The sequence below is a fragment of the Petrotoga sp. Shatin.DS.tank11.9.2.9.3 genome (genome assembly GCF_003665005.1).
GTDB classification, from domain to species: domain Bacteria; phylum Thermotogota; class Thermotogae; order Petrotogales; family Petrotogaceae; genus Petrotoga; species Petrotoga mobilis.
In genome coordinates, this window is the sequence record NZ_JGVT01000003.1 from 1 (window position 1) to 50,370 (window position 50,370).

Annotated in this window: 48 protein-coding genes and 2 tRNA genes; 35 read left to right on the plus strand and 15 right to left on the minus strand. The window is 34.7% G+C overall.

The genetic code is table 11. From position 1 onward, the window contains the following. Window positions 1-94: 94 nt before the first annotated feature. Window positions 95-850 (minus strand): SDR family NAD(P)-dependent oxidoreductase, encoded by a 756-nt coding sequence (locus tag BZ25_RS01770; protein ID WP_121514836.1) that lies wholly within the window; start codon window positions 848-850, stop codon window positions 95-97. A 153-nt stretch (window positions 851-1,003) separates the two neighbouring features. Here BZ25_RS01770 and BZ25_RS01775 point away from each other — a divergent pair, with 153 nt between their 5' ends. The 6 genes from BZ25_RS01775 to BZ25_RS01795 all read left to right on the plus strand — a co-directional run bounded on the left by BZ25_RS01775 (window position 1,004) and on the right by BZ25_RS01795 (window position 7,722). Then, a complete protein-coding gene (locus BZ25_RS01775; RefSeq protein ID WP_121514835.1) occupies window positions 1,004-2,098 on the plus strand; it encodes a Gfo/Idh/MocA family protein in 1,095 nt (364 codons plus the stop codon). A 106-nt stretch (window positions 2,099-2,204) separates the two neighbouring features. Continuing rightward, complete coding sequence (locus tag BZ25_RS01780; protein ID WP_121514834.1) at window positions 2,205-3,350, plus strand: Gfo/Idh/MocA family protein; 1,146 nt, start codon at window positions 2,205-2,207, stop codon at window positions 3,348-3,350. Window positions 3,351-3,507: 157 nt separating this feature from the next. Beyond that, window positions 3,508-4,017 (plus strand): NAD(P)H-dependent oxidoreductase subunit E, encoded by a 510-nt coding sequence (locus tag BZ25_RS01785; RefSeq protein ID WP_012208553.1) that lies wholly within the window; start codon window positions 3,508-3,510, stop codon window positions 4,015-4,017. A 14-nt stretch (window positions 4,018-4,031) separates the two neighbouring features. Next, window positions 4,032-4,406, plus strand: a complete 375-nt coding sequence (locus BZ25_RS10180) for a ferredoxin (protein ID WP_012208552.1) — start codon at window positions 4,032-4,034, stop codon at window positions 4,404-4,406. Between the two features lie 13 nt (window positions 4,407-4,419). Then, entirely contained in the window at window positions 4,420-5,877 is a 1,458-nt protein-coding gene (locus BZ25_RS01790; protein ID WP_012208551.1) for an NADH-ubiquinone oxidoreductase-F iron-sulfur binding region domain-containing protein, read from the plus strand. Window positions 5,878-5,985: 108 nt separating this feature from the next. Continuing rightward, window positions 5,986-7,722, plus strand: coding sequence for an NADH-dependent [FeFe] hydrogenase, group A6 (locus BZ25_RS01795; protein WP_012208550.1), 1,737 nt, complete (start codon window positions 5,986-5,988; stop codon window positions 7,720-7,722). A gap of 37 nt (window positions 7,723-7,759) precedes the next feature. Here the strand turns inward: BZ25_RS01795 and BZ25_RS01800 are convergent, their stop codons facing one another. Further along, complete coding sequence (locus BZ25_RS01800; RefSeq protein WP_121514833.1) at window positions 7,760-10,828, minus strand: alpha-mannosidase; 3,069 nt, start codon at window positions 10,826-10,828, stop codon at window positions 7,760-7,762. 218 nt (window positions 10,829-11,046) lie between these two features. Here BZ25_RS01800 and BZ25_RS01805 point away from each other — a divergent pair, with 218 nt between their 5' ends. The 6 genes from BZ25_RS01805 to BZ25_RS01825 all read left to right on the plus strand — a co-directional run bounded on the left by BZ25_RS01805 (window position 11,047) and on the right by BZ25_RS01825 (window position 16,084). Next, window positions 11,047-12,360, plus strand: coding sequence for an ABC transporter substrate-binding protein (locus tag BZ25_RS01805; RefSeq protein WP_012208548.1), 1,314 nt, complete (start codon window positions 11,047-11,049; stop codon window positions 12,358-12,360). A 95-nt stretch (window positions 12,361-12,455) separates the two neighbouring features. After that, window positions 12,456-13,328 (plus strand): carbohydrate ABC transporter permease, encoded by an 873-nt coding sequence (locus tag BZ25_RS01810; RefSeq protein WP_012208547.1) that lies wholly within the window; start codon window positions 12,456-12,458, stop codon window positions 13,326-13,328. A gap of 16 nt (window positions 13,329-13,344) precedes the next feature. Further along, window positions 13,345-14,184, plus strand: a complete 840-nt coding sequence (locus BZ25_RS01815; protein WP_012208546.1) for a carbohydrate ABC transporter permease — start codon at window positions 13,345-13,347, stop codon at window positions 14,182-14,184. Between the two features lie 149 nt (window positions 14,185-14,333). Continuing rightward, the gene (locus BZ25_RS10340; RefSeq protein ID WP_041534047.1) at window positions 14,334-14,537 is read left to right on the plus strand and encodes a hypothetical protein; all 204 of its coding nucleotides are present in this window, start codon (window positions 14,334-14,336) and stop codon (window positions 14,535-14,537) included. A gap of 224 nt (window positions 14,538-14,761) precedes the next feature. Continuing rightward, complete coding sequence (locus BZ25_RS10345) at window positions 14,762-15,097, plus strand: hypothetical protein (RefSeq protein WP_199676829.1); 336 nt, start codon at window positions 14,762-14,764, stop codon at window positions 15,095-15,097. 42 nt (window positions 15,098-15,139) lie between these two features. Next, on the plus strand, window positions 15,140-16,084 hold the full coding sequence (locus tag BZ25_RS01825; RefSeq protein WP_121514832.1) for a diacylglycerol kinase family protein: 945 nt from the start codon (window positions 15,140-15,142) through the stop codon (window positions 16,082-16,084). Between the two features lie 99 nt (window positions 16,085-16,183). Here the strand turns inward: BZ25_RS01825 and BZ25_RS01830 are convergent, their stop codons facing one another. The 12 genes from BZ25_RS01830 to BZ25_RS01885 form a co-directional block, all read right to left on the minus strand. Then, complete coding sequence (locus BZ25_RS01830; protein WP_012208544.1) at window positions 16,184-16,393, minus strand: heavy-metal-associated domain-containing protein; 210 nt, start codon at window positions 16,391-16,393, stop codon at window positions 16,184-16,186. An 11-nt stretch (window positions 16,394-16,404) separates the two neighbouring features. Further along, window positions 16,405-18,624: a cation-translocating P-type ATPase gene (locus tag BZ25_RS01835; RefSeq protein WP_121514831.1), complete on the minus strand. Its 2,220-nt coding sequence runs from the start codon at window positions 18,622-18,624 to the stop codon at window positions 16,405-16,407. Between the two features lie 17 nt (window positions 18,625-18,641). Further along, window positions 18,642-18,911: a metal-sensing transcriptional repressor gene (locus BZ25_RS01840; RefSeq protein WP_012208542.1), complete on the minus strand. Its 270-nt coding sequence runs from the start codon at window positions 18,909-18,911 to the stop codon at window positions 18,642-18,644. A gap of 283 nt (window positions 18,912-19,194) precedes the next feature. Beyond that, window positions 19,195-20,349, minus strand: a complete 1,155-nt coding sequence (sat, locus tag BZ25_RS01845) for a sulfate adenylyltransferase (protein ID WP_121514830.1) — start codon at window positions 20,347-20,349, stop codon at window positions 19,195-19,197. Between the two features lie 104 nt (window positions 20,350-20,453). Then, entirely contained in the window at window positions 20,454-21,059 is a 606-nt protein-coding gene (gene cysC, locus BZ25_RS01850) for an adenylyl-sulfate kinase (RefSeq protein WP_121514829.1), read from the minus strand. A 188-nt stretch (window positions 21,060-21,247) separates the two neighbouring features. Then, window positions 21,248-21,613 carry a 50S ribosomal protein L20 gene (rplT, locus tag BZ25_RS01855; protein ID WP_012208539.1) on the minus strand — a complete coding sequence of 122 codons (366 nt, stop codon included), beginning with the start codon at window positions 21,611-21,613 and terminating at the stop codon, window positions 21,248-21,250. 45 nt (window positions 21,614-21,658) lie between these two features. Continuing rightward, window positions 21,659-21,856 (minus strand): 50S ribosomal protein L35, encoded by a 198-nt coding sequence (gene rpmI, locus BZ25_RS01860; RefSeq protein WP_041534045.1) that lies wholly within the window; start codon window positions 21,854-21,856, stop codon window positions 21,659-21,661. 38 nt (window positions 21,857-21,894) lie between these two features. Then, window positions 21,895-22,422, minus strand: coding sequence for a translation initiation factor IF-3 (gene infC / locus BZ25_RS01865; protein ID WP_103065280.1), 528 nt, complete (start codon window positions 22,420-22,422; stop codon window positions 21,895-21,897). 198 nt (window positions 22,423-22,620) lie between these two features. Then, window positions 22,621-22,696 (minus strand) — tRNA-Lys (locus tag BZ25_RS01870). Between the two features lie 39 nt (window positions 22,697-22,735). Next, on the minus strand, window positions 22,736-22,972 hold the full coding sequence (locus BZ25_RS01875; protein WP_041534044.1) for an FmdB family zinc ribbon protein: 237 nt from the start codon (window positions 22,970-22,972) through the stop codon (window positions 22,736-22,738). Between the two features lie 108 nt (window positions 22,973-23,080). Further along, window positions 23,081-23,737: an N-glycosylase/DNA lyase gene (locus BZ25_RS01880; RefSeq protein WP_012208535.1), complete on the minus strand. Its 657-nt coding sequence runs from the start codon at window positions 23,735-23,737 to the stop codon at window positions 23,081-23,083. A gap of 20 nt (window positions 23,738-23,757) precedes the next feature. After that, entirely contained in the window at window positions 23,758-24,465 is a 708-nt protein-coding gene (locus BZ25_RS01885) for a hypothetical protein (RefSeq protein ID WP_012208534.1), read from the minus strand. Window positions 24,466-24,659: 194 nt separating this feature from the next. Between BZ25_RS01885 and BZ25_RS01890 the strand changes: the two genes are divergently transcribed. From BZ25_RS01890 to BZ25_RS01905, 4 genes are read left to right on the plus strand one after another with little or no spacing between them, the layout of a single operon-like run. Continuing rightward, entirely contained in the window at window positions 24,660-25,112 is a 453-nt protein-coding gene (locus tag BZ25_RS01890; RefSeq protein ID WP_012208533.1) for a hypothetical protein, read from the plus strand. Between the two features lie 10 nt (window positions 25,113-25,122). After that, window positions 25,123-25,512, plus strand: coding sequence for a hypothetical protein (locus BZ25_RS01895; protein ID WP_121514828.1), 390 nt, complete (start codon window positions 25,123-25,125; stop codon window positions 25,510-25,512). A 16-nt stretch (window positions 25,513-25,528) separates the two neighbouring features. Beyond that, the gene (gatC, locus tag BZ25_RS01900) at window positions 25,529-25,831 is read left to right on the plus strand and encodes an Asp-tRNA(Asn)/Glu-tRNA(Gln) amidotransferase subunit GatC (protein WP_121514827.1); all 303 of its coding nucleotides are present in this window, start codon (window positions 25,529-25,531) and stop codon (window positions 25,829-25,831) included. 1 nt (window position 25,832) lies between these two features. Continuing rightward, window positions 25,833-26,171, plus strand: coding sequence for a YraN family protein (locus tag BZ25_RS01905; RefSeq protein ID WP_158584820.1), 339 nt, complete (start codon window positions 25,833-25,835; stop codon window positions 26,169-26,171). Window positions 26,172-26,176: 5 nt separating this feature from the next. On the opposite strand, the gene BZ25_RS01910 is transcribed toward BZ25_RS01905, so the two are convergent. Beyond that, a tRNA-Arg gene (locus tag BZ25_RS01910) sits at window positions 26,177-26,248 on the minus strand. 145 nt (window positions 26,249-26,393) lie between these two features. Here BZ25_RS01910 and BZ25_RS01915 point away from each other — a divergent pair. From BZ25_RS01915 to BZ25_RS10420, 19 genes are all read left to right on the plus strand, one after another. Beyond that, window positions 26,394-27,488 carry a BMP family protein gene (locus tag BZ25_RS01915; protein WP_012208529.1) on the plus strand — a complete coding sequence of 365 codons (1,095 nt, stop codon included), beginning with the start codon at window positions 26,394-26,396 and terminating at the stop codon, window positions 27,486-27,488. A gap of 103 nt (window positions 27,489-27,591) precedes the next feature. Next, complete coding sequence (locus tag BZ25_RS01920) at window positions 27,592-28,365, plus strand: MBL fold metallo-hydrolase (RefSeq protein ID WP_012208528.1); 774 nt, start codon at window positions 27,592-27,594, stop codon at window positions 28,363-28,365. Then, a complete protein-coding gene (locus BZ25_RS01925; RefSeq protein WP_121514825.1) occupies window positions 28,362-29,210 on the plus strand; it encodes a methyl-accepting chemotaxis protein in 849 nt (282 codons plus the stop codon). Before BZ25_RS01920 ends, BZ25_RS01925 begins: the two co-directional genes overlap by 4 nt. Before the next feature lie 36 nt (window positions 29,211-29,246). Next, a complete protein-coding gene (locus tag BZ25_RS01930; RefSeq protein WP_121514824.1) occupies window positions 29,247-30,476 on the plus strand; it encodes an aminoacetone oxidase family FAD-binding enzyme in 1,230 nt (409 codons plus the stop codon). Window positions 30,477-30,503: 27 nt separating this feature from the next. After that, window positions 30,504-31,835, plus strand: a complete 1,332-nt coding sequence (locus BZ25_RS01935) for a glycosyltransferase family 4 protein (RefSeq protein ID WP_121514823.1) — start codon at window positions 30,504-30,506, stop codon at window positions 31,833-31,835. 129 nt (window positions 31,836-31,964) lie between these two features. After that, window positions 31,965-33,944: a methyl-accepting chemotaxis protein gene (locus BZ25_RS01940; RefSeq protein ID WP_121514822.1), complete on the plus strand. Its 1,980-nt coding sequence runs from the start codon at window positions 31,965-31,967 to the stop codon at window positions 33,942-33,944. 11 nt (window positions 33,945-33,955) lie between these two features. Beyond that, window positions 33,956-34,540 carry a hypothetical protein gene (locus BZ25_RS01945; protein ID WP_121514821.1) on the plus strand — a complete coding sequence of 195 codons (585 nt, stop codon included), beginning with the start codon at window positions 33,956-33,958 and terminating at the stop codon, window positions 34,538-34,540. A gap of 104 nt (window positions 34,541-34,644) precedes the next feature. After that, complete coding sequence (locus BZ25_RS01950) at window positions 34,645-38,172, plus strand: DUF4020 domain-containing protein (RefSeq protein ID WP_121514820.1); 3,528 nt, start codon at window positions 34,645-34,647, stop codon at window positions 38,170-38,172. Window positions 38,173-38,500: 328 nt separating this feature from the next. Then, the gene (locus tag BZ25_RS10530) at window positions 38,501-38,626 is read left to right on the plus strand and encodes a hypothetical protein (protein WP_255408255.1); all 126 of its coding nucleotides are present in this window, start codon (window positions 38,501-38,503) and stop codon (window positions 38,624-38,626) included. 825 nt (window positions 38,627-39,451) lie between these two features. Next, window positions 39,452-41,158 (plus strand): ABC transporter ATP-binding protein, encoded by a 1,707-nt coding sequence (locus BZ25_RS01960; protein ID WP_121514819.1) that lies wholly within the window; start codon window positions 39,452-39,454, stop codon window positions 41,156-41,158. A gap of 101 nt (window positions 41,159-41,259) precedes the next feature. Beyond that, on the plus strand, window positions 41,260-42,117 hold the full coding sequence (locus tag BZ25_RS01965; protein ID WP_233552337.1) for an ABC transporter ATP-binding protein: 858 nt from the start codon (window positions 41,260-41,262) through the stop codon (window positions 42,115-42,117). Continuing rightward, entirely contained in the window at window positions 42,114-42,761 is a 648-nt protein-coding gene (locus tag BZ25_RS01970) for a hypothetical protein (protein ID WP_121514817.1), read from the plus strand. Before BZ25_RS01965 ends, BZ25_RS01970 begins: the two co-directional genes overlap by 4 nt. 195 nt (window positions 42,762-42,956) lie before the next feature. Then, a complete protein-coding gene (locus tag BZ25_RS01975) occupies window positions 42,957-43,931 on the plus strand; it encodes an ABC transporter ATP-binding protein (protein WP_158584821.1) in 975 nt (324 codons plus the stop codon). After that, entirely contained in the window at window positions 43,928-44,587 is a 660-nt protein-coding gene (locus BZ25_RS01980) for a hypothetical protein (protein ID WP_121514815.1), read from the plus strand. The genes BZ25_RS01975 and BZ25_RS01980 overlap by 4 nt, the downstream gene beginning before the upstream one ends. After that, window positions 44,584-45,243 carry a hypothetical protein gene (locus BZ25_RS01985; protein WP_121514814.1) on the plus strand — a complete coding sequence of 220 codons (660 nt, stop codon included), beginning with the start codon at window positions 44,584-44,586 and terminating at the stop codon, window positions 45,241-45,243. The genes BZ25_RS01980 and BZ25_RS01985 overlap by 4 nt, the downstream gene beginning before the upstream one ends. A 158-nt stretch (window positions 45,244-45,401) precedes the next feature. Next, window positions 45,402-46,631: an MFS transporter gene (locus BZ25_RS01990; protein WP_121514813.1), complete on the plus strand. Its 1,230-nt coding sequence runs from the start codon at window positions 45,402-45,404 to the stop codon at window positions 46,629-46,631. Between the two features lie 48 nt (window positions 46,632-46,679). Further along, on the plus strand, window positions 46,680-47,999 hold the full coding sequence (locus BZ25_RS01995; protein WP_121514812.1) for an MFS transporter: 1,320 nt from the start codon (window positions 46,680-46,682) through the stop codon (window positions 47,997-47,999). Between the two features lie 130 nt (window positions 48,000-48,129). Continuing rightward, a complete protein-coding gene (locus BZ25_RS02000) occupies window positions 48,130-49,878 on the plus strand; it encodes an ABC transporter ATP-binding protein (RefSeq protein WP_121514811.1) in 1,749 nt (582 codons plus the stop codon). 219 nt (window positions 49,879-50,097) lie between these two features. Then, window positions 50,098-50,370 (plus strand): Rpn family recombination-promoting nuclease/putative transposase (locus BZ25_RS10420; RefSeq protein WP_233552338.1); only part of this gene is annotated, 273 nt, incomplete at its 3' end.

Consider the following 50,370-nt stretch of genomic DNA (forward strand, 5'->3'; position numbering starts at 1 on the left):
CATGCCTGTTTTATAATTCTTACGTTTTTGTAACTGTCAAACTCAGGAAAAAAACATCCGCTTTACGCGGATGTTTTGATGATACAATTTATTATTATAATGCAGTGTATCCTCCATCAATAACCAATTCAGAACCTGTCATGAACGAGGATTCATCGGAAGCTAAGAACAAAGCTCCATTGGCAACTTCTTCAGGTTCAGCAGGCCTACCTAGTACGGTAGTTCCAAGAAGTCCTTTAGCCGCTTGTTCGTCTTTTAGTATTTCATCAGTCATCGGTGTTCTTATTACACCAGGATGTATTGAATTCACCCTAATGTTGTATTTAGCAAGTTCAGCTGCAACGGTCTTTGTTAACAATCTTGATGCGCCTTTTGAAGCATGATACGCTACAGCAGCTCCAGTACCTATGAGCCCATAAATAGATGAAATGTTGATTATAGAACCTTTTGTTGCTTTCTTCATAGCTGGTAAAACATACTTTATACCCAAAAATTGACTCTTTGCGTTTATGTTCATTACACGATCCCATTCTTCTTCTGTTGTTCCCTCTACTCCGTTCATACTCAAAATACCTGCGTTGTTTACTAAGACATCAACCTTACCCCATTTTTCAGTTACCTGATCTACAACTTTTTTCCAGTCATCAGCTTTTGCAACGTCAAGTTTCACCCCAATTGCTTCATATCCATCTTTGTTGATTTTATCTGCTACCTCTTTTGCTTCCTTCTCTAAAATATCTGCAACAACGACCTTCGCTCCCTCTTTTGCGAAGAGTTCAGCTTCAGCTCTTCCCATTCCTCTTGCGGCTCCTGTAATAATAGCAACTTTTCCTTCTAATCTTCCTGCCATAATATGAATCCCTCCTTTTGATGTGAATATTTTCACAATTTACGATAAATAAAAACGACTAAATTAATCGTATCTAAATTATACCATATTTTTTTAAAAGAAAAAGCATTTATGTTAAAATAATAAAAAGAAATCTTTTTATGGAGGTGTATTATGTCAAAAAAAATAACCTACGGAATGGTTGGTGGATCCATAGATTCTATGATAGGTGAGGCACATAGAAATGCAATATTATCAGATGGAAGGGCAAGCATAGTTAGTGGATGTTTTTCAAGGGATTATAAAAAAACATTAAAAACAGGCAAAAAGTGGGACATAAAGAAAGATAGATTGTACGAAAACTACTTAGAAATGGCTGAAGAGGAGAGTAAAAAGAAAAATAAAATTGATTTTGTCGTTGTTGCTACTCCGAATGCTTCCCATTATGAAATAGCTAAAACTTTCTTAGAAAAAGGTATAAATGTTGTCTGCGATAAACCACTAACAACAACAGTAAAAGAAGCCCAGGAGCTAAAAAAGTTGGCAGAGGATAACGATCTTTTGTTGTGTGTGACGTATTCGTACGTGGGATATCCGGTGATCTCGTTAGCTAGGAACAAAATAGAAAAAGGTGAGTTGGGCGAAATAAGATTCGTTAACGTACAATATATTCAAGGATGGCTTGCAAAAAAGATCGAAGATGAAAACAAACAAGCCCAATGGAGATTGGATCCAAACCAAAGTGGTTTGGCTAATACTACAGCCGACATAGGTAGTCATGTGGAGAACATGGTTTCATATCTTACTGGAAAAGAGATCGATAGTTTGTGTGCACGCCTTGATACTTTTGGTGAATCAAGAAAATTGGAAGATAATTCCACCGTGATGATAAATTTCAAAGATAAAAGTAAGGGATTACTTTTCATGTCTCAAATTGCTGTGGGAGAGAACAACAATTTTAGCGTTTGCGTGTATGGTTCGGAAGGTACGTTGAAATGGAATTTTAATCAAGCAAACAAATTAACAATTTTGTATGAAGACCACAAAGAAGAGATAGTTCAAAATGTGGATGAAATTCCTGGAACAAATATAGGGTTCAAAAATACTTATTCCACATTTATTACCGATTTAATAAATAAAAAAAACGGAGAAATTATAACCAATGACAATGCCCATTTTCAAAGTGTAAACGCGGGATTAAGAGGGATGAGGTTTATTGAAAAATGTGTAGAAAGTTCAAAAAATGGAGGCATTTGGGTCAAATTTTAAAACCAAACTCCTTTATCCTTATGGGTGGGGAGCGGGGTGAAAGGGAGCTAAAGAAAGGTTAGAGTTTCCAAAGATAGTATAAAACTCAATAGGAGGAGGATAAAATATGTTTAAAAGATTGACTTATGGAATGGTAGGTGGAAGTAAAGACTCTCAAATAGGTATAGTTCACAGAAAGGCTGTAAATCTACACGGGAAGGCAGAATTAGTCTGTGGAAGTTTTTCAAGAAACTTCAAAAACACTTTGGCAACAGGCAAAGAGTTAAAAATAGATGAGAAAAGATTGTATAAAAATTATGAAGAAATGGCTGAGGAGGAAGCTAAAAGGCCCGATAAAATAGATTTTGTATCCATTGTCACGCCCAACAGTTCACATTATGAAGTGGCAAAAAAATTTTTAGAATCTGGAATAAATGTGATGTGTGAAAAGCCGTTAACCATCACTCTAAAAGAAGCTGAAGAGCTAAAACAGTTAGCAAGAAAAAACAACCTACTTTTTGCGGTTGCTTACACCTTTACAGGTTATTCAATGTTAAGATACGCAAGAGAGTTAATTAAAAGAGGGGAAATAGGTGAGGTTAGGTTTATCAATGGTCGATACCTAAGTGAGTGGATGGCAAAGGTGCCGTTTGCCGGTAAAAATTCTCGCCACGAGTGGAGATCGGATCCAAAAGTTTCGGGTGTATCCAACTGCGTTGCTGATATAGGGGTACACGTGGAAAGCGTAGTTTCTTTCCTAACAGGTTTGAAGATAAAGTCCTTAAATGCCAGAATGGACAAGTTTGTTGAGCCAGATAGGCTAGACGATAATGCATCTATACTAATAAATTATGATAATGGGGCAGAAGGCATATACTGGACATCTCAAATTGCTATGGGCCACGAAAATACTTTGGATATTGGTATATATGGAACAAAAGGATCTATAGAATGGTCACAAGAACACGCAAATTACTTGAAGATCTCAAAAGTTAACCATCCTTTTATAACTTTATCGAGGGGAAGCGAAAGCGTTGATGATTTTATTAAAACTGATTATGTGACTCCTGGTGGGCATCAGGAAGGTTACGTTGAAGCCTTTGCAAGGGTATACGATAAGTTTATAAACGCAATTGCAAAAAAGAAAAAAGGAGAACTTTTAGAACAAAGAGACTTAGATTTCCCCACTGTAGAAGACGGAGTAGAGGGAATGCGATTTATAGAAAGGTGTGTAGAAAGTACAAAAAGAGGTGCTAGTTGGGTAGAATTTTAAGATTATTTTGTTTCGAATTTTTGAAAAAAGTAATAACTGGTTTATATTTTATTAAATTACTAATCGATAAAAAATGGTATAATCAATCAGGTATATTATTAGTGAATTTTTTAACTTTTATTCCTCATAAAACCTAATTATACGAGGAGGAAAATGAATGGAAGAACTTCTTGAAAGCAAATTAAAAGACATTGAAACTTATCTTAATTCACTCGATTTGACGGACAAAACCGAAGAAGAAAGAAGGAGCTTGCTTATTGAAGTTTTGCATAAAGTTCAAGAAAATCTAGGATATATCCCAAATGAAGTGCAAAAATTAGTGGCAAAAAAACTGAAAATTCCTTCTTCTCAAGTTTATGGTGTTGTGACTTTCTACAATTTTTTCTCCACAAAACCTAAAGGTAAGTATCCTATAAGTGTATGCTTAGGAACAGCTTGTTACGTGGGAGGAGCGAACGAAATCTTAGACGAATTCAAAAAGATTTTAAATGTTGAAGAAGAAGAAGTAACCGAGGACGGATTATTTTCTATTCATCCGGTTAGGTGTTTAGGTGCTTGTGGTTTGGCACCTGTCGTAAAAATAGGGGAAAAAGTATATGGGAGACTTAAAATAAACGATGTAAGAAGAATAATTAGAGATTATAGAGCCAAAGAGAAAAATAGTTGATAGGAGGTTTTTCTATGCCTAAATTAAATAGTTTAGAGCAATTAGAATCGCTGATAAATGAACTCAAAGAAAAAGAAAATAAGAATAAAATTGTATTAAAAGTTGCTTTAGGTACCTGTGGAATCTCAGCTGGAGCTGATGAGACGTACGATGAGCTTCTAAAAGAGATAGAGGAAGAAAAAATAGAAAATATTGAAGTTATTAAAACAGGATGTTTAGGATATTGCTATGCCGAGCCAACAGTAGAAGTTAACGAACCAGGTAAAGAGCCAGTATTGTATGGCAACGTTACGAAATCGAAAGTAAAAGATCTTGTAAAAACACATTTTGTAGAAGGAAAAATCGCAGAAGCATTGTTGATAGAAGAAACCCACAAAAAAGCAATTTGAGGGAGGTAAAACGATGCCGGAACAAGTAAGAATCGTTTTAAGAAACGCTGGAAATATCGACCCCGAAAACATAGAAGATTATTTAAAAAATAACGGTTATTTAGCCCTAGCAAAAGCGCTTAACTCAAAAAGAGAAGAGGTAATTCAAACGGTTTTAGATTCAAATTTGAGAGGCAGAGGCGGTGGTGGGTTTCCAACCGGTTTGAAATGGAAATTCGCTATGCAAGCTAAAGGAGACGAAAAATACGTAATATGTAATGCTGATGAAGGCGATCCAGGGGCATTTATGGATAGATCAGTGCTAGAGGGTGATCCTCATTCTGTGTTAGAAGGTATGGCTATCGCTGGATACGCAATTGGTGCCCAAAAAGGGATTATTTACATAAGAGCAGAATATCCATTGGCTGTTGCTAGGTTAAAAGTTGCTATTTCACAAGCTAAAGATTATGGATTGCTGGGAGAAAATATTTTAGGCAGTAATTTTTCTTTTGATATAGAGATCAGACTGGGAGCCGGGGCTTTTGTCTGTGGTGAAGAGACCGCTTTGATCCATTCGATAGAAGGTCTTCGTGGTGAACCAACCAACAAACCGCCTTTTCCTGCCAATAGTGGTTTATGGAAAAAGCCTACAGTGATAAACAACGTTGAAACCCTTGCAAATATAGCACCTATAATACTCAATGGAGCCGACTGGTTCAAACAATTCGGAACAGAAAATTCTCCAGGTACGAAAGTATTTGCGCTTGCAGGAGACGTTAAAAAGGTTGGTCTCGTTGAAGTTCCAATGGGAACCACATTGAGAGAGATAATCTTCGATATAGGTGGAGGGATCAAGGGGGATAAAAAGTTCAAAGCTGTTCAAACTGGAGGCCCTTCGGGAGGATGTATTCCCGCTGAATACTTAGATACCCCCATAGATTACGATAGTCTTCAAGCACTAGGCTCGATGATGGGTTCTGGTGGAATGATTGTCATGGATGAAGATACTTGTATGGTGGATGTTGCGAAATTCTATCTTCAATTTACCGTCGATGAATCCTGCGGTAAGTGCACTACATGCCGTGTGGGAAACGTTAGACTTTTAGAGATATTGGAAAAAATAACTTCTGGGAATGCTCAATTGGAAGATCTCGATCATATGTTAACTTTGGCTAATGTCGTAAAGAACGGTTCTTTATGTGGTTTAGGACAAACTGCCCCAAATCCGATACTCTCTACTTATAGGTATTTTGAGGATGAATATAAAGAACATATATTGGACAGAAACTGTCGAGCTGGCGTATGTAAGAATTTAATAAGGTACGAAATAATTCCAGAAAATTGTACAGGTTGTACCGCCTGTGCAAGGGTATGTCCTACTGAAGCGATACAAGGTGAATTGAGAAAACCTCATACAATAGATCAAGAAAAGTGTATAAAATGTGGGTCTTGTTACACAACATGCAGGTTTAACGCTATAAAAATAGTATAAATAAAATATAAAACTCCTTCATTTTAATGAGTACGGAGCGGGTTGAAGGGGCGCTAAATTAGGTTTTCAAGAGGGAAAAAATTTTTGGTTAGGAGGGAAAAATTCTAAATGCCAAAAGTATATATAAATGACGGTGAATTTTTAGCTTCTGAAAAAGATACCGTTTTAACGGCTGTTCAAAAATTTGGCGGTTACATACCAACACTTTGTTATATGAACTTAAAGGATATAAATATAGAAAATAAGCCTTCTTCATGTAGAGTATGTATGGTTGAAATAGAAGGTAGAAGAACTTTAGCCCCGGCTTGTACAACGCCGGTATTTGAAGGAATGAGAATAAAGACACATTCCAGGATGGCGGTAGAAGCTCGAAGAACCGCTGTTCAGTTATTGTTATCAGATCATCCACAAGATTGTCTAAAATGTCCGAAAAATGGTGAGTGTGAACTACAAAAAATCGCCTCTGAACTAAACATTGTGAACAATCCTTATTTTGGCAAAACATCTAATTACGATCTTGATATATCTGCTGCAATAATTAGGGATCCGAACAAATGTATTATGTGTAGAAGATGCGAAACCATGTGTAACGAATTTCAAACCGTTGGGGTTCTTTCGGCTATAGACAGAGGTTTTGGTGCTGTCGTTAAGCCTTCTTTTGATATGCCTTTAGAAGAAACTGCCTGTACCTTCTGCGGTCAATGCGTGGCAGTCTGTCCTACGGGGGCTCTAGTTGAAAGATCTTACATAGACGAAGTATGGAAAGAGTTGGAAAATGAAGAGAAGCACGTTGTAGTTCAAACCGCTCCTGCGGTGAGGGTCGCTTTAGCGGAAGAATTTGGTTACGAGCCTGGAACTATCTCTACCGGGAAGTTGGTTGGAGCTTTAAAACTAATGGGTTTTGATAAGGTTTTCGATACCAATTTTGGAGCAGATTTAACCATAATGGAGGAAGCTACAGAGTTCAAAGAAAGGTTAGAAAATGGTGGTTTTTTACCTATGTTGACTTCTTGTTGTCCAGGATGGGTTAAATTCATCGAACATCAATTCCCTGACTTGCTTGAGATGCCTTCTTCTGCGAAGTCTCCTCAACAGATGTTTGGAGCGATTGCAAAGAGTTATTATGCACAAAAAAATGATATTGATCCCAAAAAGATAACCGTTGTATCCATAATGCCCTGTCTAGCCAAAAAGTACGAAGCAGCTAGAGAAGAAATAAATGCATCACCTGAATACAGGGATGTTGATTATGTATTGACCACCAGAGAACTGGCGAAAATGATCAAAGAAGCAGGAATTAATTTCAAAGCTGTCCCAGAAAGGGAGTACGATAGTCCTTTAGGAGAATCTACCGGTGCTGCAGCCATCTTTGGAAGAACGGGAGGAGTTGCAGAGGCAGCTTTAAGAACCGCTTATGAATGGATAACCGGGAATGAACTTAAAGAAGTAGAATTTGAGCAACTTCATGGATATGAGTCTATAAGAGTTGCAGAAGTTGAAATTAATGGGAAAAAATTAAGAGTTGGAGTTGCTTATGGCTTAGGTAACGCACGAAAACTCTTGGAAGACGTTCAATCGGGAAAAATAGACTTACATTTAATCGAAATTATGGCTTGTCCAGGAGGTTGTGTTGGAGGCGGTGGTCAACCGTACCATCATGGTGATTTCAACGTGATTAAAAAGAGAATCGAGGCATTAAATGTCGTTGACAAATCAAAGATAATTCGAAAGTCCCATGAAAATCCATCAATTGTTAGACTATACAACGAGTATTTGGAAAAGCCAGGAAGTGAAAAATCACATCAATTGTTGCATACGCATTATGTGCAAAGAGAATGGCTTTAAAAAACTAAAGGCGGAGAAAATCCGCCTTTAGCTTGAATTAAAACCACACTTTAAAGGTTTTTATTTCGTAAGGGGTTATGTTAAATACGATTTTATTATCTTTAAATGCAATTTCTTTTTCCTCTTCTTCAATTAAATTACATTCAATGGCTTTTCTTATACTTCTAAAAAGTTCAATTTCCACTTTCTCTTTTCTGCTGCCTTTATCTTCGAAAAGTCTAATTAGTATAGAGTCATCATCTTCCGCTTTTTTTATGGTTTCAATTACCACATCAAAATCGTTGACCTTGATAAAAGAGAAATTGTCAGGGAGGTTTCCTTCTTCATTTTTTCTTATCTTTTTAACTATTACAGGATAATTCAATTTGTAAGCCTCTTCTATTACTTGTGAATCTCTCCATGTTCCACCGTGTGGTAGAAGAGAATAAATGAATGTGTGATCCGTTCTATCAGCGGTTTCATCGGGTTCGATTGGGGATCTTAGAAGAGTGAGTCTCATAACGTTTTCTTTTATATCGTACCCATGTTTACAATCATTTAGTATGGAAACTCCATAGTTTGCTTCTGAAAGATCTGCCCATTTTTGTGCTGGGACTTCAAATTTTGCTATATCCCAACTTGTGTTGTTGGTTGTACTTCTTTCTATGTTTCCAAATTGTATGTTGTAGGTGGCTTTCGTGCTTCTTATATTAACAGGAAAAGCTGTTTTTAATAAAACTTGTTTCTCTTTCCAGTCAACATGTGTATCAAAATCGATTCTTCTTGTGTGGTTGTACACAATGACTCTTTGTTCGATAGTTGAGTCATAAAACCTCCATGAGAATTTTAAAACACCTTTTAAAGGAGTCTCTTCCTCTACTTTTACTTCGATTAAATCAGTAACCTCTTTCATCTTTTCGTTGAAATAAGGAGAAATATCCCATGCGTCAAAAAAGTAAGGTTTATCTTCGAAGGTTTGTAGTACGTTTCCCAATTTCCCCTCTTCCAGTACTTCCCTTTTATTTTCTTTATCGTATAATCTTTTAAGCTGCCCTTTTTCATTGAATTCGATTATATAGTATCTGTTTTCAATGTAATCTTCTTTTACGATCATTTTTTCATCAATTTGCTTCTGCTCCAAATTGGATATTTTAATACTTTTATAGCCAAAAGGGGGGATTCCTCTAACCAAAGTTTTTTTACCGTTTTCTAGCTCTAAAATCTCGTCCCTTTCAAAGGGGGTGGTATTGAATAATACCAAACTGTCTTCTTCACTTTTTATTTCCTTTGAAATCATAGAAATAGCCCTTTCAATCTCTTTGTTAGCTATCCCCTTTATCTTTTCAAAATCCCTTCTTGCATCTTCATAAACCTCTCTTATTGAGGAACCTGGTAAAATATCGTGGAATTGATTTAATAATAATAGTTCCCATCCTTCATTTAGAGAATTTTTAGGATATTCGAAATCTTCTAATAATTTCAAAGCCATAGAATTTAATAACTCTGCGTTATGGTACAATACTTCTGATTTTCTGTTTTCCCTTTTCACAAAAGCTTGTGAAGTATACGTACCTCGATGTAATTCGAAGTACAGCTCATCATCCCAAACTGGGACATTTTTATCTCTTATTCTTTCTCCCAATTTCTCAAAATAATCCTCTACTCTTCCCATATCCACTTGGGGTAAACCTGGGATTTCTTTTATTGCTTCATAATTTTCTAACATTTCATATGTTGGGCCTCCTCCCCCATCTCCCCAACCGAAGACAAGAAGTAATTCATCGTTTATATCTTTTTGTTTGTAGTTATCCCATATCCCCCTTATCGTGAAAGGTTCCACCATACCGTTGTAGGTATAAAAATAATTGTTCTTATCTGGAGTCGTAATAAAATGGGAAAGGATTTTTGTCCCATCGATGCCTTTCCACCAAAAAGTATCGTAAGGGAATTTGTTGATCTCATTCCAGCTTATTTTGGTTGTAGCGAAGTACTTCATTCCACTTTTCTTTATTATCTGAGGAAGGGCGTATGTGTAACCAAATGCATCAGGCAACCATACAACTTTAGAATCAATTCCAAACTCTTCTTTTAAGAACCTTTTCCCAAATAGTATCTGTCTTATCAAAAACTCACCTGGAGAAATATTGGAATCAGATTCTATCCACATACCACCAGTTGCTTCCCATCTGCCTTCTTTTATTTTTTGCTTTACTTTTTCATACAACTCAGGGTAATCGTTTTTTAAGAACTTGTACAATGCCGGAGAAGAGTGCATAAATATATATTCTGGATACTCTTGCATCAGATTGAGAACCGTCGAAAAGGTTCTTTGTGCTTTTTCTCTTGTGTGTAAAACTGTCCAAAGCCATGCCATATCTATATGAGAATGTCCTGTCAAAACAACTTTCGGAGAATCCAGCTTAAAATTTCTCATTTTTTTCAATTCTTCTTGCAAAAAACTATAACTGTCTTTTATTGATTCATAGTATTCTTTGGATCGAGGTTTTATAAAATTGATTCTTTTGTAAGACTCGTTTAAAATATTGAATAATTTTACTCTTACAATATCGTTTTGACTTAGTTGATCGATTGTGTCAAGAACATTCTTTGCTAAGAAATAGTACTTTTGTGAATATTTATCTATTTTGTAAAGCTCCAAACCTGAAAATGTGTAATTTAATTCCGCTCTCAAGCCAGTCCATGACCTTAAGTATATCCTCAATACATTTCCTTGTACAATCTTTGGCGATATTATAGCCTCTTTATGGTATTTGTCTATTCCTTGAACGAACTGACCATTTACAAAAAGTAAAGATTCAGGATAATCGGGAATAACGTCCAAATCGCCATCTTTTTCCAAAGAAACCCTCAAAAATAGACTTTCTTCACCAATACTTTCAGGCACTTCGATATTTTTTCTAAACCAAAATACCTTATCGTACCCTCCCCACTTTTCCTCTTTTTCTATCTTTTTCCAGTTTATTGAATTGTTGAATTCAGGCTTGAATCTTCTTTCTTTGTCTTCAAAGTATTCCATTTGCGGGATTTGGAGAATACTAAGTGTTTGTGATTTTTTAACTTCTCTTAATCCGTTCTCTAACTTTTTCTTGGTTATGTCTTCTAACATGTTTTATTTCGACCTCCTAGATAGCAATCCAATTAATGATAACACAACTTAATAGATAAGATAGTAAAAAACAAGAAAAGAACTTTGGAAATATTTAGTTTTAATAAAACTTTATATTTCCTTATATTTCACAAATAAAAATAAAGTACTATTGAAATACAAGAAGATGCTGAGTAAAGTCTTTAAATAGTTTCAAAAATTTATTGGAGGTGAGTTTTGTGAAAAGGACGGTTATGTTTTTATTTATGGTTTCTTTGTTAAGCGTTTTGTCTTTCCCTGTAACCATAGAGTTTTGGCATGCAATGAGTGGAGACAGGATAGCTTTGATTGAAGATATTGTGAGTGATTTTGAAGAAGCTTATCCGGATATAAAAGTAAATGCGCAATATTCAGGAAGTTATCCTGAGACGTTGAATAAGCTTATTGCAGGGGTACAATCCGGGAATGCACCTCACATAGTACAGATTTACGAAATAGGTACAAGATTGATGATAGACAGCGGTGTCATAGTTCCTGTCCAAGATTTACTTGATCAAGATGATTCTTATGATGTAGGGGTTTTGTTGGAACCGATATTAAATTATTACAAAGTTGATGGGAAGTTGTACTCCATGCCTTTCAATTCATCTACCGCTTTGTTGTATTACAACAAAACGCTCTTTGAAGAAGCAGGCTTAGATCCAAATAGACCTCCTCAAACTTACGAAGAACTACTGGAATACTCCAGAATTTTAACAAAGAAAGACTCAAGAGGAAATACAGTGCAATACGGATTAACTTGGCCTACCCATTCATGGATAATTGAACAACTTATGGCTGCCGCTGATGCACCACTTGTTAACAACGATAACGGAAGAACCGCTAGAGCGACAGAGGCTGTTTTTAATAGTGAAGCAGGTTTAAAAATATTTGAACTGTTTGACCAATTGAACAAAGAAGGTTTAATTCTTAATACAGCTAGGGAAGATTGGAATGCTGCCGGACAAAATTTCGTTTCAGGCAGAGCAGCTATGAATTTCTTTTCTACATCTGATGTAAAGGTTTTTCAAGAAGGGTTAGAAAGTAACGGCTACGAGTTAGGTACAGCCTTTTTACCTGTTCCAGATATAAGTGTCAGTGGAGGACCAGTTATTGGAGGAGCAAGTTTATGGTTGATAGATGGCCATACAGACGAAGAAACCAAAGCTGCCTGGGAATTTTTGAAGTTTGTCAATCGTGAAGATCAACAGATAAGATGGCACCAAGGTACCGGATATTTCCCAGTTAGAAAAGATGCCATTCAAAGGCTGCACTATGAAGAGTTCTATGCTGAGAACCCAAATTACTTCACTTCCTTATTGCAACTATTGCTAGCTAAAAGAGATTTCAACTCCGCTGGAGCAGTTATTGGAGTGTTCCCTGAAACACGAGAGACTATAGAAATAGCGTATGAAAGAATGGTTGATGGACAAATGACACCTGAAGAGGCACTGAGCTGGGCTGAAAGTAGAGTAACAGAATTAATCCAAGAATATAACGAATTCTATCAATAATCTATTAAATGAATCTCTAATATAAGTCTAGAATTTCAAATGTTGTTAATCCAAGGAAGAATTTTCTTCCTTGGTTTTTTGGGAGGAAATAAAATATGAAGTGGGGAAAATATACACCTTATCTTTTGCTTGCACCGACACTAATAATTATTGCCCTTTTTATATATTGGCCTGCAATTAACTCCTTTCTAATGAGTTTTTACAAAATATCACCATTTGGCGATAAGAGAATATTTGCAGGTTTAGATAACTACATTAAGCTTTTTGAGAATGAGGCATATTGGGATGCATTAAAGATCACAATCATATATATAGTTACAACGGTAATAATAGTCATTATTTTAGGCTACCTGATCGCACAATTATTAGATAATAAGGTCTTTGGGATGAAAATTTATAGAACTTTAATTTTTGTTCCTTATGTTATTTCCTTTACTATTGGAGGTGCGCTGTGGACCTTTATGTTGAATCCGGTTGCAGGGCATGTGAATTATATTCTGTCAAGAATCACAGGAGAAAGTATTAATTGGTTAAATCAAGTGCCATATGCGTTAATTTCAGTTATAGTTGCCAGTGTTTGGAAGATGCTGCCTTTTTCAATTATTTTCTACCTTGCAGGGTTACAGTCCATATCGGAATCAATAATAGAGAGTTCTCTTATTGATGGAGCGAACGTATGGCAAAGGATGTGGAAAATAAAATTTCCTATACTTTCTCCCATTACATTTTACTTAGTTATTATGAACATCACCAATGGAATGTTTGAGTCGTTTGGGATCATTGACATTATGACAAGAGGTGGACCCTTAGGAAGCACAACAACCTTAATTTACAAACTATATCAAGACGCATTCTTTTTCCAAAAAACAAGTTTAGCAGCTGCTGAGAGTGTTATCTTATTTATTATTATGTCAATTATCACCTTTCTTTATTTTAGATTTGGTGAGAAAAGGGTTCATTATCAATGAAGGGAGTCAAGCAATAATGAGGAAATCGACCAGAGAAAAAGTTAATTATGTTTTTGTAGAGCTAGGTTTAATAATTGTATCTTTTTTCATGTTTTTACCTTTCATACTTGCAATTTCCATGAGTTTTATGGAACCAACGGAGGTTTTCTCTTATCCACCTAAGTTTTTTCCTTCAAGTATCAATTTTAAAAATTACATTACAGCTATACAACTTGTTCCAATGGGCAGAATGTTGTTCAATTCTTTGCTTGTTGCTTCATTTACAACATTAGGAAAGTTAATAACAGGAACATTGGCTGCTTATGCTTTTTCTTCTTTTCAATTTAAAGGAAAGAACATATTGTTTTCCACACTATTTGTAACTTTATTTTTGCCAGCAGAAACGGTTATGATTTTACCTTTGTTTATGCTGATGTCAAATCTGGGTTGGGTTAACACCTACTGGGCGTTGATAATACCTTTTACCGCTTCAGCAACCAATACATTCCTATTTAGGCAACATTTTATGACGATTCCTCGCTCTTTAGAGGATGCAGCAAAAATAGATGGTGCTTCAGCTATGCAATATTTTTTCAAGGTGCTTGTACCTTTGTCTGGGCCAATAATCGCTGGGGCGGCTATTATTAATTTTGTTTATGCATGGAATATGTATCTTTGGCCTTTGATAGTTACCATGCAAGATGACATGAGGACGGTACAGGTTGGCGTAAAGATGATGATCTCAGGAGAGTCCAGTAACAATTGGGGAGTGATAATGGCAGGGACACTGTTAGTTGCTTTACCTACCCTTATAATATTTTTTCTACTTCAAGATTTGTTTGTAAAAAGTTTGGTAAATAGTGGGCTTAAAGAATGAAGTAGGTTTTAACAAAATTAAATAATTATTTAACCAACAAAACCCCAAATGGGGTTTTTTTGATTTGCTTTCTTGTTAAGATCATTTTATGGTAAAATTTTAAAAGAATTAAAGGAATTGAAGGATTTTATAAAAAGGTGATTTTGTCCATGAAAAAATCCATATTGTATTTACTTTTTATTGTTTTTATGTCTACTACACTGTTCCCTTGGAGTGGGCATGAGGCGATGACTTATTATATAATTCAAGATTTACCGAATATTGATAAAAAGGTTTTTATTACAGAATATTCATACGAGGAAGAAAGGCAATACAATTTAGAATATCTTAGTTTAACCGAATTGGATTTTTAAAGGTTTTCGAAGGCGACAAATCATTTCTCTACTTTGTAGAATTATCCAAACAAGCTTTTGAAAAAAATGACGAATATTGGGGTTATAGATTTTTAGCTCGTGCGCTTCATTATATCGAAGATCTTTCACAACCTTATCACAATGCCCCCGGTTCATTTTTTGAAATCATAGGAGCAGCTTTTAACAAGGACATATCAAGGAAACTTAACAATGCACACTATTTTATGGACGATTATTTAGTATATCTTTTGTATTATTCTGATAATTCCGCGAAAGAAGTTATTTTGGGGGCAAAACCTGCCTTTTTTGATAATTACGAAGACTACGTTCAAGAAATGACGGGCTATTCTCTTAGTAAGTTTTCTATGATTCATTCAGAGATCAAATCTCAGTTTGGGGAAAGTTTAAATGATTATGTAACTATTGAACAAATTAGAAAGATGGATGAAGAAGGAAAATTGTCAAAACTTAAGGAAGAAACGTTGAGTGTATTGTCTTATTCTTCTTCCATAATAAAAGGATTTTTAATCGATTTTCTTGAATCAGTTGGTCAAATATAGTAAATTGGTTAGATATTAAAATGAAAAAGGAGATCTACCCTTGTGGAACAAGATAAAATACTGTTCATAGTTAATCCGGTAGCAGGTGGGGGTAAAGCCCTAAAAGTATGGACAAAAAATATCTATCCTATTTTGGAAAATAAAAAGATATCCTTTGATTATTTATTTACCCAGAAGCCTTACGATGGTTTTAATTTGGCAATGGAAGGGATCAAAAAAGGGTATAAAAAATTAGTTTCTGTTGGTGGAGATGGAACGGTAAACGAAATAGTTAACGCAATAATGTCGCAGGATATTATCGATCCAATCGAAATATCAGTTGGTTCTATAGGTTCTGGCTCTGGTAACGATTGGGGAAAAAGCGTCGGTATACCTGCTAATTATGAAGAGGCGGTAAGCAATTTACGTAAAGACAATTTCATATTACAAGATGTTGGTAAGGTTAGTTATATTCAAACAGGTGTTGAAAAAACAAGATATTTTGTGAATGTTGCAGGGATGGGTTTTGATGCAGAAGTCACCTATAAGGCTAATAAAAGTAAAAAAAGATTGTTTGGCAAGCTTTCTTATTCTTTAAATTTATTAAGCACTTTAATTTCCTTCAAGGATCCTTATGTTGAAATCAAAATTGATGGAGAAAAGGTGTATGCAAATCAAGCTTTAACCTTGAATGTTGGGATTTGTAGATACAGTGGGGGAGGAATGATGTTTACACCGAAGGCAAAATACGATGATGGACTTTTCGATGTAACCGTCGTTGATAAGATATCTGTTGGTACAATTTTAGCAAATCTAAGGAAAATATATGATGGCTCATTTATAAACCATGAAGCTGTGAAAACCTTTAGAGGAAAATCGATAGAAATTACATCCAAAGAAAAGCTGTATTTAGAAACGGATGGTGAATCTTTGGGCCATTCTCCTTTGTATTTTGAAACTCTCCCTCAAAGACTTAAGGTTTTAAGTGGGCTATCAATAGAACATTAATGGATCTGCCTGTTGCTAATAAATATGAAAGTAAAAGAAAAAAATTTAATCAATTAATAATATAAACAGGAGCAACAAGTGCTCCTGCTTTTTGAAAAATTATTCCTGGCTTACCAATTTTGGGGGATAACCTATTTCATCCAGTAAGTTTTCTATTTTTTCTGGTTCTTGCAATGTTTCAACTTCTACTTTTTTGTTTTCTAAATCAACGTTGAAATTTTGCACAATACCTGAAGATTTTAATTGCCTTTCAATATTCATCTTGCAATGTTCACAAGACATATCTGGAACATCAAATACATATTTCATTGTTTAACCTCCTATAGTTTTTTTGTGATTCTGCTTGAATTGTAAATCACGTTTATGGAACTAAATAACATAGCGACCTCTGCTATTGCTGGGTGAAGGATGCCGATCATTGCCAAAGGTATCGCGATAATGTTGTAGAAGAAAGCCCAGAATAAGTTTTGTTTGATTTTTTTAAAGGTTATTTCTGATATATTTATGGCATCTATAACTTTTGAAATTTCGCCTTGACTTATTATTACATCCGCAGATTCTATTGCCAAATCTGTTCCGTTACCTATTGCAATACCCATATCAGATGATTTTAATGCTGCGGCATCGTTTATTCCATCGCCTATCATGCCTACCTTTTTCCCTTCTATCTGATATTTTCTGACTATTTCTACTTTATTTTGGGGTGATATATTTGCAAATACCTTATCAATTCCAACCTTTTTAGCAACGGCTCTGGCGGTGTTTTCGTTGTCGCCTGTTACCATTATGGGTTCCATTCCCATTTCTTTTAATTGTTTTATAGCTTCTACTGCATCACTTTTAATCTCGTCTGCGATTCTTATGTAGCCAACAATTTTTTCATTTTTACTTACCTCTATTACCGTCTCTGCGTTTTCCATAAATGCTTGATATGGTTTTGGATCACGTGGTTTACCTATATAGTATTCATTGTTTTTGTATGTCCCAACGATTCCTTTGCCTGTTATTTCCTCTATTTCTTCAATTTCAACGTTCTGATTTTTAATATGCTCATGTGCGTATTCGACTATGGCTTTAGCCAATGGGTGAGTAGAATTTTTCTCTATTTCTGAAATGATCAAAAATGTTTCATCATCTAAATTGTGTTCAATAACTGAAGGTTGCCCTTTAGTTAAGGTTCCAGTTTTGTCCATGAGAATTGTGTCTATATCTTTAGCCGTTTGGATGGCTTCTCCATTTTTTATTATCAATCCTTTTTTGGCAGATACAGAACTGGCAGCCACAAGAGCCATAGGTGTTGCTAAGCCAAGTGCACATGGGCACGCTATAACAAGTGTGGCAACAAACGAGAAAATTGCCGTAGATAGCGGACCAGCATCTGTAAGAACCCAAGGAATGACTTTTGAAGCGTTAATCAAAAAAGGTTGGAATGTTTCATATTGGAAAAACCAAATCATACCACTTAAGACAGCTAACGAAAAAACCGTCGGGATAAAATACAAGGTTATTCTGTCAGCCAGAGCTTGAATAGGTACTTTAGAGGATGAAGCTTCTTCTACAAGTTTGATCATTTGATTTAGGAATGTGTCTTCTCCGACTTTTTCCACTTTTATTTTTAAGAGACCTGATTCAACTATCGTTCCACTCACTACGGGATCCTTCTCGCTTTTTAATAGGGGTAATGGTTCACCGCTTATCATAGACTCGTTTATGGAAGCTTGCCCTTCTACGATAGTACCATCTAAAGGTATTTTTTCACCTTGTCTCACCAGTATTAAATCACCTATTTTGACCGTCTCTATGGGTAATTCAACCACACCTTCATCAGTAATAACATTAGCTTTGTCGACTTTCATGGATAGAAGGAGCTTTATTTCTTTTGAAGCACTATGTTTCATCCTTGCTTCGATGTATCTACCAACCAGATTCAGTGTAATTAGCATAGATGCAATAGTACCAAAAGAAAGAATATTCAATCCTACAATTGCTAAAATTGTTGTTGCCCACGCTGAAATAGCTCCAAGAGAAACTAATGTATCCATATTTGTGTGAAGATGAGATAAAGCGATCCAGGCGCTTTTTAAAGTTTTTCTACCTGGAATGAAAATTGTGGCTGCGCCACCGATTAACTCAATCAATAGCATAAAAGGAACATGTACCCCGCTCATACTTAAAATCATAACAACCATAAGAGGTATAGTAATGGCTAATGAAATATACATATCTTTGCGTGATTCTTTGAATCTTTTTTCTATCAGATCCTCGGTGGGCATTTCCTCAGAGACCTTGTATCCAACATCTGCTACAGCCTTTTTGATTTCGTTCATCGGTATTGCTTCTTGTGATATTACTATAGCTTTTTCTGTGGCTAAATTGACTGAGACATATTTTACCCCATCTAATTTTTTAAGCGCCCGTTCTACGTTTTTTACACATGTAGCACAAGTCATCCCTTGAACGCTAAAAGATACTTTATTATTTTCGGCAAATTTTTCTTGAGAATTTGTAGATTCTATCGGTTTTTCTTTGACTTCACTCATATAGTACACCACCTTTTCTAAGTTTTTTTGAGATAATCAAAAACCTCTTCAAGTTCTTCTAATTTTACATTGATTTCTTCGGGATCTTTAGAAGACGTTGCATCTTTCACGCATGTTTCTATATGTTTTTTCAATATTTCAGAGTGTGCATTTTTTAAAAGAGAAATTGTGGCTAACAGTTGCTTAGATATATCAATACAGTATCTTTCTTCTTCAATCATTTTTATAGCTGCATCAATCTGTCCACGCGCTGTTTTAAGTTTTCTAAGAGCCTTTTCATGTTTCATAAAATCGCCTCCTTTTATCCATCCCACCAGGGGAGGGTAAAAAAATTATAAACTATTTTTGTTACGATCAAATTAATATGGATTGTCAAAACAGTAAACCTAATTACTTACTCACGAGTTAGTAACTTGCGAGTAAGTAACTCTGAAGTCAGTGATATAATCCCACAAAATTGATTTTTTGGTAAAAAGCCTAAGTATTGTTTTGTAAAATAAAAAAGACGCCTTATGCAGACGCCTTTTATATTTTTCAACAATCTAATATTTTATCTAAAAATTAACTAAATTACTTTTCCATATAGTATTCCATTAGTATTTCTGCAACTTCGGCTCTTGTGAACTCTTTTGGTGGTTTTTCTCCTTTTGAAAGCATTTCCCTTACCTTTGTCCCACTGAGGAATACATGGTCTTCTTTTCCGTGTGGACATGTTTTTGCTGTAGCCATGCTTTCACATTTGGTGCAATAAAATGCATGTTCAAATTTTAGTGGTACTATCCCTATCTCTTCGGGTTTAAACTGGTCAAATATCTCTTGAGCTTCGTAAGTTCCGTAGTAATCTCCAACACCTGCATGGTCTCTTCCTACAATAAAATGTGTGCATCCATAGTTCTTTCTACATATAGCATGAAAGATCGCTTCTTTTGGTCCAGCGTATCTCATGTTAACAGGAAATACCCCTAAAAATACCCTTTCTTTTGGGTAGTACTTGTCCAGTATAACTTCGTAGGATTTCATCCTCACATCAGAAGGAATGTCTTCATCTTTTGTTTTTCCCACCAACGGGTTTAAGAACAAACCATCGACGATTTCAAGCGCTGTCTTCTGCAAATACTCGTGTGCCCTGTGTATGGGATTTCTCGTTTGAAAGGCTACTATCGTTTTCCAACCTTTTTCAGAGAATATCTTTCTTGTATCTTTTGGGTCGAATCTGAACTCTTGAAAGTTTTCGTGCTCTATCCTGTTGAGTAAGGTAATCTCCCCACCTAATGCTATTTCTCCTTGTTCGTATAAAAACTTCACCCCAGGATGGGTTTCGTCTTGGGTTTTGTAAACCTTCAACGCCTCTTCTTCTTTTCTTCTTTCAAACTTTTCTTGAAGATGTAGTATAGCATACTCTTTTGAATCTTCTTGGTTCTTTATCAATACATCTTCTCCCACTTTTAATTCGTCCGCAATCTCTTTTTTTACCGATAGAATTATTGGAATAGACCATACCGTTCCGTTAGATAATCTCATGTTGTTTAAAACAGAAATGTAATCTTCTTTTGTCATAAACCCTTCTAAGGGGCTAAATAGTCCAGTTGCAATGTTTTCTAGCTCAGATAGATCAAAATAAGTTACACTTATACTTTTTAACTCTTTCGACCTTTTTAACCATTCTTTTTTTTCTTCTTCAGTAGCTATTTTGTTGACCAATTTTCCACCGTGTGGCTCAATCATTTTTTTAGACCTCCGTTTTATTCATAAAACTGTTTTAGCGCCCTTTCACCCCGCTCCCCACCCTTAAGGATAAAAGGTACTTTAATTTTTGCACAAGGCTGCAATCAGATAATATTGTTGTTTTTTAAATATTCAATGACTTTTTCAACCGATTCTTCTATGCTTTCTACATCGGTGTTCAAAATTAACTCAGGATTCTCAGGCTCTTCGTAGGGAGCTGAAACCCCTGTGAAATTTTTTATTTCGCCTTTAATAGCTTTTTCGTACATACCCTTTGGGTCTCTGTTTTTTAATTCATCAAGTGGGCATTTTACGTATATCTCTATGAATTCCCCGTCTTTTACTAGCTCTCTTACCCTCTGCCTATCTTTTTTGTATGGGGAAATGAAGGCTGTCATTGTAATTATCCCAAGATCTGAGAATAACTTTGCAACTTCTCCTATCCTTCTAATATTTTCCCCCCTATCTTCTGGGGAGAATCCTAAATCACCATTTAAACCGTGTCTAATGTTGTCTCCATCCAAAACATACGACAACTTTCCCATTTTCAACAATCTTTCTTCCAAATCATGTGCTATAGTCGATTTTCCAGATCCAGATAACCCCGTAAACCAAAGGATTACTCCCTTTTGTCCTAAAAGTTTTTCTCTGTCTTCTTTTTTTACCTTTCCAGCATGCCATACTACATTTTCACTCTTTTTTCTCTCCACTTTTATACCTCCCAAAAGCCTTATCCATAATATAAATCTTAACAAAAGTACTCTGCCAAGAAGATTATACTCTAATCAGAGGGCTCAGTCAAGTTAAGGTATTAGAACATATGCGGGGATTAGGTTAAAAAGGAAAGTAAAACTGGTTGTAGAAAAAAATAAGGGCGAGTATATTCGCCCTTTTGTAGTTATTGTACGCTTTCAGCTAGAGATTGCTTAGCAATATTCACGTATTCGTTGAATCCATCTGGATCGTTTACGGCAAGTTCAGAAAGCATTTTTCTGTTTATGTCAACATTAGCCAATTTTAAACCATGAATTAACTCATTATACTTCAATCCTTGTGCTCTTGCAGCGGCGTTGATTCTTGTTATCCAAAGATTTCTGTAGTCTCTTTTTTTGTTTTTTCTACCTGCATAAGAATATTTTCCGGATTTGTAGTATTGTTGTTTTGCCAATGAATAACGTCTACCTACTGCTCCCGAGTAGCCTTTTGCCGCTTTTATATATTTTTTCTTTTTTTTGTGAGAAGTAACAGATCTTTTAATTCTCATCTCCTATACACTCCTTTAACTTAAATTAAGTTTGATTTCAAATCATCATTTTAGACCAAGTGATTTTTCAACTTTATCTACTATTTCCTTCGGTACTTCTACCTCTTTTTTTAGCCTTCTCATATGACTGCTATTTTTGAAACCCGTATTATGTCCTACGTTACTTCTATGTCGAAGAATTTTTCCGTTTTTTGTGACCTTGAACCTTTTTTTCGCAGAACCTTTTGTCTTTAATTTAGGCATCTTGATTCCTCCCAATTTTTAGAGTATATATAGATTACTTATTTTTTCTCCTCATTGATTGGTTCTAAAATAATATCCATATCTTTACCCAATAATTTTGCTCCTCTGGAAACTTTTGCTATATCGGATGTTTGAGATACCACTTTGTCAAGTATTTCCTTACCTTTTTCTTTAAAAAGTATATCTCTGCCTAAGAACATAATTACTACTCTTACTTTATAGCCATCTTCTAAAAATTCCCTTATCTTTTTCAATTTGGTGTTGAAATCATGATCATCGATTCTGAGTCTAAATTTCATCTCTTTAAGAACTTGTTTTTTTTGCTTTTTCTTAGCTAATTTTTCCTTTTTCTCTTTTTCGTAGATATATTTACCATAATCCATCATTCTGGCAACTGGAGGTTTAGCTTCAGGGGCTACTAAAACCAAGTCCACTCCTGATTGTTCGGCTAATTTTAACGCTTCTTTTGTCGGCATCTCTCCGAGTTTGTTCCCCTCTTGATCTATTACCAGAACTTTTCTAGCTTTGATCTCATTATTTTTAGCGACTTTATCGCTTATACACAATCACCTTCCTTATTTAACATATAAAAAATGGGTGACGGATCGTCACCCATTTCTTCTTAAACACAAATAACTCTCTTTTCCTAATCAAAGAGTCATTTTTTTTCAACATGCGTACCCCTGACGGTTTTTGATTATTCCCCGGGGTGGGAAGTTAACTACGGGCGACTTCCTCTTTACCTTTTATATATTATTAAATTCTGGTGGGCCATGCGGGTTTCGAACCCACGACCTACTGATTAAGAGTCAGTCGCTCTACCAGCTGAGCTAATGGCCCTATACCACTTTTTAATTATACCTTAACTCAATTTGTTTGTCAAGAAGCGACTTGATCTGATTCCTTACTTGACGTAGATGAAGAAGATTTTGATTTGGATTTTCTTGAGTCGGTAATATAGAAACCTTCACCTTTGAAAGAAATACCAACATTACCAATTATCTTTTCAGCTTTTGAACCACATAGTTCACATTTAACTTCAGGTGTTTCATTCATAGAATGCAAAATAGTGAACTCATAACCACAATTTTTGCACTTGTATCTATATAGAGGCAATTTTATCTTTCCCCCTTTTGTATTTTTTGATAAAAAATCACAAATAACCAAAAAGTAGCCTATCAAATTTATGTGAAATTTAATATGTTATATATGTTAATAGTTTTTTTATTTGTCAATTTGGCCCGTTTCCATGTACCATAGATAAAGATCTAATTTCCCTAATGGTTCTTCAACCATCTTTGATAAAACTCTCAGTTGATTTTCCAGATCAGTATACTTTTTCTCCGTCCAAGAAGGTTTGGGGACTTCTTTCACGAGATTATAATTCTTCATGATTTTCAGTATGTGCTTATCTAATATAGCGACGTCTTCTATTCCAACGTTTCTTAAAAAATGGCTGGCTTCTTTCCAGCCTATACCTTTTATATTTTCGACTAAAAACCTTCTGCTTTCTGAAATATCTTTTTGAAGTAAGTTTTTCAAACTTCCAATTATCCATCTATTTTCGACTATATATCGTGATCTGGTATTTGGGAATCTATGTCCAACTTCTCTTAATTTTGATATTAATTGCTCTTCGTTATAGTGAGCGAATCCCTCTTTTGTGATAAATTTCTGAGCTTTTATGCCACCCTTTGCCCTCCAATTTGCCGTTAATACACAAAAAGATAGTTCACTGAATAAGTCCAATTCATCGCCATTTTTTCCAATATCCTTAAACTCTTCAAACCTTCTTTCAACTTCATCCTTAATTGTAAGTTTCACATCTTCTATTTTATTGACCAAAATATCTAAAGAATTTGTTATGTTAGAATGGATCATCTTATTCCTCCAAGATTGTGTCAATTATTACCTTTTTTTCTGTTGGATCTTACAATTAAGAAAAAACCTAAGATCATATAAATTATAAGAGAAATAAAGATTCCAAAAAACTCAGGCTGGCTTAGTTGTTCCCATCCACTTAGCAAAGAATTATTTCCGATGGTAATGGATGTGTGTTTTTCCAATAAATAGATGGTGTAAAAAGATAGTATAAAACTTCCAAATATCACTGAAATGATTGAGATGATTGACTGATAATTCTTTGAAAAGATTATCGCAACGATCACACCTAAGATAGCAAAAATTATCCAAGGAATGTAAGAAATGGAAAAAGGTAGATTATTCAACCACTCTCCATTGGAAGAAATTATAAAAGTTCCTATTGAGTAACCAACCAGTCCGCCTAAAAGGAAACCACCAACCACAAAGGCTACATTAACTAGATGATAAAATACAAATCCAAAGATCAAACTGAATATCAAATAAATAAAAAAGCTGTAATCACCAAACGTGAGAACAAAATTATTAATTAAGGGGACTTTGAGCAGATAAGGTATCACTATGGAATAGGATGCATATACACCCAAAAGAAAAATAGTAACTTTGAAAGAAATCTTTGAAAAAAGTAAAAGTATTAGGGATAGAGGGAACAAAATATAGACTGAATTAACTAACAATAAATAGAGATTTGTAAAAGCCTCGGTATTGATAAAATCTGGAGTTACCATATCAAATTCACCCCTTTTATAATTAAATTAGTATTTTTAAAATCTTAAACCAACTAATTGTATCACATATTTTTGATTGGCAAAATCAATTTTATGGTATAATTTTAAAAAGGTTTTAACTCTCTTGAACGAAGTGAAGAGTGATAAAGATTTCTAGGGTACAAAAAAATTAAAAGTTAGAAGGAGGAATTAAATTGGGAAGTTTAAGAATCGAGGTTGATGAAGAATTTATAAACGGTTTAATAGACAAAGTTATCGAAGAAAATACCCAAGTGCAAGGTCTAAAAAATTTGAATGTAAAGCTGAGGGAAGATGGAATAAGTTTTCAAATGGAGGTCAATTTTTTGGGGAAAGATTCAAAAGTGGAATCTTTGATTAAGATTTTAGAAAAACCAGAAGATTTAGAAAACGGAAAGTTGCGCTTGTCCTTGAGTGGTGATGAAGGTGTCAGAAAGATTTTAGAAGGTGTATTTTATATACTTTCAGAATTCAGCGAAGCAGTTTCTTCAAAAGATTATGAGATTTTGATAGATTTTAATAAAGTAAAAATAAATCCTTTTGTTGATACCATGTTAAAATCTTTAAAAATTTCTAGATTCATTCTTCAAGACGGAAAGTTTGAATTACTTCTTGAATTCAAAAAATAGGCGGTGAGTAATGAAAGAAATATTGTTGGAAATAGATGAAGAGGCAGCCAAAGAATTTTTGATAAAAATTTTAGAAAACAGTAAATTTCATTTCTTGAAAAGAATATTTGATCACGTATCAAATATAGAGTTCAGTGATAACGAAATTAGATTCAAGGTGTTGATGTTCAAATACTATTTAAAATTAAAGACCTATCCTAAAACATTAACAGGGAGATACGAGTTTTTTCATAATATCCCGGCAAAAATGATCAAAAAAGAGGAACTCCCAAAATTTGTTGAATTAAACGACAAGACAATAATTATCAATATCCCCGAAAATCCTATCGGCAAAAATGTAAGTATAGAAAAATTTGAGATAGAAAATGGAAAATTAAAGATAATTTTAGGTTTGAATTAAGAAAGGAGCACAAATTATGGAAATAAATTCTGAATTAATAAAAAAGTTAAAAAAACTGTCCAACATAGAACTTAGTCCAAGTGAAGAAGAAAAGATAAAGAAAGATCTAAACGCTTTATTAGAGTATCAAAAAATATTAGATGAAATAGACGTTGAAGGAATTGAAGAGATGGTATCTCCCATTGAATTCTCGACATCCGTTTTAAGAAAAGACGAAGTAGAAAACTTTGAAGATAGAAAAGAAATAATAAACAACTTTCCAGAAAGTAAAGACGGTTTTCTCCGTGTACCAGGGATACATGTTAACGAGGAAGAATAATTTGAATACACAAGGAAAAGTGTACGAAGACAAAGCGGTTTCTTTTTTTTTGAATAGAGATTATCAAATAATTGCAAGGAATTTTTCTTACAGACACGGCGAAATAGACATTATAGCTTTAAAGAATAAAATATTGCATCTTATAGAAGTAAAAGGTGGGAAAGAAACTTTTGGAGACCCCGCTTTCAGGGTGAATTCTAGAAAATTAAAAAAAATAATGAAAGTTGGTAATTATTTCATAGCTACCCATCCAAACCTAGAATTTGATGAAATTCAAATTGATGTAATTTCTGTCACCAACGATGGAGTAATAAATTATTACCCAGCTCAAAGGCTATAAAAAAGTGCCCCTGGAAGGAGTCGAACCTTCATTTGCGGATTAGGAATCCACCGTTCTATCCGTTGAACTACAGGGGCTCACTAAAGACAAAAAATATTATAGCAGAAAATTTGACTGCTGTCAATCGATGAAGGATACTAAGGGTTGTAATTACTTGAAAGGAACAATAGCAAGTTTTAAAGTTGGTAGAAACAGTAAAATACTATATTGGGGGTTAAAAGCATGAAAAAACTTTTGGTTCTTATGTTAGCAGTTATCATGGTAGTGAACATGTTTGGATTAAAGGTTATAATGGTGACGGATGCAGGGGGACTAGGGGATAAATCTTTCAACGATGGTACCTGGGCTGGTGTCCAAATGGCTGTCGAACAACTTCCAGGTATTGAAGCAGAAATCCTCATATCAAAAGAACAGACTGATTACGTTCCGAATCTTACAAATGCTGCCCAGAATGGAGATGTAGTAATAGGGGTAGGATTTATGATGGCAGATGTTTTATTCAATTTCGCCATGCAGTATCCTGATACATTTTTCATAGGAATAGATATAGAACCATCTCCTAATCAGGTAATTCCTTCTAATTTAGCTCTTTATACTTTTAAAGAAGAAGAAGGTGGATTTTTACTTGGATATTTGGCGGCTTCCATGACAAAAACCAATGAAGTGGGTTTTATTGGCGGGTTAGAAATTCCTCCTGTTAAAAGGTACGAAATTGGGTATCGTGCAGGCGTTGAAGCCTTTAATCAAATTAAAGGGGAAAACGTAACGGTAATTACAGGTTACGTTGGTAGTTTTACGGATTCCTCCAAAACTAAACAAATTGCTCTTTCTCATTACAATCATGGAGCGGATATTGTCTTCACAGGGGTAACTACCGCAGCTGTTATAGACGCTGCCAAAGAAGTGGGTTCATCATTTTATGGCCTACCTGATAATGCCCCTTTAAATCAAATTATCGACAAATACTTTGAAAAAGGACGAGGATATTTCGTAATCGGATACGATATGGACCAAGATTATATGGCTCCAGGATATGTTTTAACTAGTTCAAGAAAAAAGGTTGATGTTGCTGCATTCGAAGGGATCAGGTCTGCATTGTACGATAGAAATTTCAATTCCGGTCATCACGTTCTAGGAATAGAAGAAGAAGGTATGGGTATCTCCCTCATGAAATATACGAAAGGAATGGTCCCAAATGAAGTCGTTGCAGAATTAGTCTTTTTGGAAAAATTGGTGAAAGACGGAGAAGTTAATATTCCCAAAAATGAGGCAGAATTAGGCTCTTTTGATGTTAGTAATATAAATTTTCCATTTTAATAAACTCATATAGATGGGGCTGGGAGCGAAGCAAAGGGGCGCTATATATATTCTTTTGAAATTTCAAAAGTCATTAAAATTGCTCTAGAAGGAGGACAATAATATGGATAACGAAAATATCATAACCCTGTTTGACAATGGGAAACACAAATTCGTTTTTTTAGGATCGGAAAGAAAAAGCGTTGAAGGTATTCCGACTAATCAGTATCTAATTGTTCACAATGACGAAGGTGTATTACTCGATCCAGGAGGAGTACATGTATTTCCACGCGTTCTTGCAAGCGTCGTTGAATTTCTTGACCTGGGTAAGATCAAACATGTGTTCTATTCCCATCAAGATCCCGACGTATCATCGGGAATAACTTTGTGGGACAGTATATTGGAAACTAAGTTTTATATATCTAAATTATGGGAGCGATTTTTACCTCACTTTGGAGTTTTTGAAAAATCCAGGATGGTTTTGATAGAAGATTCTGGAGGAAAGATAAAATTTAAAGATGGGGCTGAATTACAAATAATTCCCGCACATTTCTTACATTCAACGGGAAATTTCAACCTCTACGATCCGATTTCTAAAATACTTTTTTCAGGGGATATAGGTGTATCTGTTTTCCCTGAAGGGAAAGATAAGGTTTTTGTGGAAAATTTCTCAGAACATATAAAATACATAGAAGGATTTCACAAGAGGTATATGGCGTCGAACAAAGTCTGCAAAAAATGGGTTGACACAGTTAAAAAGTTGGATGTTGAACAGATGGTGCCACAGCATGGGGCAATATATAAAAAGCCTGAATTTAAAGAATTTTTAAATTGGTTTGAATCTTTAGAATGTGGAATAGATTTAATAGATACCATCTATAGGGTTGGGGCAAAATGAGTGAAAAGGAGAATTATACTGATACCATAAAAGGATTAGCAAAAAGTGTGTACCATGAAAATCTTCTCGTTTCTTTCATCGAAAAACTCCAGGAAGTATTGGGAGAGAGGTTTGAGAGAGTTAACGATTCAACTAATATAGTTGGAGAAACCCTTGTTGAACTCATAGAAAGTATAGAGAGCACTTCAAATGTAATTGAAAAAACAGTAGAAAATGGAGAAGAAGAGAAAAAAAGGATTTCTGCTAATAATGAAGAAATCATCTCCAAATTAAAGAAATTTGGGAAGGATTTTGATGAAGTAGGAAAAGATGTAGAAAAATCACTAGAAAGTGTATCGCATTTGATGGATAATTTTCAAGAAATAGAAGAACTCACAAATGTTATAAAAAACGTTGCCAAACAAACTAACATACTTTCGATAAACGCTTCGATAGAAGCCGCAAGAGCAAAAGAAGCCGGCAGAGGATTTGCAGTAGTAGCCGAAGAAATTAAAAAATTATCGTCAGAAACTAACATCGCATCAAATAAAATTTCTGAAAGAATCGTTAACCTATCAAATCAGGTACTAGAAGTCAAAGGAATAATAAACAACTTAGAAGCAATATTTTCAACCATAACCGATTCTATTGAAGCAGCTCTTGTTACGTTAAATGGAAATTTAGCCTTCATGGATGAATTAACTCAAAATTTGGTTTCGGGAAAAGAAGAACTTAAAGAAAACACCAACAACTTGCTCGCCTCAAAAGAAAATATAGAAGAACTTGTGAACAATATACATACATTAGGAAAAGTCTTAGAAACTGTATTGCAAATGCAAAATAAATTGAAAGAAATTGAAATTTAAAAAGCAAGCTAATCTTCTAAAAGAGGGAAATGTGTTATGCTGATTACCGTGATCGGTGGAGGAGCTGCTGGATTAATGGCTGCAACAGTTGCAGCATGGAACGGCGCAAAAGTAAGAATAATTGAAAGAAAAGGCAAATTAGCTAAAAAACTCTTGGCAAGCAGTAACGGGAGAGGGAACTTCTCAAATTTGGACATGAATGAAACCCATTACTACAGCAACAATTTGCCTTTTGTAAAAAAAGTACTTGATATTTTTGGTGTCGTGCAAACACTTAGTGTTTTTGAAGAATTAGGGATAATGATAAAAGAAAAGGATTCCAAACTTTTCCCCTACACAGAAAAATCAAAAGATATCGTTACTAATTTCATTTACGAATTAGAAAAATACAATGTTGAAGTTGTACTTAACTTCCAAGTCAACCAAATAATTAAAGAAGGGAAAAAATTTCTCATAAAAGGGCAACACAGGGTATTTCAATCGGATAAAGTAATAGTAGCAACAGGTGGAAACTCCTCTCCTCAATATGGTTCCAACGGAAGTATATTTCCCACTCTTCAAGGTTTGGGACATTCTATTGATGAATTACGTCCAGGTTTAGTTCCTTTGAAAGTAAGGCCACATATCATTGAGGATGTTGCAGGTTCAAAGTTAGAAGGGGATGTATTTCTAATAGATCAAAACGGTGAAATTGTTTCCAAAAATTACACAGGTGAAATACTTTTCAAAAAAGATGAGGTCCTTTCTGGTATACCAATATTAGAACTCAGTAATTACGTACATGAATATTTAGAACAAAACATTCCTCTTTTTCTAAAAATTATACCCTTTCCTCACTATTCGCACAAAAGTTTAGTGGATTTTTTAACCAAAAAGATTAGATCAAAGCCTGAAAGACCTATAAAACTCCTACTAGTAAGTATTATCGATGAACGTTTGATACCATACTTTTTACCGAGGATAGGATTTAAAGATTTGGAGGCACCTGTTAGCAGTTTGAATGATAAAGATATAGAAATGCTAGCCGATAACTTAAAAGAGTGGAACTTCGAAGTTGTAGGTACAACAAATTGGAAGGATTCTCAGATTTCTTTAGGGGGAATTAATACAACTGAAATAGACCCTTATACTTTAGAGTCTACAATTATACCTGATTTATTTTTTGCAGGTGAGGTTATGGATGTAGCTGGAGAAAGCGGCGGATACAATTTGCAATGGGCATGGTCTAGTGGATACTTAGCAGGAAGTTCCGCTTCTTCTGAATAAAAAGTAGCATGGAGGGGAGTCAATCCAATGGAGATTGGTTTAGTACACTACAGAGTAGGAGAAACAGACGGTGTTTCCTTAGAAATGGTTAAATGGAAGCAAGTTCTCAGAAATATGCATTTAAAAACGTATTTAATCGCCGGAGATATGGGAACATCACCCGGATTTAAAATCCCATACATCGCATATACGGACAAAAGAAGTAACATACTCAAACAAAAATCTTTTGTAAATTTAGACGAGTGGGACGAGAATTATTTTAAAAAAGAGATGAATAGATACATAGAAGATATTTACAATCAACTGTATGAAATGATGGATTTGGATGTAATGATTGTGAATAACATCTTTTCATTAGCCCATAATCCTGCAGCAGCTGTGGCTATATACAGGTTTTGTAAAGACAACGGTATTAAAATGATAGGTCACCACCATGATTTTTATTGGGAAAGAGATTTTTACAAAAATCCGACCAACGATTACATCAAAGAGATCTTGGAAGAATATTTTCCTCCAAAAGATATAACTCACGTTGTCATAAATTCGTTAGCACAAGAAGAGTTAAAAAATAAAAAAGGGTTGGATAGTATCGTCATACCTAACGTATTTGATTTTAATCAAAAGCGGTGGGAAATAGACGATTACAACATAAAGATATACGACAAACTAAGCATCTCTCAAAACGATCTAATATTTTTACAAGCAACTAGAATCGTCAGAAGGAAAGCTATTGAATTGGCAATCGACACAGTAGCAGAAGTAAAAAAGGATTTAAAAAAGTATATTGGAAAAACAACTTTTAACGGTAAAAAGATAACGCAAGACACTAATGTATTTTTGGTTTTACCTGGTTTATCGGAAGAATCCGATTATGTAGAAGTGTTGAAACAATACGCCTCACAAAAAGATGTAGAACTAAAATTAGCTTTTTCCATTTCCGATGACATCAGACACGAAGAGGAAGAGATTTTCTCTCTATGGGATTTTTATGCAATAGCTGATTTTATAACCTATCCAAGCATTTTAGAGGGTTTTGGTAATCAATTTTTAGAGGCGATATTCTCAAAAAAGCCTGTGTTGATGTTTGAATATCCGGTTTACAAAAAAGACATAGCCCCCTTAGGCTTTGAGGTTGTCAGTCTAGGAAGTAAAGCTGAATATGAAAGAGGTATGTACAGAGTCAACCAAAACGAAATTATTAAGGCAAAAGAAGAAATTTTTAAAATTCTATTTGATACCCAAAGGGCTTCAAAGATTGTTCAAAAGAATTTTGAACTTGGGAAAAAATACTTTTCCTATGAAACTTTGGGGAAAAAGTTGAAAAACTTGTTGGTAGAAAAAGCTCATTTGGGCGTCTAATTATCCTTATAGTCGAGTTGCGAGGTGAAAGCGCAAACACTCCATTATCCTTCAGGGTGGGGCGCGGGGTGAAAGGGCGCTATAAAATTCTAAAGGCAACATAAAAAAATAAATGCAGGGGGAAATAATATGACTCTCAAGTGGAAAATGGCAGTCTTAATCATCTTGGTTTCGGTTGTACCTATGGCGTTTTTTATCACATATTCTTCATTAAATTATAGTAACATATTAAAAGAAGACACTTCTCAATTAATCGAAGTTAACAATTCCCAAACAGCCAATTTTATTGATCAGTACATGAATGATCTCAAAAAAGTAACTTCTTCAATCGCTAGTGATCCCGATGTCATCAATTTGCTCGAACAATCGCAAGAAGAAAGAGATAGAATGTATCAAAAGCTCCAAAATTTAATTGATGAATATCCTGAATTCACAGAAATTTGGGTAGGTTCAAAAAATGGTGATGCTTTTGTAAGACCAGTAGAAATGGAAAACCAAAAAGCAAGTGATTATGATCCAAGAGTAAGGCCATGGTACAAAGATGCCCTTCAAAAGCCACAAGAAGTAGTAGTATCAGATCCTTTTGTGCATGCAGTAACAGGTGATACCATAGTTACCCTTTCAAAGGCTATAAAAAACGATAAAAATGAAATAGTCGGAGTTGTGTCAATAGTACTATCTATGTCCAGGATTTATGAAATTATTGGTAATGAGTTAGGAACTGGAGAAACTATTTATGTAATAAACCAAAAAGGTCAGATTATTCTTCATCCTGATAGTGATGCAATTGGTCAAGATATTTCACAAGAAGAATATTTTAAAAATTTAAATCAGAACAGTGGTTCCATGTATGTTCAAAATGGGTCAACTTTTTTAGCTTATGATAAAATTAGTGACTTAAATTGGACAGTTATTACCCAAGTAGATACTAACAATTTGTTCAGTGAAGTAAGATCTACCACGAACTTCACTCTTATTCTCTTCACAATAATAGCCGTAGCTGCAGTAATAGTAGGTATTTTATTCGTCATTTACAACATTATAAAACCAATGAATAAACTGAAGACGTATCTTTCAGAGGTAGGAGAAGGTAATTTATCAACTTCCGTTGAAATAAACTCCAAAGACGAAATTGGACAAATGGCAGATTCACTAAATCAAGCGATAAGTGCTTGGAAAAACTCTATAATCTCAATAAGAGAAGGCTCTTTAAAGATCGACAGTTCTGCTATGGAATTACTCAATATTTCTAAAAACAGTTCTCAATCGGCACAAACCCTTTCGGAAAAGGCTGCTGAAATAAGTGAAAACGCTGAAGATACTTCCGCCTCCGTTGAAGAGGTTACATCAGGGATTCAGGAAATATCGGCAGCCGCTCAAAATGTTTCTAAATCAGCTCAAGAACTTAACACCGCTGCTTCAGAAACAGAAAATGCCGCCAACGAAGGACTTGAGTCTATAAAATCTATAGATAAAACGATAAAAGAGGCTGTGGATAAATCTAAAAAAACCCAGAATGTGGTTAAAGCCCTAATAGAAAGATCTGAAAACATTGGTAAGATCGTTAACACGATAAATTCTATAACAGAGCAAACTAACCTTCTAGCCTTGAACGCTGCTATAGAGGCAGCAAGAGCAGGAGAAGCAGGAAAAGGATTCGCAGTTGTAGCGGATGAGATAAGAAGTTTGGCAGAAGATTCCAAAAACGCAACTTCACAAATCGAAAAAATGCTTGAAGGTATTAAAAACAGTACCAACGTCGTAAATGACAGCACAAACGAAACCGTTGGAATAATACAAAATATCAACGATCAAATGTACGGTATAAACGATAAATTCCAACAAATTTTAAACATGGTAAAAGATTTAAACAGCGGAATAGACAACTTAACAGCAACTTCGCAAGAACAAAGCGCAAGCACAGAAGAAATGAGTTCAGCCATGGATAGAGTCGCACAAGCGATAACCTCTATTAGCGAAAGTCTGAGTGAGATAACCAATTCAATTAACACCCAAAAAGAAGACGCAAAGAAGATTGAAAAGAACTCTCAAGAACTCTCTACTTTATCGGAAGAGCTTTCGGAACAGTTGAAAATATTCAGACTGTAGGAGAATTTATCTTGATTAAACTGTACTTAGGTTACTATTTAGAAGCACTCACCGACAACCAACTTGAAGTTTTAGACAAACTCAAATTTGAAACTTACGATAGAGAAAACATCCTTAGATTCAGAAAAGAAGTGAAAGACAAAAAAGAAATAGTAGAAGTACTAAAAATCTTAAAAACCTTTGAAATCGTTCCTGGTTACGCACTTCAAAAAGATGAAGATTTCTTTGATTTTGATGAAGAAACATCTAAAAAAAACGAAATAATAATTGATGAACTGGGAGAAGGATTCCTGTTATTCCTTCTCTCAATTTTAGAAAAAGAAAAAGAAGCCATACAAAAAGACAGAGAAACCCTAAAAGGAATCATAGAATCTTTATCTTATGATTACATGGTCCAGATAAATATATGGAACAGATATGGTTATGCAAGGTTGTATATAAAACAAGAGGATGAAGATATCGGTTTTTTAGACTTAATACACAAATGGTACAAAAGCGAACCAGAATACGAAAAATTCTTCAAAGACCTAATGAAAGATAAAAGAATACTAAATTTATCACAGTATTTCTTAAAAAAAGAAGGATACATAAAATAACAAAATTGGTGGGTTACAATGTATGGTGCAGATATTGACTGATAAATTGAAAGGTTGGTATAAAAACAGATGAAAGATCAATAATAATGAAAAGGAAGAAGATTATGTGGATAGGTGAAATTGAAGTACCGGAAGAGCTTATTAATGCTCAAGCTGAAAGAAAACTAGTTATATTTGCCGGCGCTGGAGTATCCATGAGTCCCCCGTCTAATCTACCTAATTTCGAAAAACTGGTCAGAGAAGTTGAATCTAAAACAGGTAATTTGTTGACATGGGAGCCTGAGAAAGAAGCTCCCGATCATTTTTTAGGGTATCTCGAGGGGAAAGGTCCTAAGGTTCATAAATTAGTTTGGGAGAGAATAAAGAATCAAGAATCAGAACCCACAGAACTTCATTACGCTCTTTTATCGTTATTTCGCAACCCTGAAGAAGTTCGGATTGTGACCACTAATTTTGATACGCACTTTAGCAAAGCTGCAGCCAAAAATTTTCAAGGTGAAGTCCCCATATATCGAGCTCCTGCTCTTCCTTTGGGTCATCAATTCAACGGCATTATTTATCTTCACGGCTGTGTAGACCAGAAACCAGAAGAATTAATCCTCACTGATAGGGACTTCGGTCGTGCCTACCTTACAGAAGGTTGGGCTGCACGTTTTTTGGTAGGGATATTTGGTAACTACAAAGTTCTCTTTGTTGGCTACAGTCACAATGATCTCCCTATGGAATACCTAGGTCGTGGCCTTCCACCAGAGACTGAGCGTTTTGCCCTTGTTCCTGAGGACGAGATAGAAAAGTGGAAGTACAAGGGAATAAAACTAATTCCATATAAGCATAGTCCCGACGATCAAGAACATAAAGCCCTTGTTGAATCTGTAAAATCTTGGGTAAACCAAACCAGAATGGGCCTTGTAGAACATGAGCAACGCATCAAAGACTTAGTACAGTTACCACCGTCCCTTGATAGAGAAGAAGACAGCTATATTGAAGAAGTTATCAAAGATCCGATAAAGGTTAACATATTTACTAAATATGCTGAGAGGGTGGAATGGTTGCAATGGGCTGAGGGGAAAGGCGTCTTCAAGCCTCTCTTTAGTTTAAACAACCCTTCAGATGAAATCAGTGATGCTTTTGCTAAGTGGTTCGCTGAAAAATATGCATGTCGTTATCCAGAAGATGCTTTAGCTGTGGTACAAAAGCAAGGTCAGGTATTGAGCCCTTTGCTCTGGAAGAATATAGCTGGAAACCTAGGGTTTTCCGAATCACTTCCCGAACCTACGACTCTTGCTAAATGGGTGGAACTCTTATTAATAGCTCCCATTTATCCTTCAACCCAAGGAAATTCTTTAGATTTTTTATTACAAAAGTGTTGTTCTACTGAATATGCCACTATAGCAATTCGTATTTTCAAATACCTTTCTACTCCATACTTGGTTTTAGAACCATCTGGTTTTAAATTAACTATACCAGCTGATGATTACCTTTTCAGCGAGGCATGGAAGGAATTTTTTAAACCTAATCTTAAAAAATTTGTTCATGAGCTAGCGCCAATAATTACAGGTCAGCTAAAAAGTGCCCATCGTTTATTGTGTAACGTTGATTGTGCTAACGATAAGTGGGATCCAGTCAGCTTTAAGCGATCTGCCATTGAACCCCATGAACAGGACCAATATCCTGGCAGCTTAGACCTACTTATTGATTTTGCCAGGGATATAATAGAATTGCTCCTCAAGGATGATCCTGAACGAGCTCAAACTACTATTCAAGAATGGACTTTATCCAACATTCCTATATTTAAGAGATTGGCAATTTACGGTGTAACAATTGACCATAATTCCAACCCCAATGAAAAACTTCAAAAACTTTTGACAAACAATTGGCTTTTTGTTCATGGTCTTAAACATGAAGTTTTTCAATTGCTTAAAGTCGCTTATCCTAAAGCTGACGTAGCGGTTCGTCAACGTCTTTTGGAGAATGTCGAGACTTATTTAGCAAATTGTGAAAGAAATGAGAAAGATCCTGCTAATTTAAGAAGTCAAAACTATGAAGTTTACAATCTTTTATATTGGTTAGAGCAAATCGCTCCAAATTGTTCATTAGTACACCAGAAGTTTAGTGAGATTCAAGCTAGGCATCCTGATTTTCAACCCAGAGAATATCCTAATTTAGATTGGTATATCTCAACGGAATGGGTAGGGCCCCAAAGCCCTGTAACCGTGGAGGAACTTCTTTCCAAGCCTGTTTCACAGATAATTGAATTTTTGTTAACCTATCAAGAAAAGGAAATTTTAGGGCTTGATAGAGAAGGGCTTTTGTCTGTGATTCAAAAAGCTGTAGCTCGCTCTTTTCTGTGGGGTTGGAAGCTAATTGAAGAACTTGAGGCAAGGGAAGAATGGGACACTGACCTATGGGATGCTATTATTTCTGGATGGCAGTCAACCAATTTAACTGAAGCTCAGTGGAAAGAAGTGTTGCAATTCTTGGAACATTTCAAAGAAATATGGAAGCATAGATATAGTATAACCGAACTGTTGAAAGAAAAGGTCAAAGCAAACGAAGGAAGTTTGCCAACCTCGCTATTGCCTTGTGCAGAAACTATTGTAGACCGCCTATGGCAAGAGGTAGAGAAACACGATGAAAAAGAAATCCTGAATCATATCAATGACTGGTTAACAACCGCCATTAACCACGTTGGAGGGGTAATTACACAATTCTGGGTTTTAGCCCTGGCCAGACACCAATCCCAAAAAGAAAATGAACGGCAGGGCATACTTGATGAGTACAAAGGTCGTTTTGAGAGAATTATATCAGCAAAGTCTAATACAGCTGCAATGGGTCGGGTTATACTTGCCAGCCAACTTCATTTTTTATTTTCTCTTGACCATAAATGGACTCGTGAAAAGATATTACCTTTACTTGATTGGAATACTGATGCTGATGCCCAGCGTGCCGAACAGGCTTGGGAAGGATATCTTCGGTGGGGGAAATGGAATGAGGCATTATTGCCAGACTTGTTACCTCTATATGAGCAGGCTTACAATAATCTGCGAAGAGATTCAGAATCATACGATCTTCTTTGTGTTCATTTAGCCAGTATTGCTGTGCGAAGTTCAATAGATCCTATTCAGAGTGGCTGGTTAGACAAATTTATAGAAAATGTTGATGAGAAAACAAGGGGAAAGTGGGCTGCAGAAGTTACCAATCAACTTACCTCTCTTCCCCAAGAAGCAATTAAAGAAATATGGAACAAATGGATTAGAAATTACTGGTCCATACGTACTGACGGTATTCCTCTCCCTTTGAGTCCGGAAGAAGCAGGGAATATGGTAGATTGGGTTTTTGCATTGCAGCCTGTCTTTTCTGAAGTGGTAGATTTAATTGTCGCCAAGTTAGACCCAGTTTTAAAAATTCCAGAAATGTTTTATTATAGGTTAGATAAAGAAAATTTCGCAGAAAAATATCCACTAGATACAACTCGATTGCTGAATCACCTTCTCAAAGGAGAAACACGGCCCTTTTGTCACTGTTACGAAGTAATAAAACTTTTCAATAACATTTCCAAAAACTTACCATTAGACGATATAAAACCTCTTAAAGAACATCTTATCCGTTTGGGTTGTTCCCCATCGAGTTAGAAGGGGAAACTAAACTACCTGAAATCAAGATGTTACCCCAAAATCTCAAAAAAAAATTGATCGACTGATACGATTCCTTAAGTGGTTAATATTTCAGCATGGTTCACAGAGACATATACTCCCACCACAACTGATCTGGACATCTGGTCTACAACACATTGAAAAAAACTCGATCAACTTGTTTTCTATCTGGTTTAAAACAAACAGCTTTCAGTGAACAGTTTAATTATCTATGTCGCGCCAACAAGATGCTTGAAAGTTATTTCTGGCTAGCTTTCACTTACAACTAGGGTAAGTCTTAAAATCCTCAAGCTAAGATGATAAATAATTGTCATTCAAAAAAGGTACCGATAATAATAGAATAGTAATATACCATGGGAGAGAAGTCTGGAACGTAGAAACGAACTTATCAAATAGGGTATTCACTTACGTAAAACAACTACAAGAAGAATAGTTACAAGAATAGTCGGAACCGTGTATGATTTACCTATTAAACGTAAGGTAAGAGGTAACGATAGAAGAGATAATAAAGGCACAAAAAGAAATAATGCTTGGAAGGGGTTAAATAGTTTTAACGATAGCTGAAAAGTTAAGAAACGAAGGAATGGAAAAAGGAACACTTGAAGAAAAAAAGGAGTAGCATTAAAGTTACTAAGTAAACGATTTAGTAGACAATTAACCACAGAGGTAAAAGAAAAGATAAAAGAAACTGAAGAAAGAAGAATAAACCTTATAATCGACAATATATTTGAAATAACCATAGAAGAGCTAAAAGAATTATTGAAGTAATTTTCAAAAAGACGCCCAACATGGGCGTTTTTCAATTAAAATTGCCACTAAATTTGACTAACTCTCTTCTTTGTTCCCTTTGAAAATCATATAAAGAAACGGTAGAAAACTCTCTTTACTTAATAGCAACAAAAACACAAAATAAAATTTACTTCAGATATCTTATTTTGGAATGTTACAACTCTCCGACTTTTTATTATTTTATTCTAAATTTCATTATGTCATAATCCTCTTATAATAACTAAAAGAAATAACAAAGACATAATATTTGATAAAAATCATCCTAAATAATTTTAACATAAGTATTCTTCGACCAATCTTTGTAATACTTTATCAGTACATATTTTAAGTCAATTAAAAAAACACTTGAAAACCATATGAAAAAGTATATAATAAAATTAATAAAGATGAAATACTTATTATTGACGATAAGAAAATTAGACAAAGTGATACTATTAAAAGAAAGAGTACATGAAGTGGGTGGACTTTAATGAAATATAAAAACGCGTTGTATTTTCTTTGGGAAGAGGTCTCTCGTTTTAAAAAAGAGTTATTTATAAATTTCATACTAATTTTATCTTTTATACCACTAGTAGCTGTGACTCCATTTTTAATAGAAAACTTGATGCAAGAAATTACAACAATAAACGATGGGCAAGGGATGAAAAGTGCTCTGATTACAGCTTTATTGATACTTGTTATTTATTCTTTCACACGTTTTATTTGGTTTTTAAGTGATTATCATGGAGACATTTTGAAACTGTTAGTGAAAGGGAGCTTGCGTGAGAAATTATACCTAAAAGTTTTAAAATTACCAGCTTCGTACCATAAAAGGAAGCCATCGGGTGAATTAATGGCGCGATTCACTTCTGATATTGACATAGTTGGAGAAGAAACACTTTTTTTCACATCTGTTTTTCAGGCAATAGCTGAATTTTCGGTAGGATGTTATGTCGCCTTTAAATTAAATACTTATTTAGCCATAATATTCGTTTGTTCCTTGCCCATATACTTATTATGCCAAAAGCAATTCAAACCAAAGATGGAAAGTATGTCTTTGTTAGAACGAGAGGCAAACGATAATGTTGTAAAATCAATAGAAGAAGGAATAAATTCAGCAATTATCATAAGATTATTGGAAAAAACCGCCTATTTTTACCATCTTTTTCAAAACAAGATCCGCAACTGGCATAATTCTATGAAAAACAAAAGTTTTTATGAAAAACTATATAATAGTATAACTATGTATATTGAAGAAGGTTTGCCTATTATTATTTTGTGCATTGGTGCAATTTTATCAATGAGGGATTTAGTAGATATTCCAACGCTGATCGCCTTTTTCACATTCGTTGGAAGGCTATATGTCCCAGTATGGAACTTAGCTTTTCTCTTCACTACCACACCTGCCGCTTTTCCATCAATAGATAGAATTGAAACTTTACTAAACCAAGAAGAGGAAAAAGTACGTAAAGGAATGCTCTTTCCAAAAGAATTTACAATTGATTTCCACGATGTTTTCTTCTCATATGAGGGAAATAATTATATATTAAAAAATATAAATTTACAAATCGGCAAAGGTGAAAAGATAGCCATTGTTGGATCAACTGGAACAGGGAAAAGCACTTTACTTTTACTATTAACCGAGCTATATAAACCACAAAGAGGAGAAATATTACTGAACAAATTAAAACTTTCACAATATGATCTTTCAGATTTACGAAGAAATATAAAATATGTAGAAAGTTCTCCTTTTATATTCAATGCAAGCATAGAAGAGAATATATTATTAGGTGAAAAAGTTGAAAAAAGTACAATAAATGAGATTCTAGAAATCACACAACTAACAGAATTTTCAGAGTCTCTTAATAAAAACTGTTTGCTTTTATCCAGTGGACAAAAGCAAAGAGTCAATTTAGCTCGAACATTATTACATCCGCCTAAGGTGCTGTTGTTGGATGAAGCTACTTCTGCAATGGATTCACACACTGAAGAATTAATATTTGAAAGTCTAAAGGAAAAGGAAAAAGATATGGCGATAATATTAGTTTCTCATCGTCTTTCAACAATATCAAAAGCAGATAAGATATATTTTATGGCAAACGGTACTTTAGTGGATTCGGGTTCACACATAGAATTATACCAAAAGAATGCAAGTTACAGAGAATTATTTAAAAAGCAATATGTCAAAGATTCTTAAAAAGTACAAAAAGAAATAATATTTGGAAGGGGGGGAATAGATTTATGGAAACGATAATATTAAAAGAGGTTCGGAAGGTTTATAAAAACGGGGTAGAAGCTTTGAAAAATATAAATATTTCAATAAAGGCGGGAGAAATTGTAGGATTGATTGGGCCAAACGGTGCAGGAAAAACTACCCTGATAAATATAATATTAGGACTTTTGAAACCAACTGAAGGGGTTTCAAAAATTTTAGGGGTAGATACTGATAAGATGACCAAGCACGAAAGAAAAAAGATAGGTTTCATTTTGGATGGGCCTGGGTTATATGATGATTTAACGGTTGATGAAAATATAAAGTTCTGGAGTGAATTATATGGGGTTTCCCAAATACGTGGAGAAGAATTACTAAATCAATGGGGACTTTACGAAAATAGGGGAAGTATGGTAAAGGAACTTTCCGCAGGTATGAAGCAAAAGTTAGCCATATCAAGAGCATTTTTGCATGATCCTTCGATTGTTTTAATGGATGAACCAACGTCCAATCTTGATCCTGTAGCCAGGAAAAACATGGTAGAATTTTTAAAAAGCTTACATAATAAAGAAAAAACACTTTTAATAACCTCTCATGATCTTTTCGATATAGAAAGAATATGTTCAAGGATAATACTTTTGAGAAGAGGGCAAATAGTTGTATCTGGAAATATGGAAGAATTGAAAAAAGCTTTGGGAGTTAGAATGGGTGTAACAATAAAGGTAAGTAGTAAAATTCCCAAGGATATAGTAAATGAGATTTCAAAGGATTCTGAAGTAAATGTAATAGGGGAAAAAGAATTGATACTCTCTGGAGATAAAATAAGTCCATCATCAGTAGTTCGATATCTCGTGAATAAAGGAATAGATGTCGAAAGGGTGGAAGAAGAGAAAGTAACGCTTGAGGATATATATACTTATATCGTGAAGGAGGACGAAGAATGATGAGAGCTCTAATTAAAAAAGAGTTACGAATGTTCATAAGGAAACGATTTCAATTTTTTTCTCTTTTGACGGTTATTACAGTCTTTGTAATAACGTTTAATATGGATAGTTCAAATAAATTTAACCCTATTCTTATCTCCTCTTTTATAGTTACTTTTTGCGTGCCTTATTCATTTGGTTGGATCAGCTTTCAACGAGAGAAGGAAAATAAAAACATCTCATACCTTTTGGCATCACCTTTAGATATAAAAGAAATATTCTTGGGGAAAATGTTGGCAGTATTATTGTTCACCCAGGTATTCATGTTATGGGGAATTATTGTGCAATATATAACAAACATTTTTTCTATGGGAGTAATTGCTAATTTTGAAATACTTTTAACGGTATTGATAACCTTTCCGATTTGGTCGGCGGTACTTAGTGGTTTGGTTGGAATAGGGCTTCTCGTGTTTGATAACCCATTCATAGTTAGAATCCTTCTTTTTTTATTCTTAATTTTTGTGGGAATGAATGGAAATCTGTGGGAAAAGTTAATTATTTTAGAAAAATGGCAAAATCTTATTTTGATATTTCTGGGATTAATGGCTATATTAGGAATCATCTACTTTGTAGATATCTTTGGCAAAAGACTGATGATAGAATAAGAAAAAGAAAATGGTGTGACGAGCACAAAAGAAGTTTGAAAAAAACAGAAAAGCATTCAATTACGATTCAAAAAATTATTTCAACAAGCGAAAAATTCAGGAAAATAAAAAAGTAATTGGTTAGCAAGTTGACTGTTAAATCAGGGAGCAAGCTTTACAAGTATCGACCACTTTGTCTGTAGGGAGATGGATTTGATGGATTTGATGGATATTATAGAAATAGAGAATCTCTGCAAAGAATACAGAGGAAAAGAAGAGCCTGCTTTGAGGAATATAGACATCTCAATTAAAGAGGGGGAAGCTTTTGGATTGTTGGGACCTAATGGTGCGGGTAAAACAACCATGGTGAGACTGATTTTAAACATTTTAAAACCAACTAACGGTACAATAAAGGTATTTGGTGTTGATGTTACAACAAAGGAATATGACAAGAAGAGAAAAAAGATTGGCTTCATGCTTGAGAGTTTGGGTGTATCTTACATCCTTACGGGATATGAAAACATGGAATTCTTTGACAGGATATATTATGAAGATGCTAGTCCCGGTGAAAGGAAAGAAAGGATTGAAAGTCTTCTTACTTTTGCAGGGTTGTGGGAAGTAAAGGATAAACCCGTCGCTACATATTCCCATGGTATGACCAGAAGATTAACCCTTGCCAGGGCTCTTATCTGTGATCCCACTTTAATCTTTCTCGATGAACCTACGCTTGGATTGGATCCTGAAGCAAGAACATTGATAAGAGAAATGCTTCTTGCTCTCAAAAAAGAAGGAAAGACAATATTTCTGACATCACATGATCTTGAAGAAGTAGAAAAGATATGTTCGAATATAGCGATTATAAACCATGGTGAGATGGTAGCACAAGGTTCTTATGAAGAATTAAAAAGTCGTTTCAATGCCAAAAGAACCGTTGTAAAAGTAAAAGAAATTGGGCCTTGGGTAGAAGAATTAAGTAAGGAAATGAAAGTAGAAATCGATGGTAACACGATTTACATCGAAGGGAATGATTCTGGAAGAATATTTGAAGTATTGGCAAAAGCAGGTGTAAAAGTTCAGGAGATGAAAACAGAAGAAGAAGGGTTGGAAGATCTATATTTAAAGCTATTAAAATCCGAACCAGAAATTAGAAAAGGCCTTGTAACAAGAGCATTAAAAGGGGTGAAAAGATGAATGCGATCCTATGGAAAGATCTCACTGTTTTAAAAAAATCCAAGGGCTCCTTTCTTTTTTCAATAATACTTGGCTCATTTATAGCTATTTCATCCTTAATATCAATTGAAAAATTCCAGCAAAGTTATTCAAATCTAATATTATTGATTCCTTTAATCGTTGGGTTTAACTTAAATAACAAAATATTTTTTATGGAAATTTCAGATAGATCGTTAGAAAGTATCCTTGCCACGCATTTTTCTGTCAGAAAAATACTCCTCATTAAAGCATGTTTAATAACGATTGTTTCCATTTGTCTGGGGTGGATAATCCTTTTTATTTCAACATTCATTTCCTGGATAATGTATAATGAGATTGTAATTCCTTCAATAAATAATCTTCTGATCTTAGCAATAGCGGTTCCCTTTGTCTTTAGTATAGAGGGTTTGGTGGGGAGTTGTTACTGGTTCTTTGCAAACATCACGGTTACCACATTTATTAACTCAGGAGTCTTTATATTTGCTGTTCTCTTTTTGAATCTGAGTGCTTTTTTCTTAACTTACTCACTTAGGTTAATGGTTATAATAACACTGATCGTTTCAGCGATTTTGATCATTATCTTCTTAGGAATCATTAGAAAAATAAATAAAGAAAAGGTGGCTATAACAAAACTATGAAAATAAAAATAGATGCCATATTGTGGAAAAATCTCATCTTTTTAAAAAAGGGAATAAAAACTTTGATTGTAAGCCTGGCTATGATGATAGGTATGGCATGTTTTATTGGAATCGTTAATCCTTATCTATCTTTAGAAGTTCTATTACCCTTTGTATCTTTACTATTCACTACCATGATTTTTGGGATATGTGAAAATACGAGGGAAATGATGAGTGGTTTTCTCGAAGCAATCGCATCGACTCATCTCTCGCTGAAAAAAGTTTTCTTTAAGGATATTTTGTTTTCAGCTATTATTGGAATGATTTTATCAATTTTTACGTTCTTAGTATCAATAATAATCTTAAAGACATTCGGTTATGAAGCTGGATTTTCGAATTTGGGCTCAGTTTTGATCCTTTCTTTATTTGCATCTACTGGGGCTTGGGGGATACAAAGAGAAGGCGAGATTTCGTTGCTTTCTTCAAATACCTTTTTCAATAAGCTTTTAGGTTTTGTAACATTACCTTTTTATCTTTTTTCTTTTCTTATATTTTTTATAGATTGGGCATACATGGTTCTTTGGATTATGTCAATTATCGGCGTAGTTATTTTTTGGATTCTATCCTTCTTTGGGAGAGAGAACAAAGAAGCTGTCATTAATTTATGGGGAGCGTAGAGAAAGTCTCCCGTGAAGAACAGTTCAACGACATACTTTGTAAAGAGGTTTAAGGATAGAGGTCATAAGGGGTGGGAAGTGAGGGAAAAGAGACCCCATATATTAGATTTTAGAGTTTTTAAAGGCAATAATCTTATGAAAACTGGAGGGTCTGACCTATGTGGCGTTTTGGTAAATCAATGAAATCTGGTTCTACAATAATAAAATATTATTTTATTATTATGCTTTATGAGGGTATTGATAAATTATTTGGGACTGTCTATGTTGCTCATATGGGTATAAGGGGATTAACTTCATTTCAAATTGGCCAGGTATTAGCGATTTCTTCAATAGCGTTAAGTGTATTTGACTATCCAACTGGAAACATTGCTGATAAATACGGTCGGAAAAGATCGTTAGTGTTAGGATTTTTTATATGGTCCATCGGTTTACTGGTATTTTTCCAAGCAAGTAATCTATTCACTTTTATCTTGAGTATTTTATTGTGGGCAGTCGGCGTATCGTTGATTAGTGGTACTCCAGAATCTTGGTTTGTAGATGAAATTACTAAAGAGGGTCGATCGCATTTAAAAGCGAAAGTGTTTCCTAATGCAAATGCAATTTCACTAATATTCGGTGCGATTGTGGCTTTATTGTCCTCTCTTCTTGCAATTGGTCGTCCGGATTTTCCCCTATTGGTTGCTGGTATAATGGGACTTGGAACATCCATCATTCTTATTTTTATTTTAAATGAAAATTACGGAGATAGGGCAATTTCATTTAGGAAAGCCCTTGTTCGAAACACAATTGATATTTTTAAAAGTACCACGATGAGATTAATTTTGATTCGCTCTATGACAGGAAGAATCGCATTCCAGACCTTTGTAATGATATGGCAATTATATATGGTCAAAGAGCTTAAATTGTCTACCGCATACTTAGGTTTCACAATGGCCATTTTTCTTGTAGTTTTAGCAGTCGGAAATAGTTTAGCAGGCATACTTCTAAAGCGTTTTGAAGGTGTGAAAGTATCAATAATGGGGCAAGGTTTAATTGCAATAGGTTCTATTACAATCGCTTCTCACACTTCAATTGTTGCTTTCTACATAGGAGCCTGTTTAATCGAATTGGGATTGGGCATAGATATGAGTGCTAGTTCAGTATGGGTTCATGATTTTATTCCAAGTGAGAGAAGAGCATCTTATATTTCAGCTATTTCTGCTGCTGGATCCCTGTTTGGATTCACTATTCCTTTGGTAAGTGGTTATATCGCAGATCAGATAGGTTTTCGCTACAATTGGTTATTAGCCTTTATAGGAAGCATTATTACAATTACACTATTAATCAAAATCGGTACTGCAATAAGAACTGTGAGAGAAGGAGTGCAGAATGTCGAGAAATCAAAATAGTTAGATTAATACTTGTTTTCATAAGGTATTATCGGGAGGTTAAAAGGGATGAATCAAAATAAGTCAAATCCAGAAAAATCTATGACAAAATTTATGATAATTTGGATAGGGCAATTTGTCTCTATTTTAGGCTCTGGTTTGACAACTTTTGGGTTATCTGTCTGGGTTTTAGAAACAACTGGAAGTGCAATGACTTTTACTATGACTGTTTTAATGCGGATTTTGCCAGGGATAATCTTTGCACCGATCGCAGGAACATTTGCTGATAGGAAAAACAGGAAAAATATAATTATATTCACAGACGCATTTGACGCACTTTTAAAAATCTTTATGATCATATTGCTTATAACGGGGCAAATGAAACTATGGATGATTTTCCCAATTAACTTCATATCTGCAGTATTTGGAACATTTCAGGGTCCTGCATTCACTGCCTCTATCCCGGAAATTGTTCCTAAGAAAAACCTTGGTAGGGCAAATGGAATGATGCAATTAATCCCATCCATTCAAAATATAATAGCACCTGTAGTAGCAGGAGCTCTATACCCTTTAATTGATTTATCAGGTTTATTAACAATCGATTTTATAACATTCTTCGTAGCAATAGGAACAGTTGTATCACAAAAAATCCCACAGCCTGTTATCGAAGATAAAAGGGTAAATATGGGTAATATAATCAATGATTTTAAATATACCCTTACATATTTAAAAGGAAAACAAGGTTTTTTCTCACTCATAGCTGTATTTGCACTGTTAAACTTCATAGCTAATTTAAGCTTTGTGCTTGTTGGACCAATAATAATGGGCAATTATAATTCCATAATTTATGGGATCGTGAATTCCCTATCAGGAATAGCATTAGTTTTAGGAGGGTTAGTTGCAAGTACTATACCAACTAGTAAAAATAGGGTAAAAGCGATATTTATTGGGCTCATACTATCAGGTATAGGTTTGTGTGTGATGGGTGTATCGCCTCTTTGGTATATAATTGGTGTAGGATTTTTCATATTCATGTTGCCTGTTCCATTCACAAATGCGACACTTGGTACCATAATGCAGGTCAAAATTGAGGGTAACGTTTTGGGTAGAGTGGGCGCTGTGATAGATGGACTTTTGAAAATTATAACACCAGTTGCAATTATATTATCAGGTATTTTGGCAGAAAAAGTATTCAATCCACTTCTTATAGATGGAGGCACATTAGCGAATACGTGGATTGGCTCTTTAATTGGTGTTGGAAAAAATAGAGGAATAGGACTTATGTTCATTCTATCTGGTTTGATTTTAATTGTCGTTTGTGTTTTAATGTTATTTAATAAAGTAGTAATGAACCTCGAAGAAAATAATCCAGATGCAGTTTTAGATTAAGAAAAAGTGAGCCCGATTCTTTCCCGAAAATAGAGGCTAATTAATTTCGAGTTAAATTAAGTTTACGTAGCTAAGGGAGTAGTGTCCCTCTTTTCCTTTAAACATGATTTCCATTTATAGGGGAGGAGAAATGAATTTAACAAACTTGCGTAAGATAATATCCTTTTATTCTTTGATTGGGAAACGAAGGCTTATACCTATATTGATTGGTGGCTTTCTTGCAACATCATCAGTTGTATTCGGTTTTTTCATTCCATTGCTGGTAAGAAACATCATAGACGGGTTAACTATAAATATGCAAATGGAATGGAACTCCATTTATCTTTTAGCTATCTTATACACTGCCTCGTTTATCTTAACCTACATTGGCGACCAAATTTATTTACGTGAAAAATTCAAAGCTGCCGCGGATCTATCAAATCGTATTTTCAAACTCTCTTTCTTTTTCCCTTGGAAAAAACTTAAGCAACAAGGTTCGGCATACTATGCCTCTTTGATTAATAATCAACTTAACGAAGCTTTTGTCGTTCTTGATTATGGTTTTATTCGCAACATCTTTGTTCTTATACGAATGGTGCTAATTTTGGTAATGGTTTTCGCTTGGAGCAAATTCTTTTTCTTCTTGTATGTGGTGAATGTGGCAATTGTAGGTCTATACACAAATATTATTGATCGAGTAAGCCATCGCCCTTACTCCCGAGGGTATGAATTAATGAGAAAAGCAACGAATTTCATAGTTGAAACTTTCGAAAATCTCCATGAAATCTTTGCAGGAGAAGCGAAATCAAAACGTGAAAATGAATATGAAAGAATATACCAAAAGATTACGGACTCAGTAGTAGAAGCAGAAATACCAAGATCAAGGTTTGATAAATTGATGGTTGATCTGCCCGATTATTTTTCTCGTCTAATAATCTTGGTATATGGAAGTTTTTTAGTAATTAATGGACGTATGACCGTTGGAACAATATGGGCATTGTGGACATATTTTTCCTTTGTGACGGAACCTTTATACCTATTTAGGGAATTGGCCCGAATTGCAGTACGTGTTTCTGCAAATCTTGATACCATCCTTAATTATTTCGACGAAGCAGAACATGCACAAAAGAATTACACGAAGCATGAAATATTTCCTGTTCCAAAGGCCCCCGTATATAGTCTGAAAGATGTCAGTTTTGGTTTTGAACCTGATAAACCGTTTCTAAAAAAAATTTCCTTAAACGTTCAGCATGGAGAAACAATTGCTATTGTAGGTTTATCAGGAGAAGGAAAATCCACTTTACTCAATATACTACTTGGATTAGAGCAAAACTATGAAGGAGAAGTAAAACTCCTAGGTAATGAATTAAAAGGGACCTACCCCCTGGCAGTGTTCAAATATGTTGGATATTACTCTCAAACTGTTGGAATTTTCAATGAAACGCTTGAAAGCAATATCGTTATGGGAAGAAAGTTAGAAGAGGAACGATTGGAAAAAGTAATTGATGATCTTAGCTTGGATCATTTAAAAGGAAGACTTTTAGGAGAAGGAGGTAGTTTTGTTTCAGGCGGAGAAAAGCAACGGATACAACTTGCAAGGTTATTTTACGCTGAAAAAGATGTAGTGGTAGTTGACGAACCACTTACTAATCTAGATACCATAAACGAAAGTATATTACTTGAAAAACTTGAAGATTATTTATCCACACGTTCTGGGATTATTATTTCCCATAAACCAAATGTTATTAGTCTTGCAAATAGGGTATTTGTGTTAAAAAATGGAACGGTTGCAGCGACAGGTAGCTTTAGTGAGCTTATGTCTGGAGATGATACTTTCAAAGGAATAATTGAAAGCTATCTATCAAGTGCTAACGAGATCGGACGAAAGAAGATGGAATAAATTATTTGGATCTCTTTCAAAAAGTAAAGGTAGAAAAATTAGAAACTTGCGTACTAGGCTATAATTAACAGTATTCAAATAAGGAATTGGTTGGAATGTTTTAATTTCTCTGATCTAACCAATCTTTTTCATAGACGTATAATATGATCGAATGTATTTTTATAGGTATATGGTATAATTAAATTAAACAAACAAAAAATAAACCAAAAGGAGAAGCTTATGTCTAATCCAATAAAAGATTCGATATTCAAAGAATTATTTGAAGACAGAACCGTATTCTATGACTTTCTAAAAGCCTTTCTACCAAAAGAGATAACAAAACAAATAAAAGAGACAGATTTAAAACGTGAACAAACTGAACTAATAGGCAAAGACTTCTCCATCAAAAGATCGGACATACTATACAAGATAGAAAAAGGAAACGCCCCGAAGGGGGTTCAAGGAAACGGTCAAGATATATACATATACTTATTGTTAGAGCATCAAAGTAAA

Excerpts from the sequence above, each read along its gene's own strand:
- rpmI (WP_041534045.1), bottom strand. The coding sequence starts at position 21,856 with ATGCCTAAATTAAAGACAAAAGGTTCTGCGAAAAAAAGGTTCAAGGTC.
- BZ25_RS01785 (WP_012208553.1), top strand. The coding sequence starts at position 3,508 with ATGGAAGAACTTCTTGAAAGCAAATTAAAAGACATTGAAACTTATCTT.
- BZ25_RS01925 (WP_121514825.1), top strand. The coding sequence starts at position 28,362 with ATGAGTGAAAAGGAGAATTATACTGATACCATAAAAGGATTAGCAAAA.
- BZ25_RS01880 (WP_012208535.1), bottom strand. The coding sequence starts at position 23,737 with ATGATCCATTCTAACATAACAAATTCTTTAGATATTTTGGTCAATAAA.
- BZ25_RS01940 (WP_121514822.1), top strand. The coding sequence starts at position 31,965 with ATGACTCTCAAGTGGAAAATGGCAGTCTTAATCATCTTGGTTTCGGTT.
- BZ25_RS01815 (WP_012208546.1), top strand. The coding sequence starts at position 13,345 with ATGAGGAAATCGACCAGAGAAAAAGTTAATTATGTTTTTGTAGAGCTA.
- rplT (WP_012208539.1), bottom strand. The coding sequence starts at position 21,613 with ATGAGAATTAAAAGATCTGTTACTTCTCACAAAAAAAAGAAAAAATAT.
- BZ25_RS01970 (WP_121514817.1), top strand. The coding sequence starts at position 42,114 with ATGATGAGAGCTCTAATTAAAAAAGAGTTACGAATGTTCATAAGGAAA.
- BZ25_RS01975 (WP_158584821.1), top strand. The coding sequence starts at position 42,957 with ATGGATTTGATGGATATTATAGAAATAGAGAATCTCTGCAAAGAATAC.
- BZ25_RS01885 (WP_012208534.1), bottom strand. The coding sequence starts at position 24,465 with ATGGTAACTCCAGATTTTATCAATACCGAGGCTTTTACAAATCTCTAT.
- BZ25_RS01780 (WP_121514834.1), top strand. The coding sequence starts at position 2,205 with ATGTTTAAAAGATTGACTTATGGAATGGTAGGTGGAAGTAAAGACTCT.
- BZ25_RS01810 (WP_012208547.1), top strand. The coding sequence starts at position 12,456 with ATGAAGTGGGGAAAATATACACCTTATCTTTTGCTTGCACCGACACTA.
- BZ25_RS01830 (WP_012208544.1), bottom strand. The coding sequence starts at position 16,393 with ATGAAATATGTATTTGATGTTCCAGATATGTCTTGTGAACATTGCAAG.
- BZ25_RS01915 (WP_012208529.1), top strand. The coding sequence starts at position 26,394 with ATGAAAAAACTTTTGGTTCTTATGTTAGCAGTTATCATGGTAGTGAAC.
- gatC (WP_121514827.1), top strand. The coding sequence starts at position 25,529 with ATGGAAATAAATTCTGAATTAATAAAAAAGTTAAAAAAACTGTCCAAC.
- BZ25_RS01950 (WP_121514820.1), top strand. The coding sequence starts at position 34,645 with ATGTGGATAGGTGAAATTGAAGTACCGGAAGAGCTTATTAATGCTCAA.
- BZ25_RS01980 (WP_121514815.1), top strand. The coding sequence starts at position 43,928 with ATGAATGCGATCCTATGGAAAGATCTCACTGTTTTAAAAAAATCCAAG.
- BZ25_RS01990 (WP_121514813.1), top strand. The coding sequence starts at position 45,402 with ATGTGGCGTTTTGGTAAATCAATGAAATCTGGTTCTACAATAATAAAA.
- BZ25_RS01930 (WP_121514824.1), top strand. The coding sequence starts at position 29,247 with ATGCTGATTACCGTGATCGGTGGAGGAGCTGCTGGATTAATGGCTGCA.
- BZ25_RS01935 (WP_121514823.1), top strand. The coding sequence starts at position 30,504 with ATGGAGATTGGTTTAGTACACTACAGAGTAGGAGAAACAGACGGTGTT.
- BZ25_RS01770 (WP_121514836.1), bottom strand. The coding sequence starts at position 850 with ATGGCAGGAAGATTAGAAGGAAAAGTTGCTATTATTACAGGAGCCGCA.
- BZ25_RS10180 (WP_012208552.1), top strand. The coding sequence starts at position 4,032 with ATGCCTAAATTAAATAGTTTAGAGCAATTAGAATCGCTGATAAATGAA.
- BZ25_RS10345 (WP_199676829.1), top strand. The coding sequence starts at position 14,762 with ATGGACGATTATTTAGTATATCTTTTGTATTATTCTGATAATTCCGCG.
- BZ25_RS10340 (WP_041534047.1), top strand. The coding sequence starts at position 14,334 with ATGAAAAAATCCATATTGTATTTACTTTTTATTGTTTTTATGTCTACT.
- BZ25_RS01775 (WP_121514835.1), top strand. The coding sequence starts at position 1,004 with ATGTCAAAAAAAATAACCTACGGAATGGTTGGTGGATCCATAGATTCT.
- BZ25_RS01920 (WP_012208528.1), top strand. The coding sequence starts at position 27,592 with ATGGATAACGAAAATATCATAACCCTGTTTGACAATGGGAAACACAAA.
- BZ25_RS02000 (WP_121514811.1), top strand. The coding sequence starts at position 48,130 with ATGAATTTAACAAACTTGCGTAAGATAATATCCTTTTATTCTTTGATT.
- BZ25_RS01790 (WP_012208551.1), top strand. The coding sequence starts at position 4,420 with ATGCCGGAACAAGTAAGAATCGTTTTAAGAAACGCTGGAAATATCGAC.
- BZ25_RS01840 (WP_012208542.1), bottom strand. The coding sequence starts at position 18,911 with ATGAAACATGAAAAGGCTCTTAGAAAACTTAAAACAGCGCGTGGACAG.
- BZ25_RS01995 (WP_121514812.1), top strand. The coding sequence starts at position 46,680 with ATGAATCAAAATAAGTCAAATCCAGAAAAATCTATGACAAAATTTATG.
- BZ25_RS01960 (WP_121514819.1), top strand. The coding sequence starts at position 39,452 with ATGAAATATAAAAACGCGTTGTATTTTCTTTGGGAAGAGGTCTCTCGT.
- BZ25_RS01800 (WP_121514833.1), bottom strand. The coding sequence starts at position 10,828 with ATGTTAGAAGACATAACCAAGAAAAAGTTAGAGAACGGATTAAGAGAA.
- BZ25_RS01835 (WP_121514831.1), bottom strand. The coding sequence starts at position 18,624 with ATGAGTGAAGTCAAAGAAAAACCGATAGAATCTACAAATTCTCAAGAA.
- sat (WP_121514830.1), bottom strand. The coding sequence starts at position 20,349 with ATGATTGAGCCACACGGTGGAAAATTGGTCAACAAAATAGCTACTGAA.
- BZ25_RS01795 (WP_012208550.1), top strand. The coding sequence starts at position 5,986 with ATGCCAAAAGTATATATAAATGACGGTGAATTTTTAGCTTCTGAAAAA.
- BZ25_RS01985 (WP_121514814.1), top strand. The coding sequence starts at position 44,584 with ATGAAAATAAAAATAGATGCCATATTGTGGAAAAATCTCATCTTTTTA.
- BZ25_RS01895 (WP_121514828.1), top strand. The coding sequence starts at position 25,123 with ATGAAAGAAATATTGTTGGAAATAGATGAAGAGGCAGCCAAAGAATTT.